The organism is Mycolicibacterium monacense (assembly GCF_010731575.1).
Taxonomy (GTDB): Bacteria; Actinomycetota; Actinomycetes; order Mycobacteriales; family Mycobacteriaceae; genus Mycobacterium; species Mycobacterium monacense.
In genome coordinates this window covers 3,088,744-3,146,414 of sequence record NZ_AP022617.1, presented here as the reverse complement: position 1 = coordinate 3,146,414, position 57,671 = coordinate 3,088,744, and the positions used below count along the sequence as shown (strand labels likewise).

The window sequence follows — 57,671 nt, the reverse complement described above, 5'->3', positions numbered from 1 at the left end:
GAAGGCGAGCTCACTGAAGGCGGCGAGCTGCTGCTGTACCACGGCACCACGGCGGGTGGGCTTTACGTGTCGGAAGACGAGGGCCACACCTGGAAGTGCCTGGCCGACGGCCTGGGCGCGATCACCCACATCGCGACGCCGAAGAAGGGAACAGCGCAGTGAAGCTTGGACCGACGATGGAGTTCGACCACATACAGCCGGCGATCCGGAAACGGTTCACCTCTGCAGCGGACATCCCCAAAGAGGTGTTCAGCGACCCCGACGTCTACCGGGAAGAGCTCACCCGCATCTTCTATGGCCCCTACTGGCATCCGATCGCGCACCGGGCCGAGCTGGCCGAGCGCAACGCCTTCCGGACGAGATGGCTGGCCGACGTGCCGCTGCTGATGGTGCGAGACGGCGATGACCGCATCCGCGTGTTCGTCAACTCCTGCGCCCATCGGGGAACGCTACTGGAACAGCGCCGGTGCGGGGTGGCGGAGCGATTCGAGTGTCCGTATCACCGGTGGATCTTCAACAATGACGGCCGTTTCGCCGGCGCGCCCCGCCGCATGCAGTTTCGCCCGGACTTTCGCGAGGAGGACTACGGCCTCCGGGAGCTGCACGTAGTCGAGGCGTGGGGTTTGATCTTCGTCAGCATGGCTGCGCAGCCGCCGCCGTTCGACGATTATCTCGGCGATAGCGCGGATCCGTTGCGCGACTGCATGGTCGATGACGGGAACTTGACGTTGCTGGGCTACCAGACGGTGGTGTTTCAGAGTAATTGGAAAACCTACATCGACAACGATCCCTATCACGCGCCGCTGCTGCACAGCGCATTCAAACTGCTCAACTGGCAGGGCGGCAGCGGAAACGTCTTGGTCAGCAAGCCCTATGGGCACATGTCGATTCTGTACGATGCGCAACCCTACGTGGACAACGGTTTCCTGGCTGACCCGAGTGTGGTCACGCGGATGGGGGATGACAGCCGAGCCCGCGTGATTGCGTTACGGCCGGTTACCGGGATCGTGCGTCACGTCGACACAATCAACATCCGGTACGCCCGCCCGCTGGGGGTTGATCGTACCGAGGTGCGATACACGTTCTTCGGCCATGCCAGTGACTCCGAGGACTTCGCACGCCACCGAGTCCGCCAGTCGTCAAATCTGCTGGGGCCGAGCGGCTTCATCAGTATCGAGGACGCCGCCGTCTACAACCGCGTGCAGGCGACCGCGCGTGACGGCGGCTATCAGCGCTTTGTCGCCGGCGTCGGCCGACCATTATCGGAGTCGTCGCAGAACGACGAGGTCGCCAATACCGGCTGGTGGGCGCACTACCAGGAGGTGATGGAGTTTTGCTGAAATCGAGCGTCGAAGATCGGCGGGCACGTGCCGCGTACCTGGTGGACGAACTGCTGGGAGCCTACGCCCGCGCAGTCGACGATCAAGACTTCACCGCGTGGCTTGCCCTGTTCGCGACGGAATGTGCCTACGAGGTGCGCGCGATGGAGAACGTCCGTGAGGGGCTGCCGCTGGCGTACATGATGGACGATTGCCGAGAACGGCTGGCCGACCGCGCGAAGATGATCCAGGAGGTCTGGGCGGGCACGGTCGAACCCTACGACACCCGCCACTTTCAGCAGCGTACGGCGATGCGTGAGCTCGGCGAAGACCGCTGGGAGGTACGGTCCAACGTCCTCGTCACCTACACCGGCGCCCCCGGCGAGCCGGGGATTCTGGTCAGCGGCTACAGCGAAGACGTCGTCGTCCTTGACGATGAAACCGCGCTGTTTCAGCAGAAATTCGTGGTGGTGGACAACACTCCGCCGCGCTATCTGGTGTACCCCGTTTGACTCGTCGACCGAAGGAGTGGATTAGATAATGACTGCCGTTGCGTTGATGTCGCCCGAGTGGGCACGCGCGTACCGCGACCTGTGGAACGACTCGGCCGAGATCCGGCAGGGTGCCAAAGAATTGAGCATGCTGATCGAATGGCGAGTACAGGACGCCAACGACCAGGTCTCACAGTTGGAGATCACCGATGGTGAGGCCGTCTACGGCGGGGTGCAGATCGAAGGGCGAAAGGCTGACTTCGTTCTGACTGCAACCGCGAGCGTCTGGCACCGGGTCGCGGACGGCGAGCTCGGCGTAGCGAACGCCATCGCGACGCGCAAGATCAAATTCGTGGGCCCGGTCAAGGTGGCGATGGCGAACATGGCGGTGCTCGGCGCCGGACTCCGCCTCCTAGGTCAGGTCGACGGACTCGTCTGGGGAGACTGAACATGGCAGCTTCTCCACGGTGGCAGTGCGACCGGGCGGCGGGCGCGTCCGGGGCCATTCAGTTTCACGGGGTGATTACGGATGAAGATGGTCGACCAGTTCCTAACGTCCTGATCGAGACCTGGCACGCCGCGGGGGACGACGACAACGCGGCGACGAAGATCGGACGGCCGCGGTGCGACGGCCGGAACTACACCCGCCCAAAGAGCGTCATCACCGACCAACAGGGTCGTTACAGCATGAGAATGGTGCCGCCTCGAGCACCCGAGCACGGGGCAGCGCCGTTCATTGCGGTGTCGGTGCATGCTCGAGGGCTTCTCGATCGGCTGATAACCCGCGCCTACCTTCCAGGGTGCCATCTCGCCAAGGACCCCCTGCTCCGCCGCCTGCCCGCCGAGCGGCGGCAAGCCCTGATTGCCACCCGCGACGACATCGGACTTCGTTTCGACATCACGCTGCGGCCAGCACACGGCGTGAGGGTTGAAACCTTTGTTGAGCCGCAACAGGAAGCTGCGACGTGACCGTGTTGCCGGCTTCAGGCGATCGGGGGCGGTCCGGCCTCACCATGCCTGCTGTCATCGACGCATTTCGGCCGTGCTGTTGGGGCAGGCCTAGCCGCGGTGAGGGAGATTCCGGTCCCAGACGCGCACCTCAGCAACCTTATGGGGGCTTCTGAGTGAAGGGCTTTTCGCTCCGTAAGAACCTCCCGACAGCGGCTGACGTCAAAGCTCTGAAACCACTCAGCATCATTGGCGGGCTCTACGCGATGACGCTGGACATGTTCGTCGCGATGTTCAAACCACCCTTCCAATGGCGCGAGTTCCTCCTCCAGACATGGTTCGTGGCGCGGGTTTCCATGGTCCCAGCGCTGACGTTGTCGATTCCCCTCGTTGTCCTCACGTCATTCACCTTCAACACGTTGCTCGGCGAATTCGGCGCCGCAGACTTCTCAGGAACCGGCGCAGCATTGGGCGCGGTCAACCAGATCGGCCCCTTCGTGACTGTCCTCGTCGTCGCAGGGGCCGGCGCTTCGGCGATGTGCGCCGATCTCGGGTCGCGCACGATCCGCGAGGAAGTCGATGCAATGCGGGTCCTCGGCCTTGACCCGATCCATTCCCTTGTCGTCCCTAGAGTGCTGGCCACGACGTTGGTCGCGGTGCTCCTGTCATCTGTCGTGACCGTTACTGGGCTCCTAGGCGCTTTCTTGTTTTCGGTGTACTTCCAGCATGTAACGCCCGGGTCATTCGTCGCCAGCATGACGCTGATCACCGGTCTCGGCGATGTCCTCGTGTCTCTCGTCAAAGCCACGCTGTTCGGTTTCGTGGCGGGTCTGATCGCCTGCTACCAAGGCTTGCGAGTGCAAAAAGGTGCGGCCGGAGTGGGTAACGCGGTCAGCGAAACCGTTGTCATTGCGTTCTTGTTGCTCTTCGTCGTCAATGCCATCGTCACTGCGGTCGGGTTCGAGGTCACGAAATGAGCGCCGGCGTTGTCTTCCGGCAGCGGTTTCCCGGGACCGCCCGCTCTTTGAGCCAGTGGAGGGCCAATTGGAGAGATCTCGGCGATCAGGCCCGCTTCTACGGTCAATCGATCAGCTCGACCGTGCAGGCGGCCACGACCTACCGTGCCGAGGTGCTACGCCAGATCGCCGCGATTGGTCTCGGCGCAGGATCCTTGGCGGTGGTGGGTGGCACAGTCGCTGTCGTCGCCTTCCTGAACTTGTCGACCAGCGCCGCTCTGGCGAGTCAGGCCTACAACCAGATGTCGCAAGTCGGCGTGGAAGCGCTGGCCGGCTTCACGTCGGCGTACGTCAACGTTCGGTTGGCCACCCCGGCCAGCTCCGCCTTCGCGTTCGCCGCCACGATCGGTGCTGGTACCACCGCGCAGCTCGGTGCGATGAAAATCAACGAGGAAATCGACGCGCTAGCGGTGATGGGCATCCGGCCGATCGCCTACCTAGCCTCAACTCGTCTGCTCGCGGGCGTGATCGTGGTCGTCCCGCTGTACTGCGTGGCCTTGTTGATGTCGTTCTTCTCGGTGCGGGTCATCACCACCGCGTTCTATGGGCAGGGGTCCGGAGTGTTCGACCATTACTTCGACACCTTTCTCAATCCGCAAGCCGTGTTCTTCTCCTTCGCCGTCACGGTCGCCGCAGCGCTGGTGATCATGCTGATCCACACGTACTACGGACTCAACGCCACTGGCGGTCCCGCCGGTGTGGGTGAGGCGGTCGGGCGCGCGACCCGGACGTCGCTGATCGCCTCGCAGATGGTGATTCTCTTGGTCACTCTGGCTCTCTACGGCCAGACCGGCACCTTCAACTACGCGGGGTGAGGCGCATGGCTGACGGTACGGGTGCTCGGCGGATCTCCCCCGGGTGGTGGGCGATGTTGCTGGTCACGGGCATCGTGGCGGCGGTGGTGCTGAGTCTGGCCATGTTCAACAGGACGTTCACCCCGACCGTGCCGGTGACCCTGACAGCGGACCGCTCGGGTCTGATGCTGGAGCCCAACTCGCGGGTCAAGATGCGCGGGGTGCAGATCGGCCGCGTCAGCGCGGTCACCGGCGGGGATGCCCCGCGCATCCAGCTGGCCATCGACCCCGACCAGATCCGACACATCCCGGCCAACGTCGAGGCACGCATCCAATCCATATCCTTGTTCGGGGCGAAGTACGTCGACCTTGTCTACCCACCCGACCCCAGCCCGCAGCGGCTGTCCGCGGGAGCAGTATTGACATCACAGAACACCGCCACCGAGGTCAACACCGTGTTCCAAAATGTGGTGCAGCTGATCAAGACGATCGACCCGCTCAAGCTCAACGCCGTACTTAGCGCGCTCGCCGAAGGGGTGCGAGGACAAGGCGACAGGATCGGTGAAGCGATCACCGCGAGCAATCAAGTTCTACTTGAGCTGAATCCACGCACCGACACTGTGCGCGAGGACTTCCGCGCGCTCAAAGGTGTCAGCGACACCTACAGTGCGGCAGCCAAGGACATCATCGACACCGTAGCCGCGGCGACCACCACCAGCGCGACGGTCACCACGCATGCACAGCAACTCGACACGCTGCTGCTCAACGTGGTGGGGCTATCCCGCAGCGGAATCGACCTGCTAGGCGCCAGCAAAGACAACCTGGTGAAAGCGGTCAACCTGCTGGAACCCACAACGAACTTGCTGATGAAGTACAACCCTATGCTCACCTGCTTGTTTGTTGGCGCCAAGACCACACTCGACACCGGCTATGCCGACATGCTCGGCGGAAACGGCAAGTCTCTCATCATGGACGCTTCGCTGCTGCTGGGAGACGATCCATACCGTTATCCGGACCATCGGCCCATCAACGCCGCCAAGGGCGGGGAAGGTGGTAAGCCCAGCTGCGGCTCGCTGCCCGACGTCGCCCAGAACTTCCCGGTGCGCCAGCTGATCGCCAATACCGGGTTCGGCACCGGACTAGATTGGCGACCCAATCCCGGCATCGGCTTCCCCGGGTACGCCAACTATTTCCCGGTGACTCGGGCGGTCCCCGAACCGCCGAGCATCCGTTACCCGGGCGGCCCAGCACCCGGACCGATGCCCTACCCCGGTGCACCGCCCTACGGCGCTCCCCAGTACGGCCCCGACGGAACGCCCCTCTATCCCGGTGTCCCGGTCCCGCCACCGCCCTCCGCAGGACCCACACCGTGACCGCCGGCCGCGCAGATCGTCGAAAAATACCTGTAAACGTCGGAGGGGAGCATCGCCGTGACCAATAAGATATCGGCCGTCTTGTGGCGCCTCGGAATCTTCGTGGTCGTGTGCGCTCTGGGTGCCTTCGCCCTCATCGCCGTCTTCGCGCAGCTGCGCTTCGAGCGCGAACAGCGCTACACCGCTGTGTTCGCGAATGTCAGCGGACTGACGAGCGGCGACTTTGTCCGCATCGCCGGTGTCGAGGTCGGCAAGGTCAGAACCCTCACTGTCCGGGATGATTCCACCGTGGCGGTCGAGTTCGGGGCCGACGACTCGGTGGTACTCACCGACGGCAGCCGCGCTGTCATCAAATACGACAACCTGATCGGCGACCGTTACCTGGCGATCGAGGAAGGCGCGGGCGGAACCACGAAACTGCGGCCCGGCGACGCAATCCCGTTGGACCGCACCGCGCCGGCACTGGATCTCGACGCCGTGATCGGGGGCTTCCGGCCTCTGCTGAACGCGCTAGACCCCACCCAAGTCAACACCCTCACCAGCCAGCTCATCGCAGCCTTTCAGGGGCAAGGCGCCACGATCGGTTCCATACTGGCTCAGACCGCAGCGCTAACGAACACCCTGGCCGACCGGGACGAGCTCATCGGGCAAACCATCGTCAACTTGAACGTGGTGTTGGGATCGCTGGCCGGGCACAGCGACCAGTTCGGCAAGGCCATCGACTCACTGTCGCAGCTCGTGCACGGACTTCAAGCCCGTAAACAGGACATTAGCAACGGAGTGGCCTACGCCAACGAGGCCGCCCGCTCGATCGCCGACCTTCTCGCCCAAGCACGACCACCGCTGCAGAAAGCGGTCCATGAAACCGATCGCACCGCGACCGCTGTGCTCGCCGATCGCGACTATTTCGACAACCTCCTGAACACCCTGCCCGACACATATCGGGTAATGCTCCGGCAAGGTCTCTACGGCAACTACTTCACCTTCTACCTGTGCGATCTGCTGCTGAAAGTCAATGGGAAGGGTGGGCAGCCGGTGTACATCAAACTGGTCGAACAATCCAGCGGTAGGTGCACGCCCCAATGAAGACCTTCAGCGAGCGCAACGTCATTGTCATCGGCGCCATCGGTGTCCTTCTCACCGCGGCTATCGTCGCTGGTGCGCTCAACTACAACAAGCTGCCGTTCGTTTCCTCCGGCAAGAGCTATTCGGCGTATTTCGACGAGGCCGGCGGACTGACCACCGGCGCCCCGGTGCGGGTGTCGGGGGCTCCCGCCGGCCAAGTGCAGAGCATCACCCTCGACGGGCAGTGGGTACTGGTCACGTTCACGGTAGCCGACGGCATCCGGCTGGGCGACCGTACCGAGGCGTCGATCAAGACGACCAGTGTGCTGGGCAATAAGGTCCTCGACCTCACGACCCGCGGCGCCGGGACGCTTGCGGGCACCATCCCCGTTGAGCGGACCACTTCGCCGTATCAGTTGCCGGACGCTATCGGAGACCTCACGACCACCATCAGCGGACTCGACACCGGCCAGCTGTCCGCCTCGCTGGCAGTGCTGTCCCAGACCCTCCAAGACACCCCCGACGATCTGCGGTTCGCCGTCGCCGGGATCGCCCGCTTCTCGGAAACCCTCAACCAGCGCGACGCCCAGCTGCGCGACTTACTGGCCCATGCCGCCAAGGCGACGACCGTCCTGGGCGAACGCAGCAACGACATCGTGCGGCTGATCTCCGACACCAACGCGGTGTTGGCGCAGCTGCGCACCCAAAGCGCAGCGCTCGACGAGATCTCGACCAGCATCTCCGCGGTAAGTCGCCAACTCGCGGGCTTCATCGCCGAGAACAAGACAACACTCAAACCCGCCCTCGAGAAACTAAACGGGGTTCTCGCGATCCTCGACAACCGGAAAGCTCAGATCCAAGAATCCATCAAGGGTCTGGCCGCCTACGCGATGCAGTTCGGCGAGACTATTGCAGCCGGCCCCTTCTTCAACGCCTACCTCGCCAACCTCGTGCCCGGACAGTTCATCCAACCGTTCGTCGATGCGGCGTTCTCCGATCTCGGTCTGGATCCCAACGTGCTCTTACCTTCTGAGCGCACCGACCCTCAGGTGGGCCAGCCCGGCACCCCGGCGCTGCCGATTCCGTATCCGAGGACCGGCCAAGGGGGCGACCCCAAACTGACTCTGCCCGACGCGATCACCGGAAACCCGGGTGATCCCCGCTACCCGTATCGCGAATCGGTACCGGCCCCTCCGCCAGGTGGTCCCCCACCAGGTCCGCCGGCACCGCCACCACCCGATCAGCAGGCCCCGCAGCCGCCGACCCCAAGCCCGGTCGTCGTGCCGGCGCCCGACGAAGTCGCGCCGGGACCAACAGATTCCTCGATCCCCCAAGGCAGACGATGACGAACTCTCGGACCAAACTCGGATTGGCAATCATTTTGGTCAGCCTCGTCGTGGGCGGCGCGATTGCGGTGACACGCGCGGCACACGAGCTCGATCGTGTTCACGTCGTCGCCTACTTCGACAACAGCAACGGTGTGTTCGTCGGCGACGACGTCCGCATCAAGGGCGTCCGCGTCGGCAGGATCGAGGCCATCGAACCGCAACCCACACAGGTCAGAATCACCTTCTGGTTCGACGCGAAATACCCGGTGCCCGCCGACGCCAAAGCCGTGATCTTATCCCCGACACTGGTCACGTCCCGCGCCATCCAATTAACCCCGGGCTACACTGGTGGCCCGACGCTGCAGAACAACGCGACCATCCCCCGGGCGCGCACCGCTGTTCCGGTGGAGTTCGACGAATTCCGCCAACAGCTCGAACGGCTGACCGCTTTGCTGCAGCCCACCGAGCCGGGCGAAGTGAGCACGCTGGGCTCCCTGGTGAACACCGCCGCCGACAACTTGCGCGGTCAGGGTCCGGCGATCCGCGACGCCATCATCAGGCTGTCCCAATCGGTGTCCGCGCTCGCCGATCACAGCCCGGACATCTTCACCAGCGTCAGAAACCTGTCGACACTGGTCTCGGCGCTGCAGGACAGCACCGTCCTGATACGTCAGCTGAATCAGAACCTTGCGTCGGTCACCGGGCTTTTGGCCAACGAGCCCACCGAAGTCGGGGACGCGGTGAAAAACCTCAATGACGTGGTGGGCGAGGTGACCGCGTTCGTCGCCGCAAACCGCGACACGATCGGCGCCACCTCGGACAAGTTGACGTCGGTTTCACAGGCGCTGACAGACAGCACCGACGACATCGAACAGCTGCTGCACATCGCGCCGACGACGCTGTCTAACGCCGCCAACCTCTACCAGTCCGCCCAGGGCACGCTCACCGGAGCTCTTAATGTCGCCAACTTCTCCGATCCGATCACCTTTTTGTGCGGCGCAGTGCAGGCCGCCTCGCGACTGAACAACGAGCAGTCGGCGAAATTATGTGTGCAGTACTTGGCGCCGATCATCAAGAACCGCCAATACAACTTCCCGCCGATCGGGGTCAACCCCTTCGTCGGTGCGACTGTTCGACCGAATGAAGTCACCTACAGCGAGGATTGGATGCGCCCGGACTACGTTCCGCCGCAGCCGACGCTGCCGGCCGCGACCGGCGCCGACCCGGACGCGCCGCCACCGCTTACCGGGCCGACGCTGCCCGCCGAAGCTCCGGTGCCGATGCCGGACCCGTCGAATCGGCAGACCGATCCGGCCGCCGGGTTGCCCGGCATGATGATTCCGCACGGGGGCGGTTCATGACGGGGAAGCGCTTCGCTCGCGCCGCCGCGGTGATCATGATCGCGCTGACCGTCGCCGGGCTGTCGGGATGCGGCTTTCGCGGGTTGAACTCCTTTCGGCTGCCCGGGACGCAAGGCCAGGGGCAGGGCTCCTACACGATTCAGGCCGAAATGCCCGATGTCGAAACCCTTCAGCCGAACTCACGTGTCCGCGTGGGCGACGTCAATGTGGGCACCGTCACGAAGATCGAGCGTCGAGGCTGGCATGCGCTGCTCACACTCGCACTCAACGGCGACGTCGACCTTCCCGCCAACTCGACCGTGTCGTTGGGTCAAACCAGCCTGCTGGGCTCACTGCACATCGAGTTGGCACCCCCCACCGATGTTCGTCCCGCGGGAAAACTCCGGGCCGGTTCACTGATCCCGTTGACCTCAGCTGGGGCTTACCCGTCTACCGAACAGACCCTGGCGTCGGTATCCCTCCTGCTCAACGGTGGCGGAGTGGGGCAAGTACAGGACATCACCACCGCCCTCACGTCTGCGCTGGGAGGCCGCGAAGCCGACTTCCGCAGCCTGCTTACACAATTGGACACCTTCACCGCGAACGTCAACGGTCAAATCGGCGACATCATCGCGGCCACAGACAGCCTCAACAATCTGGTCGCCCAGTTCGCGGCGCAAAAGCCGATCATCGACAAGGCCCTGGAAACAATCCCCGACGCGCTGGCGGTTATCAACGCCGAACGCGATCAGCTGGTGGAGGCGGTCGACCAGCTCGGCAAATTCAGCGCGCTGGCCGCCGACACGGTCAACCAGTCCCAAGAGTCGTTGATCCAGATCCTGAACGACATGGGACCGGTACTGGAATCACTGGCTAACGCCGGCCCGGCGCTGACCCGGTCCCTGAACCTGTTCACCACGATTCCGTTCGTGAAAGACAACCTGACCAAGTGGTGGCGCGGTGACTACGCCAACATCACCACGATCGTGGACCTGACTTTGAGTCGTATCGACGCGGGGCTGTTCACCGGTACCCGGTTCGAAGGGCACCTCACCGAACTGGAATTGCAGTGGGGCCGCACGATCGGGCAACTGCCCAGCCCCTACACCGCGCGAAACCCGTTGATCGTCCCCTACCGGCTGGATCAAGGACCGTAATGTACCTGAGCAAACGAGTCCGGCTGCAACTGGCCATCTTCGCCATGGTGACCGTGGTGGCCGGTGGAAGCATGGCCTTCGCCTATCTTCGGCTGCCAAGCCTGCTCTTCGGTGTCGGCCGCTACCAAGTCACCATGAAGCTTCAGGACGCAGCAAGCCTGTACCGCGACGCCAACGTCACCTACCGGGGCACAACGGTGGGCCGGGTCTCAGACGTCCGCCTCAGCGACGCCGGGGTCGACGCCATGCTGTCGCTGCAATCGGACACCAAGATCCCAGCAGACCTCGATGCCCACGTGGGCAGCCAGACCGCGGTCGGCGAGTTGTTCGTCGACCTCGTGCCGCGAAGCGGTGACGGTGCGCCGCTGAAGAACGGCGACGTCATCCCGGCCGACCGCACCTCGGTGCCCCCCGACATCAACGCCTTGCTACGCGCGGTCAACACCGGTGTTCAGGCGATCCCCCGCGACAACCTCACGACGGTCATCGACGAGTCCTACATCGCTTTCGGCGGCCTGGGTCCCGACCTGGCCCGGCTGACGCGGGGCGCCACCACGCTGGCCATCGACACGCGCAACAACCTACCCGCCCTGACCACCCTCATCGACGACGCCAAACCCATCCTCGACACCCAAACCGAAACCTCCGATTCCATCCAGACCTGGGCGAGCAACCTCGCTCAAGTCACCAATCAGCTGCAGCTGCAGGATGAATCGGTGCAGGGCTTACTGGTCAACGGACCCCCCGCCGCAGACCAGGTACGTCAGCTCTTCGAACGGGTACAGCCCACCCTGCCCATCCTGCTGGCCAATCTCGTCAGCCTCGGGCAGGTGGCGCTGACCTATCAACCCAACCTCGAGCAGATCCTCGCCCTGTATCCGATCGAGATCGCCGGCCTCCAGGGTGCCGCGCTGGCCAACCGGAACACCAAACAGGACTACAAAGGCCTGTTCCTGTCGTTCAACCTGAACCTCAATGTGCCGCCGCCGTGCAGAACGGGATACCTACCTGCCCAACAACAACGCGCACCGTCTGAAGTGGATTATCCACCGAAGCCGCCAGGTGACTTGTACTGTCGGATCCCGCAGGAGTCCGGCCTCACGAACGTCCGCGGGGCCCGCAACCTGCCGTGTGTGACTCGGCCGGGGAAGCGCGCGCCGACGGTGAAGATGTGCGAGAGCGACGAGAACTACGTACCGCTCAATGAGGGCACCAACTGGAAAGGTGATCCGAACGCGACGCTGTCCGGTCAGCCGGTTCCGCAGCCGCCGCCAGACCCGCCCCCCCCTGTGCCGGTGACCGCCCCGATTGCGGTCGCCGAGTACGACCCGAGCACCGGCAGCTACATCGGACCTGATGGCAAACAGTACAGGCAAGCGGATTTGGGCCAGAATGCTGCCGGGCAGCACACCTGGCAGGACATGCTGCTTCCGCCAAAGGACGGTGATCCGTGACCATCCACACCGCCGACGACCCCGCGGGCGACGATCCCACACCGTGCTCGCCTGCCCCTGATGACACCCTCGATGTCGGCACCGACAAGGGCGCTGGCGGTGCGGGCGCCGACAGCGAGGACACCGAAGTCGTCGACGGCAAACACCAGCGGGACACCTCTCGCGCCTGGCGCAACCGAATGCCGCCGCAGCGACTGGCGCTTGTGATGGGATCGGTAGCAGCCGTGACGATGGGAGCACTGACCAGTTGGCTTGGCTTCCAGACCCACCAAGCGCATCAGGCATCCGAACAACGTCAGCAATTCGTGCAGGTCGGACGGCAAGGCGCACTGAATCTAACCACGATCGACTGGCAGCACGCCGACGTCGATGTCAAGCGCATTCTCGACTCGGCTACCGGCACGTTCTACGACGAGTTCTCCCAGCGGTCACAGCCGTTCATCGACGTGGTCAACAAAGTAAAGTCGAAATCGGTGGGCACCATTACCGAGGCCGGCTTGGAATCGCATTCCCGTGACACGGCCCAGGTGCTGGTCGCAGTCAGCGTGAAGACCACGGTCGGCGATGGGCCCGAACAGGAACCCCGAGCATGGCGAATGCGCGTCACGGTGCAGAAAGTCGGCAACGATGCGAAGGTCGCCGACGTGGAGTTCGTGGTATGAGGAATTCACCAGCGAAAGTCGAGCCCGATGACGGCGACGCCGCCCACTCCGCCGGAGCCGACGCCCAACCACCATCACCCGAGAAAACATCGAAGAGCGCGTCGGGATGCGAGGCCGCCGTAGCGCCAGAATGCCTGGACCGCGACGATGTGGCCTCGATAGCCGACCGTCGCGGCACTTTCGTGCGGATGCTCGGATTCTGGCTCTTGCCCTCTATCGCGTTGTTGCTCGCGCTGGGCGCGGCCTACTTCAAGTATCAAGAAGGAACCGCCAGTGACGAGGATCGCGCCCGCGTTGAAACCGTTCAGGTCGCCACCGAAGCTACGGTCGCGATGCTGTCCTACACACCCGAAACGGCAGCCGAGAAATTGAAGGCTGCGCGGGATCGACTGACGGGACCATTTCGCGGTTCATACACATCGTTGACGGAGGATGTCGTCATTCCTGGGGCACAGCAGCAACGAATCTCAGCCACCGCCAGGGTGTCAGCCGCCGCCTCCGTCTCCGTAAGCAAGAACCGTGCCATCGTCATGGTGTTCGTCGACCAAACCACCACTGTGGGCAAAGACGCGCCGACAGAGACCGACTCCGTAGTCCAGGTCAGCCTCGACAAGGTCGGATCCCACTGGTTGATATCGGGTTTCGAGCCGAAATGAGCACCATCCAAACTTCAGGGTCGGCTGGTGGCCCCCGAGTCCGCCGATAACAACGTGTGAGGAGTGACCTTGAGTGCCGTGCGCGCAGTGAGACCATTTAGCATCCACGTCGCCGATGACGTTCTCGACGATCTACGAACGCGTCTTTCGCGGACCCGTTGGCCGGAAGCCGAATGTGTACCGGACTGGACCCAGGGCATCCCGCTCGGGTACACCCGCGAACTGGCCGCCTATTGGGCCGACGGATACGACTGGCGGTCCCGTGAAGCCGCCCTCAACCGATTCGATCAGTTCGTCGTCGAAATCCACGGCGTGGACATCCATTTCATCCACCAGCGATCTCCGCACCAAGAGGCTTTTCCGCTGGTGATCACCCACGGCTGGCCCGGCTCGATCGTGGAGTTTCACAACGTGATCGAGCCGCTGACCAACCCGACTGCCCACGGGGGACGGGCCGAGGACGCCTTCCACGTGGTGTGCCCGGCGCTTCCGGGCTACGGTTTCTCCGGCAAGCCCACCAACGCCGGCTGGGGTGTCGGGAAGATCGCGCAGGCCTGGGAGACGCTCATGCTGCGCCTTGGCTACCAGCGCTACGGCGCCCAGGGCGGCGACTGGGGCGCAGCGATCACCACACAAATGGGCCGCAACCGCGGCCACTGCGCCGCCATCCATCTGAATATGCCGATCGCTTACCCTCCAGCGGGCGGCATCACCGATCCGACCGAGGAAGAACAGCTGGCCCTGGCCGCCCTAACGACTTATCAGCGTTGGGAGACAGGCTATTCCGAGCAGCAGTCCACCCGGCCTCAGACCGTCGGCTACGGACTGGCCGATTCGCCGGTCGGCCAGATGGCCTGGATCGTCGAGAAATTCGCAGCGTGGATGGACTGCGACGGCCATCCCGAGAACGTGCTCAGCCGCGATGAGCTCCTCGACAACGTCATGATGTACTGGGCTACCAATAGTGGCTCCTCCTCGGCCCGGTTGTACTGGGAGAGCTTCAAGACCCTGGACGCGACAACTCGTGTGGAATTGCCCACTGGTATTGCTGCCTTCCCCAAGGAGGTCCTGCGCGCACCGCGAAGTTGGTACGAACCGATCTACAACATCACCCATTGGACGACCATGCCGCGCGGCGGGCACTTCGCCGCTCTGGAACAACCGAGGCTCTTCGTCGACGACATCCGCGCATTCTTCGAATCCGTGCGGTGATGCGGCCAGCCGGCAGGCAACGAAGCTTTGGGAGCACGCGTTCGATGAGCTAAACTTTCTGTATTGCGGAGATATTATCTGCTAGCAAGAGGATGCCCGCTGACAAGCACGTGTCAACTATCAAGGAGGCGATGAGTGGTAGACGACCCACGGAGTGCAGTCATGAGAACGTGGACGCTCCCGCTAGGTGACGCAACTTTGCAGGGCCAAAGCGTCTACGACGTGGAGGATCCGTGTACCGGCGACGTGCTGACCCAGGTGCCCGACTGCAGCAGTGAGGATGTCGACAGGGTGGTGGCGACTGCACATGCCGCTCAACGCGATTGGGCGCTGCGGACGCCTCGCCAGCGCGGCACCGCGCTGCGGGCTTTGGCGACACTCATGCGCGATCACTCTGAAGAGCTCGCGCTGCTCGACGCAATTGACGGCGGCTTTCCACTGCCTGCGATGCGCGACGACGTCACGTGGGCGGCCGACGTGCTCGAGCTGATGGCAGACGACGCGCTCGACCTCGGCGGACGGACTATCCCGCTCTCGGCGAACCTGCACTACACGCTGCAGCAGCCCTACGGCGTAGTCGCTCGAATCGTCCCCTTCAATCATCCCGTCCTATTTGCAGGATCCAAGATCGCCGCTCCGCTGATGGCGGGGAACGCCGTGGTGCTCAAAGCTCCCGATCAAACACCGTTGTCGGCCATCCGGCTCGCCGAGCTCGCCAGGGAGGTCCTGCCCGAAGGCCTATTCGGGGTGGTAACCGGGCACGGGGCAACTGCCGGCGCCGCGTTGGTTGCCCATCCACTAGTCCGGCGAATCGGCTTCATCGGCTCCCCGGGCACGGGCCGACATATCCAGCGCTTGGCGGCCGAGCACGGCGTCAAATACGTCACGCTGGAACTCGGCGGCAAGAACCCGATGATCGTCATGCCCGACGCCGACCTCGAGGCGGCTGCCAAAAGCGCCGTGGTAGGGATGAACTTCACCACCACCGCGGGCCAATCATGCGGATCAACAAGCAGACTGCTGCTGCACGAAGCGATCGCTGACGAGGTGATTGATCTGGTCGTCGATCAGGTCGCTGCCATCAAGGTAGGCGACCCGCTCGTTGACGGCACGGACATGGGACCCGTCATCGACCAAGCGCAATACTCAAAGTCGTTGCGGGCCATCGAGTCAGGACGGGCGGGCGGCGCCAGCGTACTTACCGGTGGAGGACGCGCGCAGGGTGTTGGTAGCAAAGGCTGGTATGTCGCCCCGACCGTATTGGCTGGAGTGGCACCACAAGCCGATGTCGCCCGCGACGAGATCTTCGGGCCCGTTCTTTCGGTGCTGACCGTCCGTGACGAAGCCGAGGCTGTCGAAGTTGCCAACAGCGTCGAGTTCGGGTTGACCGCCGCGGTGTGGACCAACGACGTAAGCCAAGCCCACCGCATGGCTGCGGGACTTGATGCCGGCTACGTCTGGATAAACGGCAGTGCACGCCATTACTGGGGGTTGCCCTTCGGCGGTTGGAAATCGTCAGGTGTTGGATCCGAAGAGTCCACGGAGGAACTGTTGTCCTACACCCAAGTCAAGGCAGTAACCGTCACCTTGGACTGAACTGCGTCGATGCGCTGGAGGGCGTCGACAGCGGACGGTGACCTTTCTCGCAGTCGAAATCCTGTGGGAGAACTGCTATTTGACGTAGGGCGTCAGTCGGCCGTGCATCGGCGCCCCAGACGATAAGCGACCGATTAGAAAATCGACTCGGGACACGGCATCGCTCCGTTGCGGGTATGTGACACGCGGCTGTTTCCCCCGGAACCCCTCCGATGCCCGCGGCGGCGGCTATGTCCGGCGTCGGGTCGGGCAGCACGCAATCGACTGGTACCCGCCGACTTGCGCTAGCATCAGTTGTAGTTTCAAAATAGTTGTGTGAATGAAACTGTTGTCGAACGACTGAGCCGCCGGCACAAGGCCTTCGTCCTGGCGTCCTGCTGCCTGAGCGTGCTCATTGTGTCGATCGACGTGACCATCGCCAACGTTGCAATCCCGAGCATCCGCGCCGACCTTTCGGCGTCGCCTTCGCAAATGCAGTGGGTCATTGACATCTACACCTTGATGGTGGCCTCGCTATTGCTGCTCTCAGGTGCCATGGCCGACCGATTCGGTCGGCGGCGTACGTTGCAGATCGGGTTGACAATCTTTGCGTCGGCCTCCCTACTGTGCAGCGTGGCTCCCAACGTCGAAACGCTGATCGGCGCCCGCTTCCTGCAGGCGATCGGCGGTTCGATGCTCACTCCTGCTGGGTTGTCGATCGTCACGCAGGTGTTCACCGGCAGGGTGGAGCGCGCGCGCGTCATCGGCATATGGGGGGGCGTCGTAGGCATCTCGATGGCCTTGGGTCCGATCATGGGCGGAATACTTCTCGAGTATGTTGACTGGCGAGCAGTGTTCTGGATCAACGTGCCGATCTGCGCGCTTGCGGTGCTGTTGACCGCGATCTTCGTTCCCGAATCCAAGTCGGTCACCATGCGCCACGTCGACCTGATCGGCTTGGTCCTGGGCATGGCCTTCCTGTTCGGACTGGTGTTCGTACTCATCGAAGGGCCAGGGATGGGCTGGACCGACACCCGCGTCGTCGTTAGCTGTTGCCTCGCAGCGCTGGCCTTCGCGACATTCCTGCGCTACGAGTCACGCCGCGTCGACCCGTTCGTCGAGCTCCGATTCTTCCGCAGCATCCCGTTTGCTTCGGCGACGGCCATCGCGGTGTGCGCATTCGCTGCATGGGGCGCGTTCCTGTTCATGATGTCAATCTATTTGCAAGGGGAGCGCGGGCTTTCAGCGGTGAACACCGGGCTGATGTTTCTGCCCGTGGCCGTCGGCGCATTCATCTTCTCGCCCTTGTCTGGCCGGCTGGTGGGGCGATTTGGTGCCAGACCGTCGCTGATGATCGCCGGCGCATTGATCGTCGCCGCGACTCTCATGTTCGCGCAGATGAGCGACGCTACCCCGCAATGGCAAATGCTGGTCGCCTTTGCGGTTTTCGGCGTCGGTACTTCGATGGTGAACGCACCGGTCACAACCGCGGCCGTCAGCGGTATGCCGACCGACCGCGCCGGTGCGGCGGCGGCTATCACATCCACGAGCCGACAGGTGGGCGTCGCCATCGGTGTGGCCATATGCGGCCCGGTCGCTGGTGCGGCATTGGGCGACACCAACGTCGATTTCGCGGTCTCCGCCCAGCCCCTATGGCTAGTGTTCGCTGGAGTTGGTGTGCTGATCTTCACGCTCGGTGTCTACTCGACGTCGAAGCGCGCGCTGCGCTCAGCAGAGCATCTGGCGCCGCTGATCGCAGGAACCGATCCGCGACGGGAGGCTGCCGATGTCGCGTAATCCGGAAGCGGACGAGGTCTGGCGCGCGATGACCGCACTGGTCACCGACAACCGCGACAGTTGGAGGCGAGCGACCGTCGACCAGACGGGCCTACCTTTCAGTCGCATCCGGATACTGCTCCGGCTATCCCGCGGGTCGATGACCGTCAAAGAGGTCGCGCACGCCGTGACAATCGATCCCCCGGCGGCCACGGTGGCCGTCAACGATCTGGAGGACCGCGGCCTAGTCATGCGTCAGACTATTCCCACCAACCGGCGGTACAAAGTGGTATCACTGACCGACGCCGGCTGGTCGATGGTGGCCACCATCAATGCGGTCGACGACCCGGCTCCCGAAGCGCTTGCGGCACTTGAGGGTAATGAACTGAGGGCGCTGCGCGATGCGATAGCAAGAGTCAGCGCCGCCCGCCAAACACTGAATGAAAGCCGCGGCCGGATCGCTCAACGAACGACTCTCAGTCCGGCCTAGCGAACCTGCAACATGCCAGGGTCGCTGTGGGGTCTGCAGAAGTCGGGTCAGATGGCGGGATTGGTGGACCAAGGGCCGCGACTGTCGAGAAGAACTCTGTTCGGTTGGAGTCCTGGGTGGCAGACGTCGGTCTGCGAGGGGATGCCGGCTGATACCGCCGTTACCGCGGTGGCCTAAATAATAGCTTGCAAACAGTTGTCACCCTATGTAAGCTTCCGCGTGATGTAGCCCACATGAGTGCTCACGTTCTAGGGGCACAAATCGATAGGAAGGTGCGCCCGGTGGATTCGATGGCGCCTGATGCGACGACAATGCGAACCTTAGAGAATGCGCGCGGCTCCATCCTAAAGGGTCGCCTCCCTGCGTCTCTCATCGCTAATGCAGCGCTTTACGAGCTTGAATTGAAGCGAGTATTTGGTAGGACCTGGCAGTTTCTCTGCCACGAAGACGAGATCCCCAATGCGGGTGACTATGTAGTGCGCTACATCGCTGATAACTCAATTATTGTCGCGCGGCAGCAGGATATGACGATTCGGGCGATGTCGAACTCGTGTCGGCACCGCGGCACGCTGCTTTGCCGAACCGAGTCTGGGAATGAGTCGGCGTTCCAGTGTCCGTACCACGGTTGGACCTATCGAAACAACGGTGATCTCATCGCGATACCTGCGCAGCAGGCAGTGTACGGTGCTGCGTTCGACAAGAGTCGGCTAGGGTTGCGCGCTCTGCCGATGCTGGACTCGTACGCGGGCCTTGTCTTCGGGTGTGTGTCGGATGAGGCGCCGGGACTGGATGAGTACCTCGGGGACATGCGCTGGTATCTCGACTTGATGATGAAGAAGAGCCCGACCGGCCTTGAGGCGTGGGGTGCCCCGCAGCGTTGGGTGATTGACGCGAACTGGAAGACCGGCGCCGATAACTTTGTTGGGGACGGCTATCACACGGTCATGACGCACCGTTCGATGTGTGAGCTGGGGTTGTTACCGCCCGATAATGTGGCCGTTTCGCCGGCCCACGTCAGCCTATCGGGCGGGCACGGGGCGGGCGTTCTAGGCGCACCACCCGGCATACCCGCACCGCCGTACATGGGCTATCCGGAGGAAGTCGTCTCCGGTCTCAGCGAGGGTTACGGCGATGACGTCCATGGCGAGTTGCTGAAACGGACGATGTTCATTCATGGCAATGTGTTCCCGAACTTGTCCTTCTTGAACGCCTTCATCGCCAAGGACGGGGAGTCTATGCCGGTGCCCATTCTGACCTTGCGGCAATGGCGTCCCTTGGACGCAGCGCGTATGGAGGTGTGGTCGTGGTTCTTCGTGGAGCGCAACGCGCCCGAAGAGTTCAAGCAGCAGTCGTTTGAGACTTATGTTCGGACGTTCGGGGTCGGGGGTGTCTTCGAGCAGGATGACGCCGAGATATTCCAGGCTATTACCAAGGGAACACGCGGCGAGTTGGCTGGTGGTGTGGAGCTGAACCTGGAGATGGGACTGGACAATCTGGCTCCTGATCCAACGTGGCTGGGCCCGGGACGACCGTTGGCCAGTGGCTACGCCGAACAGAATCAGCGCGAGTACTGGAAGCAGTACTTCGACTATCTGGCCACACCGAGAAGGGATGAGAACGTATGACGACAACGGTGCCGCAGGATCCACCTCAGGCTGCGAGGGTTTCGCGCGACGTGCGCGAGGAAATCGAAGACTTCCTTTTCGACGAGGCCGATCTGTTGGATCGCGATGAGTTCGAAGAGTGGCTGGAATTGCTGGCACCGAATGTGCACTATTTCGCGCGCGTCCGTCAGACGCTTCGCAGAGCAGGTGGCCCGGGGTTCTCTGAGCGCTCTATGCACCTGAGTGATAACTACACGAGTCTGAAGATGCGTATTCAGCGGCACCGAACGTCGTCGGATTGGGCTGAGGATCCTCCGTCGCGGATCCGGCACTACATCACCAATGTCAGGGTCAGGTCTGGTGAGGACGGCGATGAGTACCGTGTGACGTCGAATGCGTTGCTGGTGCGCACACGCGGGGACGAAGCCAAGGCGGAGACAGTTTCTGCCGAGCGCCGAGACATTATTCGTCGCGACGAGACGGGTTTGAAACTGGTCCAGCGCGAGATCCTGCTGGATCACACCACGTTGCCCACGCACAACCTGTCATTCTGGATCTAAGGTGCCGGTGAGCTTGACATCATTACGGCGGCGCCTCCGCCGAAACTCCGGCCCACGAACGTTGTGGCCGAGCGAATTTGGGTCTGTCCTTAAGGTAGGCCGGTAGGTGCGCGCAGCTATTTATCACGGTCGCGAAGACGTGCGGATTGAAGAGCTTCCCGACCCGAGTCCACGTGCGGGCGAAGTGGTCATCGAGGTGGCCCGAGCGGGGATCTGCGGCACAGACCTGCATGAGTACATCGCCGGTCCGATGCATGCTGCGCCAGGGGTCGTCATTGGACACGAATATTCCGGGACGGTGGTCGGCGTCGGGTCCGGCGTGCGCGAGTTCACCGAAGGTGACCGAGTCTGCGGCGTCGGCGTTTTCGGCTGCGGTGAATGCGGCTTCTGCAAACAGGGCGCTGAAGCACTCTGCGGAGCAGTCGGTTTCATCGGCTTCGCTGTCAACGGAGCGCTTGCCCGCTACGCGTCGTTGCCGACGAAGGCGTTGTTTCGCATCCCGGATGAGATCAGTCTCGCCGAGGCTGCCGTCGTTGAACCGATCGCGTCGGCGTACCACGCTGTCCGCCGTAGCGGGTTGGCAGCGGGTGGGACCGTCTTCATCGCCGGCGCTGGCCCGATCGGCCTCGCCCTGGTGCAGTTCTCACTTGCCCAAGGTGCGACTCAGGTCATCGTCAGTGAGGTTTCGGCGACGCGCCGCGTTGCCGCTCACCGGGTCGGGGCTACGCGCGTAATCGATCCTCTGGCGGAGGATGCAGTTGAGGTGGTTCGGACGTTGACGAACGGAAACGGCGTCGACATCTCCTTCGACGCTGCGGGCGTACAACCCGCGCTTGATGCGGCGTTGGGCGTTCTGCGCCCCCGCGGTCGATTGATGGTCGTGGCGATTTGGGAGGCCCCGGCCGGTATCGACATCAATCGAAGCGTCATGCGCGAAGCCAATATCGGCTTTTCATTTTGTTACGAAGCGCAAAGGCAGGTCCCGGCGATTCTTGACTTACTAGCTACGGGGGCGATCAACCTCGGTGAACTGATCACCGACGAGATCCCGTTGGATGCCGTGGTCAGTCAGGGTCTCGAGGAACTGCGCGTCAACCGCGATGCACACGTAAAAATTCTGATCGACCCATCGGCATAGCACGACCGGTATCGCGCCGTCGATTGTCACGCCGCCCCACCAAAGGAGTTAAGTGTCCGCGAATATGGAGAGTCTGTTCGACGGTCTGACGATCCTCGAGCTGGGGCACGTGATCGCGGCGCCTTTCGCTGCCTCGCTGATCGGCGACTTCGGAGCACAGGTCATCAAGATCGAAGACCCCGGCTCGGGGGACATGTTGCGTAGGTCCGGTCCTCGTAAAGACGGAGTGCCCCTCTGGTGGAAGTCCGCGGCCCGGAACAAGTCAAGCGTCGCTGTCGATCTGCGGCTCGCCGAAGGGCAAGCGCTGGTGCGCAAAATGGTCGAACGCGCCGACGTGGTGATCGAAAACTTCCGCCCGGGAACGCTTGAGCGCTGGGGACTGGGATGGGAGGAGCTGCACGCAGCGAACCCGCGGCTGATCATGTTGCGGATTTCCGGGTACGGCCAGATCGGCCCGGAGAGCGCAAAGCCGGGATATGGACGCGTCGGCGAGGCCATGAGCGGAGCGGTACACATCACCGGGCATCCTGACCGGCCACCGACGCATTTCGGTTTCTCCCTCGGCGATGTCACGACAGGAATCATGGGTGCATTCGCTGTTGCCGGAGCACTGTTCAAACGCGAAGCGATCGGGGATCGCTTCGATGGGGAATGTATCGACCTGGCTCTCTACGAATCACTGTTCCGTGGTATCGACTGGCAGGTCATCCTTTATGACCAGTTGAACTTTGTTGCCGAGCGTCAGGGCAATCAGTTCCAGGTCAGCCCGTCACCGGTGTCAGACACGTATCTCAGTGGCGATGGGGTGTGGTACACCGTGGCGACCGGCACCGTTCGGTCAGTGCAGAGCCTGCTCGAACTGCTGGGCGGCACGACTCTGCGTAACGATCCGAAGTACGCGACACAGGAACTGCAGATGTTGCACCGCGAGGAGCTCGGCGAGATGGTTCGCCAGTGGTTCGCCGAAAACAACTCCGATATCGTCGAAAAGGCCTGCGCGAGCTCCGGTGTCGTGGCTGCGCGGATCTTCACGCCGGCAGAGATGTTCTCCAGTCCCACGTTCGCGGCTCGCCAGAGCCTGGTCGAGGTCGCCGACCAGGAATTGGGTCCGGTCCGTGTCACCGGGGTGGTACCAAGGCTGACGAACTTTCCCGGATCCGTGCGCAGCACTGGGCCCGGTCTCGGGATCCACGGCCAAGAGGTGCTGACCGAGTGGCTCGGCATGGCCGACTCGGAGTACGAGGCGCTGGTATCGAGTGGCGTCGTCGGGGCGGTCGACGTTGACGGAGAGGTTCCCGGGCATTGAGTTCGCTGCGCGACAAGGCTTGCATCGTCGGCGTTGGTCATACGGTCTACCGTCGTGATGCCACTGAGTCGGCAACGGACCTTGGCCTGCAGCTTGAAGCGGCCCATGCCGCGATCGTGGATGCCGGGCTGTCGGCTGGCGAGATCGATGGGCTCATCTGCCCGATCAACGGTGGCACGGCCGAAGATTTCATCGCGAATCTTGGCCTGACGAATGTTCGTTACGCGGTGACTTCCCATACCGGAGGCGCGGCAAGTGTGGCGGGTCTGGCAACTGCGGCGATGGCGGTGTGGTCGGGCGTCGCGCGGCATGTCCTCATTCCCGCGGGCTGGTGTGGGTACTCAGGTCCGCGTGCCCGCGGGATGGCATCGAGCGCGGACATGGCGATAGGCAAGGTTGTCCGGGATTATTACGCGCCACAGGGCGCGGTGTCGGCGGTGCACCAGTATGCGCTCGTGGCCGACCGCTACGTCCGCAAGTATGACGTGCCGCCTGAAGCGATGGGGGCGGTGGCAGTTGCGTTTCGTGCTAACGCGCAGCTCAACTCGAATGCGGTGATGTGCGGCCGTGAGTTGACGATGCAGGACTACCTCGACGCTCCACCGATCAGTACGCCGTTTCGTTTGTTCGATTGCAGTTTGGAGACCGACGGCGCAGCGGCGGTGGTGGTATCAGCGGCCGATCGTGCGGCTGACAGCCCGCACCGGCCGGTGTTTGTGATGAGTGTGGCCGAAGGTCGCCCATTTCCCGTCGATGAGTTCGCCAACAGGGCCGATCCATTGGAGATTGGGCTTGCCGAGGCGGCGCCGCGCGCGTTTGCCGACGCCGGTGTCGCCCCGTCTGATATCGATCTGCTCGAGGTTTACGACAGTTTCACTGTCAACGTGTTGCGGCAGATCGAAGCGGCCGGATTCTGCAAGCCGGGCGAAGCAGCGGATTTTGTACTCGACGGGTGTATCGCCGCGGACGGCCTGTTGCCGACGAATCTCAACGGCGGTTTGCTCTCCGAAGCGCACGTGCAAGGGATGAACAATCTGGTCGAGGCGGTGCGGCAACTGCGCGGGGGCTTAGCGGAGCGCCAGGTCCACAATGCGGAGTTGGCGGTAGTGACCGGTATGGGCGGCGGATGGGGTTCAGGTGCTCTCGCGATATTGCGTCGGTGACAGCGTTGTGACTGGCCGGTTCACAAGGGGACCGATGTGAGGCGAACGGGACCGGATGTCGCAGCACCGCCGTTGCCATCCCTGGAAGGTCTCACGGCCCAGTTCTATGAGCATTGCCGACGTGAAGAGCTGTCGTTTCAGCGGTGTTCAAGGTGCGATCGCTGGCGTCACGTTCCTCGCCTGACGTGTGCTGGCTGCGGCAGTAACTCCTGGTCTTGGCAGAGGTCGTCGGGCAGGGGAGTGGTATTCAGCCACACGGTTATTCACCGCGCGCTGCATCCCGGGTTCGACGAGGCCGTCCCGTTCGTGTGCGCCGTTGTCGAAATGGATGAGGGTGTGCGGATGGTGGCACGGATAGTGGACCTAGTTGCCGACGGGACGGCGATGCTGGTTGATGCGGCCGTCGAGGTTGTCTATGTGCACGCCGCCGATGATGTTGTGCTGCCGGCATTTCGGCTGCCCGCTGCGGAAGTGCGGGGCAATGGCCGCCGCTGACGAGTTGCGCGATCGTGTCGGTGAGAAGATCCACTTTCGAGGAGCCGACTCGGTGACGCAGAACGACATCCGCCGCAAACTGGAGGTTTTCACCTTTTCCTGTCCGCTGCATGACGACGAGGCGGCAGCGAAGGCGCACGGCTACCTCGGCGTTGTGGCCCCGGTGACGATGACCCCGCTGTGGGGGCTGCCGCCGTATTGGGCACCCGGACAGCCCAGTCCCTATCTGGTCGACGGGCAGGAGATGACGGGCAACATCACCGACACGCTGGCTCTGCCGTTCAGCCGATCGGTCAACGTCAGCAGCGAGTGGCAATACCACACACCGCTATACCTCGGGGACAGGTTGCAGGGGACTACGACGATCATCTCGGTAGAGCAGAAGCGCACCCGGGTGGGTACCGGAGTCTTCCTGCAATACGAGTCGGAGTACGTGAAGGTTTCGGGAGAACTGGTGGCGCTCAACCGAAATACCGTCTTCAACTACGACCCAGACGACGCCTCCAGGCCTGAGCCCGGCACTTCGGCCCGCGCCCAGCAGGGCGACCGAGGTCCCCGCACGCGCTCAGTGGACGATGCCGATACCAGTGTCGACTGGAACACGCCACTTCAGTTCGACGACGTTACGGTCGGTGCGCAAGTGCGCGGACCGGCTCTGGCCCTGACTTACCAGCGCATGGTGATGAACATTGCCGCGGATCGCATGTTTTCCGGGATACACCACAGCGCCGCGGCCGCTCATGCCGCGGGGCTTGCCGACATCATCTTCAATACTCGTGGCCTGGAAACTCTTTTCGAGACCGGGCTTCGTCGATGGATGGGCCTTCGCGGCAGGTTGGTGCAGCTGGGTCCGTTTAAGATGAGTGCCTCAGTTCACCCGGGCGACGTGGTGCAGGCGCGATGGACGGTGACCGGCAAGCATGCGCAGGCAGGCGCAGACGTCGTAGATCTCGATTTCGGTGTCTTCGCCGGGGATCGGCAAGCGGCGCAAGGGGTTGCCGCCATTCATCTCAACGGCAAAAAGCAATGCTGATCAGAGTTCTGTAGGAGAAGGAGGGTTCCGATGAGTGTTATCAAGGCGGACGTGGAGGTCTGCCAGGGCTACGCGAACTGTGTCGTTGCAGCGGCCGACGTCTTCGACATCGGTGATGCGGGAACTGTTGTCATTCTTGATGACACGGTAGCCGAGAGCGATGAGGCGCGGATTGTCACTGCGATTCGCAGTTGTCCCGTCTCGGCTCTACGTCTCGCAACGGTGTGAGTGAGACGGCCGTGAACGGCGCAAGTATCAGGGGGTCGGATGCATGGTGGAGACGAGTCGGATCGTCGAATGTCCTTGAGTCTCAACCGACATGAGTTCTCGTGTATTGCATCCTCAATCAGGATCTGGCTCCACTTCCACTTCGACGCGTGAGATCGGTGCCCGGCAGACGCGGTGACGGTTTGTGGTGATTTGAGTTACGGCTGTCTCGGGGTGATTCGGGCATTACAGCAAGGGAAAGGTACCGATGACGTTAAAAATGAGTACTTCAGGCGGTTCGGACACGACCGCTCGTAGTCTCGTCGATGTCGATCGCGGGGAGATCAGTCGCGAAATCTTCACCGATGCTTCGATTTTCAACCGTGAGTTGGAGTATTTGTTTCCGCGGAGCTGGTTGTTTGTGGGTCATGCCTCGCAGGTCTCTGCGCCGGGTCAGTTCTTCTCGTCGAGGATGGGCTCGGATCCGGTGTTGTTGACCCGTGACGCTCAGGGTGGTGTGAATGTCTTGCTCAATTCGTGCCGACATCGGGGTATGGCGGTGTGTCGCTACGACGAGGGTCGCGCGCTCCAGTTCACCTGTCCCTATCATGGCTGGTCGTACTCGATGGACGGTTCGCTGGTGTCCACCCCGGGGGATTTGCACGGTGTGCCGCAGCAGGGCATGGCCTACGGCAACGGCCTTGACAAAGCGGCCTGGGGACTTGTCAGGGCTGCCAAGGTGCACAATTACAAGGGCCTGGTATTCGCGTGCTGGGATCCATCAGCCCCGGAGTTCGATGAATACGTTGGGGACTTTCATCATTGGCTGGATAACCTGTCTGATGCTTTTGATGGTACGGAAGGTGGTACCGAGGTGTTCCGTGGGGTGCAGAAGTGGCGCATCAAATCAAATTGGAAATTCGTCTCAGAGAATTTCTTGGGCGATACCTATCACGGGGCGACGACCCATGCCTCGGTTGAACAGGTGGGCATCGGGCCGGGTGGCAGAAATTCACGACGTCACGGTGAACGACAGGATCAGGGTGGTTTTTCGAAGGGCCGTGTGAAGACGTCGTTTCGGATGGGCCATGGCGCGTCGGACAATCTGGCGTATGAGATTCCCTATCCTGAGTTCGCCGAAGAACCGGCCTTGAGTGAGTACTTCTCCCAGGCGTGGGCGGTCCGCAAGGAGCGACTGCAGGCGCAGGGCAGACAGCTCGGTGGTCGTGGCCCAGCGACGATGTTCCCCAATATGTCGTTCTCCGCCGGTTTTCCGCGGACGATCCTGGTGTCACACCCGATCAGCCCCACCGAAACCGAAGTGTGGCGGTGGTACCTCATCGACAAGAACGCACCCGATGATGTACGTGACTGGCTGCGCCGCTATTACATGCGCTACTCGGGTCCTGGAGGGATGACGGAGCAAGACGATATGGAGAACTGGAATTACGCGACGCAGGCCAGCCAGGGCGTGATAGCCCGGCGCTATCCCTACAACTATCAGCAGGGTCTCGATATGGAAACTCCCAGTGCGCTCGACCAGGCTGTGCATTCTCACCACCCCATCGCAGGCGAGGTGAATGCACGCGCCTTTTACCGGCGATGGGCCGAGTTCACCGACAACCTCTCGTGGCCTCAACTCATCGAACTTGCCAAATCCGACGAGAGAGCCGCACGGTCGTGAGTGCAACGGGCGGTGAAATTTCCACGAGGCAGGATGCGGTAGAGAAGTTGCTGCTTCAGGCCGAAATCGCCGATTTCCTCTATCGGGAAGCCGACCTGCTCGACGAACGACGTTACTCCGAATGGCTCGGTCTGCTCACCGACGACTACGAGTACTCCGTTCCACTGCGGGCGAACGTCGCCTACGACGACCTCGCGCAGCTGGAGCAGACTCAGGAAGGTCACGACATCTGCTGGTTCGACGAGAAAAAGGAGACCGTCGCTTTGCGGGTGGAGCAGCTGATGACTGGCCTGCACTGGGCCGAAGAACCCGTCTCGCGAGTGTCACACCTGGTTACCAACGTGCGTATTGAAGGAGTAGACGGCGCGGAAGTCGATGTGAGTTGCCGGTTCCTGGTGTATCGAAACCGGGTCGCCGATGAGACTGATTTGCTGGTCGGCCGGCGCAAGGACCGGTTGCGCCGCGTCGCCGGTGACTGGCAACTGTGCCGTCGCCGGCTACTCCTCGACCAAACGGTCTTACTCGCTAAGAACCTGTCGATCATTCTATGAAGCCGGACCATGTCCTTGAACCCTTGACCTTCAGCACGGCAAAATATATTCTTCTCTAAACCCATTTGATGGGCCGCGACCGATGAGGGGGCAGCTGGATTGTCTACTTCGCTCCAACCGAAGCGGCGTGCCGATGACGTGACCGCCCTGCGTGTGATGACAGAGGAAATGCGCCCGCTTCTCGTCGGCGACGGGTACCAGATGTTCGATGTGCGCGCTCCGCAATCATCGGGCCCACCGCCGCACCAGCATCCCTGGGATGAAAGCTATGTCGTGCTGGAGGGCGAACTGTGGGTAAGCCGCGGCGGCGAAGAAGCGACCCTGCAGGTGGGTGAGGCGATTCGAGTGCCGGCTGGCGTCGTGCACGCCTATCGCGTTCTCTCTGACGGCGCCCGGTGGATCACGACTTCGTCTTGCCCGGGCGGCGCGCTGGATTTCTTTTCAGACGTGGACGAAACGTCGAACGGTCCGGGTGACGTGAAGGCCCTCATTGAGGCGGCCAAGCGAAACAGTGTCCGATTCGCCGATCCGGCGCTGGGATAGCCGTCTGTTGAGCCACCATGCCGCAGATGCCGGCATTCGCCGACTGTGTCGGTAGTCGGTTTACGGCCTGACATTCGGTGGTCGGTGTCATGAGGCGGGTCGGCGTGATCGGCTTGGGCGGCATGGGTTCCGCGCTGGCGGCGTCACTTCTTGCGACGGACCATTACGTAGTCTGTTTCGACATTCGGCCCGACGTATTACGCCCAATTGTCGAGCTAGGCGCCGAGGCTGCTGCGGACGCGCGTGAGTTGGCCGGCGCATGTGATGTCGTTTTGACGTTCCTCCCGGGGCCGAGTCAGGTGCTGGAGGTGGCGCTCGGGTCGGAGCGAGGTGTCCTGGCCGGCCTTGCCGACGGGGCCGCCCTGCTGGATATGTCGACCTGTAATCCCGAGGTCGCAGCAATCATCGGTCAGGCCTACGACGCGGCTGGGAGGCGTTTTGTCGATTGCCCCGTCAGCCGAAAGGCGCCGAACATGACCGTTCTGGTCGGAGGCCCAAGCGGGGTGCTCGGCCCTGATGCCGATGTCCTCGCCGCCGTCTCGCGCACCTTGGTGTACTGCGGCCATCGAGGTGCGGGATATGCCACCAAGCTTCTCAACCAGCACATCAAGTACAGCTGGTACCTCGCTTCGGCGGAAGCCCTCTTAATCGCTGAGGCGATGGGATTGAATGCCGGCGAGGTAGCCGACGCGATCGCGGAGTGCAGCGGGGGGGACTCGGGTCTCACCACGGCGGCGGCGTACTTCCGCCACGACACCGAGTCAGTTAGGAACCGCGCCCCCGCTAGCACCATTACGAAAGACTCCGCGCTCGCGGAACGAATGGCGACGAACGCCGGTATCCGCAGCAGGACGCTTGAGCCCGTCGTGGACTTCTTCCAAAGCGTTGCGGCCTCGGAGTTTCGCGACCGTGCCTACCCCGAAAGCACAGAACTTCTTCAACGAATCCGGTCGATGCCTCCGAAGTGAACCCCTACGTCTTGAGTGCGACCCCCGTCACGCTGTATAGCTAACTGAATTGTAAACGGGCCGAATATCGGTGAGCGGAAAGAAAGACCACCGACCATTTGCCGGTATGATCACCACCCGGTGGAGATGTCTGCCGAACCGCTGATCAACGTTGCAAGGGACTTCATGAGTACCGAGAAGTTGACGATGGCCCAACAGGTCGCGGCCAAGACCCGCGAAGCCGGACCCGATCACGACCCCTCTTCGTTGGCGCTCCCGCTTGCGCTCTACCGTGCTGTGACCGCCTTCGGTCGGGTCGCCGTCGATGAGTTGACGCCGGTAGACCTCTCGATGAGCCAGTTCAACGTTCTGACCGTCCTGAAGCGCGCCGACGGGCCGATGACGATGGGCGCACTGGCCGATTCTATTTCCGTACGCCAAGCCAGCCTGACGAGCGTGGTGGACACGCTGACCAAGGCAGGTTTTGTCACACGCAAGGTGAATCCCCGCGATCGGCGCTCGGTTGTGGTCGCGATATCGAAGAAGGGCGATCAGTTCATGACCGAGTTTCTGCCCGGTCATTACGACTTTCTGCAGAGACTCTTTGCCGGTATCAACCCGCGACACAGGCAGCAGCTGCTTGCACGACTGAACGAACTAATAGATTGCTTGGAGAACTACCCGAGCGGCCAGCGCACCTCCTGATCGGTCCCCGGGTATAGGACGGTCGACGCCGCTACGGTGCTGACGTCCACTCACCGGTCCTCGCTTGGCATCCACGGCTCCAACTGAGGGGTCTATCGGGTGCACTCAGGTAGTGAGTACTCCCGAGAAGAACGTTCGCTCGTCGGCTAGGTTGCGTCCGACCTTGGTGAAACGTGGCAGTCCGCGTGGCGCTCAGGGTTTGTCGCGAGGTGCGAATGACATTGCGGCACAGAAGAATTATTGATACGACGCTGCACGACCGCAATGAAGAACTGTGTCGATGTGATGGTCGACAGTTTGCGTCGGCAGCCGCACCGCTGCGCCCGCGTGACGTGGGCATCGTCTCCCCTTCGAGAGTCCCATTTACACAGAAGCCTAAATTTCTACCTTGCAGATATTCGGGAAGTATGATAAAAATTGGGTACTGTACTGGCTGAGAGGACGTCGAAGGTTGCTCAAAGACGCTTCAATTTGTGTGAGCTTGCTTGGAGCGGAAACACGCTTCGTAGATGTCGACGGCGTCCGAACCAGGACAATTCAGGCAGGGGAAGGTCCGGACCTCATTCTCATGCACGGGGGAGGCGGTCACGCCGAAGCCTTCGCCCGCAACGTGACGGCGCTGTCGCGTCATTTCCGAGTGCATGCGCTGGACCTGTTGGGTCACGGTCTCACCAGTGGTTGTGAGGTCGCCCCGAAGCGTAAGGACTATGTCAGTCACCTACTCGGATACATGGACCAGGAAGGCATCGACCGAGCCCACCTGGTGGGCGAGTCGTTAGGAGGTTGGATCGCGGCGTGGACTGCGTTGGAACATCCCGACCGTGTCGACCGATTGATCTACGTGTGCGGCGCGCGGTTGACGCTAGAGGTCGGCGCCGATGCCGAGGCTCGCACCGCTGCCGGGCGCGCAGAGCTTGCCCGGGTCACCCGGCAATTCCTGGCTGACCCGAGTCCGGCGAATGTGCGGGAGAGGATGGCCTGGCTTTTCCACCACCCTGACCGCGACCTGACCGATGAACTGGTGGCGCTGCGGTGGGCACTTTACCAGAGCGAAGAATCGCGGTCGGCACTGACGAACGCGACGGCGCCGCCCTCAGCGGCGACTGCTGAGGACAATCTCACGGCTGAGCGATTGACCAGCTTGACCAGGCCCACGCTCGTGCTGTGGACGAGTCACAATCCCTCGGCGACGGTGGAATTCGGACGGCGGGCAGCCGAGCTAATTCCCGGCGCTGAATTCGCATTGATGGAGGATTGTGGCCATTGGCCGCAGTGGGAACGGCCGGAAGAGTTCAACCAAATCCTCACCAATTATCTTCAAGGTGATCGCGAGTCTCGAGGGCAACGTTGATGGAGACAATCGGTTCCAAAACCGGCTCGGCGCTGCCGATAGACTCCTCGGCCTTCTACGACGAGGCGGTGTACCAGCGGGAACTCGACTCCATCTTCAAGCGGTCGTGGCTCTTCGTCGGCCACGAGTCCATGATCCCCAAGCCCGGTGACTTCCGCACAACCTATATGGCCGACGATGCGGTGATCGTGTGCCGGGACAAGGAATCTCGTGTTCGTGTGCTGCTGAACAAATGTCGGCACCGGGGCAATAAAGTCTGTCAGTTCGACAAGGGCAACGCGAACATCTTTCACTGCAGCTATCACGGCTGGAGTTACGACACTGCCGGACGGCTGCGCAGTGTTCCGCTAGCCGAGAGCGCCTACGGGCCGCAGTTCGATAAGGCCAGCATGGGCCTCGTCTCCCCCCGGGTAGCTACCTACAAAGGACTTATCTTCGCGTGCTGGGATCAGTCGGCGCCGCCGCTGGAAGAATATCTGGGGGAGGGCCTGCTGTGGTACCTCGACAACTTTCTACTCGACTGTGACCCCAACGGCCTGCAGGTCGTTCCCGGCCTGCACCGCTACCTCATGCCCGTCAACTGGAAGTTGTTGGCCGAGAACTTCGGCGGCGACCAGTATCACTTCGCTGCCACTCACGGATCGGTTTCCGCACTGTCGAAAGCTGGGCAGACTGCCCGCATCAACTTTTCGATAGACGAGGGGCAGCACTACAGCGTGGTTCTCGACGGCTGCGCGCCCCATGGGTTGCTGCAACTGGCAGTCGGTAAGAATTTTTATCAGGACGATCTCGCCCAAGCCGAAACGCTGGGTACCGAAGCAGTCGACTGGCTAACCGAGCGGCAGCGCCTGCAAGACGAGCGGTTGGCGACATCCCCCGTGCAGCCCTACAGCTTTCACGTAGCCAATATCTTCCCAAACTTCAGCATGATTGGCATGGGCACGGCTTTTTACGGTCGGGGATTCATCATGTGGCAGCCTCGGGGACCGCGGTTGACCGAGGTTTGGGAGTGGTGTTTGGTGGAAAGCTCCGCGCCCCGTGCTGTCAAGGAACGCATGGTCTTCGTCTTGAGTCAGCGGCAATCGGCGGCCGGTCTCGTGACGCCCGATGATCACGAAAACTTCGAACGATTGTCTGACGCCCTTGACACCGGAGTCGCCCGGGATGTGCCGTTCAACTACTCACTCGGCGAGGACGTCGAACCAATGGAGTCGCTGGTTGCGGAGTTACCCGGCAATGTCAGGCCGCAGATCAGCGAAGCCTACCAGCGCGAGTTCTATCGGCACTGGCACCGAACTATGACGGAGCCGGCCTAGCCATGGAGACCAGCCAGTTGGACGTGGAACTGCGGCTGCGAATAAACGAATTCTATGCGCGGGAGACCATGCTTCTCGATGATGGGCGGCTGGACGAGTGGCTGGGCTTATTGGCGCCGGATGTCAGATACACGATGCCATTCCCAGAGTCCAGCACGCATCCGGTCGACGATGATGACGGCCTACCGCCGTTTCTGTTGTTCAACGACGACTACGAATCGCTGAAGCTGAGAATTGCCCGGCTGGCTACTGGGCTCGCCCCCGGGGAAACTCCACGCACGATCACTCAGCGCTTAGTCAGCGACATCCTGGTCACCGATGTATCCGATCAAGAGCTGAGCGTCCGATCCAGCGTCATGGTGTTTCTCGTACGCCACGAACGCCACGAGAGCTTCTTCATCGGCAAACGACAAGACGTTCTACGCCGAGACGAAGACTCGGGCCTGCTGCTGGCCGCCCGGGACATCACCCTGGCTCATAGCGTTCTTCCACGAGCGATTTCGATCTTCTTCTAATGCCCAGTCGTTCACTAGCTCTCAGATAGGTCGCACATGACAGATGTCGCGTCACGCGAGCTCGGCCTAGGATTTCTCGGAATCGGTCAGGCTGTCGCCCGAATCTTCCAGCAGTACCCAGACATGTCGACGCTGCCGTATCGGGTTGTGGCGGCAGCCGATACCCGATCACACTCGCTCGCCCGCTTCGCCACCGAGTTCTCGGGCCAGACCTACACGAACGCAGAGCAACTGTGTGCCGATCCAAGCGTGGACGTCGTCTACATCGCCACCCCTCCCGAGCTGCATCGGGAGCATGCGCTAATGGCCGCACGTCACGGAAAACACATGGTCGTCGAAAAGCCGTTGGCCATGTCGGTCGACGATTGCACTGCAATGGTTGAGGCGGCCCAGGCGGCGGGCGTGCAGCTGATGGCCGGCCACACACACAGCTTTGATGCGCCGGTGCGAGCGATGGCCGAACTTGTAGCCAGTGGCGAACTCGGCGAGTTGCTCATGGTCAACACCTGGAATTTCAACGACTTCAACCGGCGACCGTGGCCGACTTCGGAATTGCGCTCGACCAGCGGGCCAGTTCTCAACCAGGGGCCCCACCAGGTCGATATCGTGCGGCAAATAGTCGGCGGTGTGGCCAGAACAGTGCGTGCGTCGACAATATGGGACGACGTCCGGGAATGCGTCGGGGGATACACCTGTCATCTCGGATTCGAATCAGGAGCTTCCGCCACGCTCGTCTATGACGCGCGAGCGTTCTTCGATGTCGCGGAGTTGCACTCGTGGGTGGCAGAAGACGGCGGCCGCCGCAGCCCCCAAGCCAACCAGCGAGTAGCCAATAACTTCGCTGCGCTCAGTCAGAACCCTGACCAACTTGAAGTCGCACTGGAAGCTCAGAAGGAACAGGGCCGCTACGGTGCTGCGACGACGACCGAAGAGTCACAGGAGCTGTGGGGTTACTCCGCCCCCGGAGAGATCATCCACCACCCCTACTTCGGCCTGACCGTGGTGTCCTGCGAACGCGGCGCGATCAGGCAGTCGCCCGACGGGCTGGTGGTGTACGGGCAAAACGGATTGCAGGAAATACCGGTCGCGCGCACCATGCGGGGCAGGGCCGCAGAGTTGGCTGAACTACACCGGGCGATCACTGAGGACCGCCCTGTTCAGCACGACGGCCGCTGGGGGCGCGCGACGCTAGAAGTATGTTTCGCCATCCTGCAGTCGGCCTACGAAGATCGCGAAGTCGTTCTCTCCCACCAGGTATCGCTGTGACTCCAGAGGAGGAGAAATCGTGGGTGAGATTGTAGCGGGTTACGCGTCGTCCCATGCCTTCACTTTCATCCCGCCTCCCAGGTGGGAAGGCTTCCGCACAAAGAACAGGCAGAACTACACAGTGCGACGCGGTAAGACCCCACCTCGCCTGAGGAAAGACGAAGAACCATTCGACGACGCTGCGGCGCGTTACGCGCACATCGAGAACGGGCTTCAAAGGCTGCGTGACAGCATCAGACAAGACCGACTGGATTGCCTGATCATCATCGGCGATGACCAAAACGAAAACTTCGACGGTTCGGCACTGCCCCAGATAGCCATCCACACAGGAGATGGGTTCACAGTGTCTGACCGCTTCTTGCCAGAGGCGCGGTTTTGGAAAAGTTCGCCCGAGCTCAGTAAGGACTTGAGTGAGCACACCGTCGAGGCGGGGTTCGACGTCGCCACCGTCGTCGATTTCCGTGAGACCACCTTGCACTCACACGCCCATGGCGAGATTGTGGCCAATATCCTTGGAGACCACCAAATCCCAGTGGTGTTGGTATTCCTCAATGCCGTTCACGTGCCGTCGTTGTCGCCTAAACGGTGCTTCGCGCTCGGCCGCGCGATTGCCGACGCCGTGCGGTCACGCCGCCCTGCAGACGAGAGGATAGGTGTCTACGCGTCCGGTGGACTTTCACACTTCACTGCCGGCTATCCGTGGGCTGCCTACGATGGGCCGCGCGTTCACGGCTCAATCGACGACGAATTCGATCGCCGCACCCTGAAGTGCCTCGCTACCGGAAACGGCTACGAGCTGAGCAAACTGACCAGCGAAGACCTGCTCAACTCTGGCAACATCGAGCTGAGATCGTGGATATGTGCTGTCGGCGCAGTCGGCGGCAACACGCCATGGGCCAGCGTCTATGAGCCCATTCCCCGCGCCCTGATGGGAATGGCCGTCGCCTGGACGAACTGCGAAGTCACTGTTTAGCGCGTCGAAGGTGAGGCACGCGAAATTTGATTCGGCGGGTGTGGGTTATCCGCAGATCTACTCGACGTTTGCACTGAGAACCCCCACGGTCGAAGGAAGATGTCGTCGGCCGTGACCCTGGGACGAGGGCATGTCTGCCCACCCTCTGGCCCAGTCAACCGGCAGAACCGTGGGCCGCCGAGACGCCGCTCGCGAAAGGGTATGTGTCCCAATGTCGTTGTTGCGCCGCCTGCGCGGACTGTCGGCGACAATAGGCCCACACCGAAACCAGAGTCTCTGTTTTACAGAGTAGATCTCTGTTATACAGTAAGGCTATTGGGTGTAGCGCCTAACTGCGTGGAAGTGATGGCTCGTGGTTAACGATGCCTTCTGCTTCGGGGCCTCAACAGCCCAAGCCCTATAGGAACGGTTAAGGAGGCGAACCGGATGGCCATCTGCGCTGCCAGCACCACCCATCGCAGTTTGGGTAAGGCATCCGCGGACTTCGCTGTCGTCGTCAAGGACGGCGTCGACACCGAAACCCCGAGTTGGCGATGAGCTCCACCCCTTCGGGTGCAGGGCTAGACACTGAACGACACGCCATCGCGCTGGCCTGTCGCGTCCTGGCGGCGCGCGACTTGGCGCCAGGCATCCTCGGCCACATCAGCCTGCGCGTCGACCGAGATCGACTGCTGATCCGATGTCGTGGTCCGCGCGAGCGAGGGCTCGCGTTCACCAGCGCAGAGGACATCCGGATGGTCACGTTGGACGGTACAGCGGGCGGCAAAGGAGAACTCGACGATGGTTACCAGCCGCCGAACGAGTTGCCACTGCACACCGAAGTGCTCCGCACCCGCCGCGATGTCAATGCTGTGGTTCATGCGCACCCCGAGGCGGTAGTCGCCGCCGATCTCGCCGGTCTGGCTGTCCGACCGATCGTCGGAGCGTTTGACATACCCGGTTTTCGGCTCGCCGCGGCTGGCGTGCCGGTCTATCGGCGAGGCGTATTGGTGCGCAATCGGCAACTAGCCCAGGAAATGGTTGCTGCTATGGCAGACCGGCCGGTGGTCGTTCTCCGTGCCCACGGCCTCACCAGTGCTGCGGACACCGTCGAGCGGGCCGTACTACAGGCCATCAGCGTCGACACGATCTCGCGTTTGTCGCTCCAGATCGCTTCTGCGGGTGGCACTCTGGCTGATTTGCCCGACGCTGATGCAGCAGAGCTGCCTGATCTCGGTAACGCTTTCAACGAGACCATCGCGTGGCGTCACGAGTTGGCGCGCCTCGAAACCCATGGTTTGTCGTGTCACCCATCGGAGAAAAGGTCCTCATAGGCACATCCGGGCACGCGCTCATGTCCGTTGCCGCGGGTGGTCTGGGACGCGGCTTCCGATCCCATCGGACCATTGGCGTAGACATCCCCCGCACTCTCCTCGCCCGAGCATCGAGACCCGCGTGAATCGGAGCTTCGACAGCGCTGCGCGGATAGACCCCCCATTCAGCGGCGAGGACACTGGTGGGCAGATGCAGAGCAACAAGAGCATTGCGCATCACCGGAGGGACGATAGTTTTGAGTTGGTTGACCGGGCAAGTCGCCCTGGTGACCGGCGGGGCAGCCGGAATCGGTTTGGCCGTGGTCGAGCGTTTCTTGGCCGAGGGCGCATGCGTGGGCGTCCTGGATCGCTCGGAAGGCGACCTGGCTACCATCGGCAACGCCGACGGCAGGCTCATCGCGGTAACAGGTGACGTGACGTCGTATGCAGACAACGTCATGGCGGTGCGCGAAACGGTCGATGCGTTCGGAAAGCTCGACGTCTTCGTCGGCAACGCTGGGATCTTCGATTACTTTGCCCCTTTGGTGGGTTTCGACGGAGCCGACCTCAGCAGCGCCTTCGATGAGATCTTCGCGGTCAATGTAAAGGGCTACCTCCTTGGTGCCAGGGCCGCCGTTCCTGAACTCCTCAAAAGCGATGGCCCGAGCATGATCTTCACCGTCTCCAACTCTGGCTTCTATGCCGCCGGTGGCGGCCCGCTGTACACCGCTTCCAAGCACGCGGTCGTTGGCGTAGTGCGTGAACTGGCCTACGAGTTGGCGCCGAAGATCAGGGTGAATGGCGTCGCTCCAGGCGGCACGGTAACGGGCCTGCGTGGAATCGAGGACCTCGGCCAGGGTCAGGACGTGTTGTCATCGGTGCCCGGCATCGCCGACATTATGAGTACTACAAACCCATTGCAGTACGCGCAGCAGCCCGCCGATCACGCCGGCCTGTATCTGCTACTCGCGTCGGCAGACAACTCGCGAGCGGTGACCGGCGTCGTCATCAACAGCGACGGCGGCTTGGGCGTGCGGGGCCTCAACCAGCCGTCCGGAGGGACGGAACTTGCCACCGGCGCGATGCGCATCGACGTCGGGTCAACATAGGAGGTTTTACACATGTTGGTGAAAGCGTTGGGTTATGTGGGTGTGGAGTCTCCGGATGCGAAGGAGTGGTTGGCGTTCGGTCCGGAGGTTTTGGGGATGGAGGCGGTTGAGGCGTCCAGTGGATCGGTCCTGTTGCGGATCGACGACGCCGATCATCGTTTGGCTGTGCATCACGGAGAGCGCAACCGGATGCTGTATGCGGGCTGGGATGTGGGCAGCGAGGAGGCGCTTGAGGCTGCCGGGGAGTCGTTGCATCGGCAGGGTATTGGGTTTGAGGTGGGAACCGAGGAGGACTGCGCAGCCCGCGGGGTGTTGGGCTTTGTGACGCTTTCGGATCCTTCGGGGTTGCGTCATGAGTTGTTTTACGGTCAGAAGGTGGTGCCGGGTTCCTTCCGGCCCGGTCGTGCGATATCGGGGTTCGTCACCGGTGCGCAGGGGTTGGGTCATGTGGTGCTGGCGACGCCGGACCTTGCGCAGGCCGACCGGTTTTTGCGGGGGGTGTTGGGGTTTAAGAAGAGCGATGAGATTTACACCTTCATGGATCTGTGGTTCTACCACTGCAACCCGCGCCATCACAGCATCGCGTTGACTCGGATGCCGGGTGTGCGGGGACTGCACCACGTGATGGTCGAGGTGCAAAGTTTTGATGACGTGGGGATGGCTTATGACCTGTGCATGTCGCGCAACATTCCGCTGAGCATGACGTTGGGGCGCCATGTCAACGATCGGATGGTGTCGTTTTACGTGCGCACACCGAGCGGGTTTGACATCGAGTACGGCTGGGATGCGGTGACCGTCGACGAGGAAACCTGGACAGTCGCTCAGTACGACCGACCCAGTGTGTGGGGCCACCAGATGGTCGCCCAAACACCACCAGGCGCACTCGAAGCCGCAACAACATGAACGCCGCAATCACGAAAACATCTGTCCAAGAGAACATTACGCAGCCCAATCCAAGAAACGTCGGAGAAGTACATGTCTACTGTCGGTAAGAACGACATTCAGCAACTGGTAGCGGCCGGCCGAGAAGGCCTTGCTAAGGGCCGTCTGCCCGCCGGGCTGGTCGCCAACGCAGAACTCCACAAGCTCGAAGCTCAGCGAGTCTTCGGCCGGTGCTGGCAATTCCTGGCCCACGAGACGGAGATCCCCCAGGCAGGGGACTACGTGGTCCGATATCTGGGTGGCGGTTCGATCATCGTTGTCCGCGGCGAAGACGGCGAAGTGCGCGCCATGGCGAACTCGTGTCGGCACCGCGGAACAATGCTGTGCCGCACGGAGATGGGCAACACTTCGCACTTCCGCTGCCCCTATCACGGCTGGACCTACCGCAATACCGGAACTCTGGCGGGTGTACCCGCACAAAAAGAGGTCTATGGGGTCGAGATGGACAAGAACGAGTGGAGTCTTACCCAGGTTCCGCGCCTCGAGAACTACGGCGGAATGATATTCGGTTGCCTGGACGAGAAGGCAGAACCTCTCGTTGATTATTTGGGCGATATGGCGTGGTATCTGGACCTGATCACCCAGAAGTCCAAGGGTGGACTGGAGGTGCGGGGTGAGCCCCAGCGTTGGATCATCGACTCCAACTGGAAGCTCGGCGCGGACAACTTTGTCGGGGACGCCTACCACACGTTGATGACGCACCGATCGGCGGTCGAGCTCGGTCTGGCTCCGCCCGATCCGAAATTCGCATCGGAGCCGGCGCATATCAGTCTCTCCAACGGTCACGGCCTCGGCGTCCTCGGGGTAACGCCCGGGCAACCGATGCCGCCCTTTATGAACTATCCACCCGAGATCGTCGATGGACTCGCAGCGGCTTACGGCGATCAGGACCGCGCAGACATGCTTCAGCGTTCGGCCTTCATTCACGGCACGGTCTTTCCCAACCTGTCGTTCCTCAACGTCCTCATCGGTAGGGACAAGAAGTCAATGCCAGTGCCGATGTTGACATTTCGGCTGTGGCGTCCGCTGTCACACGACACGATGGAAGTCTGGTCGTGGTTTCTCGTCGAGAAGGATGCCGACGAAGAGTTCAAACAGCAGTCGTATGAGACCTACGTACGAACGTTCGGCATCTCCGGTGTGTTCGAACAGGACGACGCCGAGACTTGGCGCTCCATCACTGCGGGAACGCAAGGCATTCTCGCAGGCAGCCAGACACTCAACTTCGAGATGGGCATGGGTGTGCTGACCAGCGACGACACGTGGAAGGGGCCCGGTCGTCCCCTGTCCAGCGGGTACGCGGAGCGTAACCAACGCGAATTCTGGGGTCGCCTGTTGGAGTTACTCACCGACTCAGGCGATGACGCCAGCGAAACCGAGCCCAAACCCCAACTACTCGCGCAATCTCGGACCAATGCAGACGAGGTCGCCTGATGAGGCATCAGGCACCTGCTTGTCTCACAACCACAATCAACCAAGTCATAAAGGATGGTGTGCCATGGTAGCGACGGTCGAGCAACAGCTTCTGCTCCGCTGCGAGATGGAGAACTTTCTGTTCGAAGAGGCGGAGCTGCTGAACGACGGCCGGTTTCACGACTGGCTAGAACTGTGCGCCGAAGATATCCACTACGTCATCCCGGTGCGCGTGAGCAGAGAACGCGCCAACGGCGACGGAAATTCGACGACCATGACCCACTGGGATGACGACTACGCAGGCTTGGAGCTGCGGGTGCTACGTCTGGACACCGAATACGCATGGGCAGAAGATCCGCCCTCACGGATCCGACACCACGTGTCGAATGTGCGGGTACGCCCCGGCGCAGGGACGGACGAATACGATGTCCGCTCCAACCTTCTCGTGTTCCGCAACAGGGGGGACAGCCCGCAGCACGACCTCATCTCTGCGGAGCGCCACGATGTCATCCGCCGCAGTGAGATGGGCCTGCGGTTAGCGAGCCGACGGGTAGTGCTTGACCATGCCGTTGTCGGCACCCACAATCTGGCTAACTTCTTCTAACGGGGCGACGTTGAGCTTGCATTACTTAAAACCTAGAAAGGTACAGTCGTGACCGGCGACCACGGTGCGGCGACGACCATCGCGAACGAGTTCGCCGTCGTCACCGTCGACAAAATCTTTACCCGCAATGGAGAGCGGTTGGAGATTGCCAGCCCCCGCCTCGGCTTCCGAATTCAGCTCGACCCGTTGGAACTTGAGAGTTTGTCATGGCAGACCAAGGAAAGCCTTTCGCGGTTTCTCGAGGACCCGTACGGTCCTGGCCATTGACCTCGCGCACGTCAGTGAGCAGGGGATCGTTTCCTACTTGACGCCCTTTCCCCAATCGTGAAAGGACTCTCAATGAAGAAGTCAAGCCGCGGCGGTGATCGGGGGTGAATCAGGTTGCCAGGTCCGGTTGTCGCGGATGAGGGCGTAGAGAACGTTGGTGCGCCGTCGCGCCAGGCAGATGGTGGCGGGGATCGGCCGCTTTCCTTCGTCTCGTTTGCGCTGGTAATAGGCCTTGGAATCTGGGTCGCAGCGGATCGCGGTCAACGCCGACATGTACATGACTCGGCGCAGTCGGCGACTGTAACGCTTGGGGGTTTGGCAGTCGTCCGGTGCGCTTTCCGGAGTCTCGAGACACTGGCGCCAGGCCGGCCCAGGCCGCGAGTTGGTCAGCCGATCCGATCAGCGCGGGATCACCAACGGCGGCGAGGAATTCGGCGCCCAGCCGAAATCCTATGCCGGGCATGCTGGTGATCACCTCGGCGAGTGGATGGCGGCGAAATCGGCCCTCGATGTCGGCGTCGGTGGTCTTGATGCGGTCATCGAGGGCGATCACCTCCCGCGCCAGATCAGCGATCAACCCGGCGGCCACCTCTTCGCCGGGCAGGCGCATCGTCTGGGTTTTCACTGCAGCCACCGCAGCCGCCGCGATCGAGGCGGCGTTGCGCACACCGGCATCGGTCAAGACTTTGGTCAGCCGCGAAACACCGCTTTGTCGAATCGCTTTGGGACGCTGGTAGCGCGCCAGCAGTATCACCCAGCCACGGTCTTGGCTCGGTTGGGCGGCTCGTTCCAGGGCCGGGCAGACCGCGACGAGTTGCTGGCGCAGCCGGTTGATCGTGCGGGTGCGGTCGGCCACCAGGTCGGCGCGATGGCCGGTGAGCATCCGCAACTCGCTGATCAAGTCATCATCGGGATGCAGAACGGGCAAGTCTGGCCGCGCATGCGCGCCTGGTCGGCGATCACCCGAGCGTCTTTGGCATCGGTTTTGGCCTCCCCACCGCGGTAGGTCGCCGAGGCCTGCCACACCGCCCGGCCGGCCAGATACCGGACCGTTTTGCCGGCGTCGGCCAGCACCGTCAACACCAGTGCGGCATACACCGTGGTCAGGTCCACCGTCCACGACACTCGCTCGGCCAGCTCGTCGATTTCAGCGACGAGCTCCCGGATCGGTTGCTCGTCGTTGACCAGCCGGCGCGACAACACCACCTTCCCGCTGTCGTCGACCGCACAAACCCAGTGATGCTCTTTACCAACATCCACTCCAGCCCACACCTGGCCCGTCGTCATCACCCCTCTTTTCGCCTGTCTACCAACATGATCCCCATGGACAACCCCGCCAGCATTTCCTTAAACAAGCGATCACATCGCAGATCTCAATCAGCGGCCAGAGGAGTCCAGGCAGGCCGGGCGGCCAGTCCTTTTGAGGTGAGCCCTTCGGAGTGGTCCAGTTGTTATGCGACTCTGTCGCCCGGCTTGCGGGCAAGGAAGAATCGACAACGACATGGCAACGAACAAGCGCCGGCGGCACACCCCGGACCAGATCATCCGCAAGCTCGCCGAGGGCAACAAGCTCCTCGGTGCCGGCCAGGAACTGGCTGAGGTGTGCCGGCATCTGGAGATCACCGAGTCGACGTGGCACCGCTGGATTGCCCAGTACGGCGGCATGAAAGCCAACGAGGCCAAACGGCTCAAGGAACTCGAAGCCGAGAACGCCCGGCTCAAGAAGCTGGTCGCCAACCAGGCCCTCGACATCGACATGCTCAAGGAGATTTCGGCGGAAATAACCCCGAACCGCAAGCGCAGCGCGGTCATAGCGCTGCGTGAGCGGTTCGGGGTCTCTGAGCGCCGGGCCTGCACCGTCGTCGGTCTGCACCGTTCCACGATGCGGCTGACACCGGCACCGGTCACCACCGAGGAGGCCGAGCTTCGTGCCTGGCTGCGCCGGTTTTCCACCGACCGCCCGCGGTGGGGGTGGCGCCGGGCCGCCAAGATGGCGCGCCGTGCCGGCTGGAAGGCCAACAACAAGCGCATCCGCCGACTGTGGCGCGAGGAGGGCCTGCGGGTGCCTCAGCGGCGCCGCAAGAAGCGGCTGACCGGCATCGGTGTCGCCGTGGGTGCGATGTCCCCGATCCGCCCGAACGTGATCTGGGCGATGGACTTCCAGTTCGACACCACCGCCGATGGCCGCACGCTGAAGATGCTCAACGTCATCGACGAGTTCACTCGCGAAGCACTCGCGATCGAGGTCGACCGCGCCATCAACGCCGACGGCGTCGTCGACGTGCTGGATCGCCTGGCCCTCACCTACGGGGCGCCACACTATGTGCGCTTCGACAACGGTCCCGAGTTCGTCGCGAACGCCGTGGCCGATTGGTGCCGATTCAACAGTGCCGGTTCACTTTTCATAGATCCGGGCTCGCCATGGCAAAACGCCTGGATCGAATCATTCAACGGCAGGCTCCGTGATGAACTGCTCAACCTGTGGCGCTTCGACTCCCTGCTGGAGGCCCGCGTGATCATCGAGGACTGGCGCCGCGACTACAACGCCAACCGACCCCACTCCGCCCACGGCGAACTCACCCCAGCCGAGTTCGCTCTACAGTGGACCACGACCCATCAACCCCAAGTCGCATAACGACTGGACCACCAAACGGGTCCCCCTCACTTTCAAGCCGCACCACCAGGGCCGGCTACGACCATGCAGCCTCACCCGACCCACCCGGGTCACAGCCCAACGTAACAACACGAAGTAACTGCAACTACGAACTTAAGGACGACTTGCGTCTACAAGAATCACTCTCTGCTGAACAGAGTTTTCATCCACTAGAATGTTTCGAGAGCATGCGGTCGGGTGACGCAGGACCCTGAGTCGGAGGCCAGACCTTCCGCGTTGGTGTTCGACGGAGCGACAGATTCTGTCGGCGAACTGCGGTTACCGCAGCGAGAAAGTGAGTTGTTACCAATGGCGAATGGACCGAAGATGGCAGGATCGTACTTCAGCCGACGCGAGACCGTATGCACCGAACAGTTGAGCGCGGCCGAGCACCTCGCTTCGGAAATTTTCACACCGCACCGTCTCCGCTACTCCCGTCGCGGCCAGCGTTTGAATGCGCGGCTCAGCGCCGCACGAATCGGTGCTGTGACCGTTGGCTATCTTCGGTACGGTGCAGATGTCGAGCTCGTCAATTCGACTGCGCTCGATGATTACCACATCAACGTTCCCCTCACCAGCCACGCCGATTCGTGGTGCGGCCCAGCCACGGCCCAAGCGACGCCCACGCAGGCGGCGGTTTTCCTCCCAGGCCGTCCTGCCGGCATCAAGTGGGCCGCCGATTGTGGTCAGCTGTGCGTGAAGTTCAGCCGCACGGATCTGGAATACGAACTCGAGGGCTTGCTTGGACGACCTGCGGTTAGGCCGCTGAATATCGCGCATAGCATGGACCTGACGGCGGACAGCAGTCGTGCGTGGCGTGCGCTGCTATCGGTCTTATATCGGGAGGTCTCTCGCCCTGAGAGCATCGTGCAACATCCGATGACCGGGCGACATTTCGAACAGTTGCTCATACATGGGTTTCTACTCGCCCAACCTCACTATCAGGCCATGGCGCTCGCCGCCGACCAACACGCAGCGCCGCCGCCCAAAGTACTCAGGACAGCTCTCGACCTAATCGAGGAGCATCCCGAACGGAGTTGGACGACAACCGATCTTGCTCGCGAGGTTGGTATCAGTGTCCGCGCTCTTCAAGAGAGCTTCAAGCGGCACGTCGGGCTTCCTCCGCTCACGTATCTGCGCGAAGTCCGGCTGATCCGTGCGCATGCAGAACTGGCGGCGTCGTCTGAGAGTGCCGTGACTGTTGCCCGCGTAGCGATGAAGTGGGGCTTTGGTCATCTGGGCCGCTTCAGCGCGGAGTATCGGCGCAAGTTCGGCGTCACTCCCCAACACACCTTGCGCGCTACCTGAACATCGCCTTCGAACCGCGTCATTGCTAGGCCAGGAATCGGTCGACGGTCTTGATGATCTGGTAGGCGACCCGCAGCGTCGGTACATCCATGCCCAGTTCTTGAGCGGCGGCGAGATAAGGCGCCAGCATGAAGTCGACCTCGGTCTTACGTCGTCGCAGAACATCCTCGTACATCGAGGGGTGTCCCAGGTTTCCCTTCTCGCGCATTACTCTGCCTTGCCCGATGACAAACTCGATCGCGTCGGCCGTCGGAAGGGCATCGAGTTCCTTCAGGCGGGAGAGAGGCGCAAAGAAGTTCATCGGCTCGTAGCCCTTCGCCCGGTAGACCCCAAGAAGGTCCTTTGCCAGCGCGACGAAGTACATCGCTCCCTCGCGCACCTCCATGCCCTCGAAGACCGAGGCGTCAGGGATTGCGCCCAGCGCCGTGACCGACCACGCGGCCGCCAACGCGATCTGGGCGAGCTTTTCCCACTCGACCTGCTCGATGTTGCCTACCGCCTTTGCAGGAAGGCCGGCGTTGGTGAAGGCAGCCGTCAAGTCGTCGACGCGCGCACTAGATGTCCCGTCAAGTTCGCCGAAGTAAGCGGTCACCTCAGCTGTAAGGTGATTTCTGACGAGCCCCGGTTCGAGCAAGGTGCCGCCCTCGATGGTGGAGGCTCCGATCACCCTGTCGGGCCCAAGCCACCCGGCGAGCGTCGCATCCTTCTCGACGGTGTTCTGCACCGACAACGCGCTGCTCACGCAATCACGCAACCCGTCGGCCTCCGCCAGGGCCTGCGCGGTATCTTTGCCCTTCACCGCCAACACCAGGTAATCGAAATGCCCCGTGGCTTTGGCTGTCTGGTCGACCGCCGTCAAGTTATCAGTAATCACCAGGTCGCCCCGACGGCCCGTGATTCGGAGACCGTAGCGCGTGATGGCCTCGGCGTGCGCCGGCCTGCCGACCAGGGTGACATCGACGCCAATGTTCGCCAAATATCCGCCCAAGACAGATCCGAGCCCACCAGCGCCCAGGATCAGGACGCGCATCAAATGGCCTCGGCGGCCGTCAGTTTCTCCTGCAGGACTTCCCGCTCCGGAGCAGACAGCCGGGCCTTGACGGGCGGTCGCACCGGGCCGGCACGCAGCCCCAACAGTTCGAACCACGCCTTCAGATAGGGCATGGCCGCGACGTAGGAACCCGTTGCCGCGATGCGGCCGATGAGCACCTCTTCGTACACCTGGCGAATTGCGTCCACCTTCGCCGACACAGGTAGCGCCCCCGCGAGTTCACCAGCAAACGCAAGGTCGGTGTATTGGTGCAGTTCCTGCCGCCGTTTCCCGTAGAGGATCAGGGAGAGCTCCCCGTAAAGCACCCGACCCCCGAAGAGCGCAGCATCATGAGCCCAATAGCGCTCATTCGGCTCGCTGATCACAAGATGGTCCCCGAAGCGGTGGCGTAAGGCGATGCTGTCGGTCCAACTCAAAGTGCCATTCTTGATCCCAACGACGTTGGCGTGCTCGGCGATCCGAGCGACGGCGTCGTGGCTATACACGAAACCGGATACCGGCGTCCGGTAGAGCACAAGCGCCAGCCCGGTGGCGGGCGCCACGAAGTCGAAGTAGTCGACCACGTCGTCGTCGGTCTTGAGCTGCACCGATGGGTTCATGATCTCGGCGCCGGTGAAGCCCAGGGACTCCACGAACCGCATTTTTTCGATCGCCTGGTACGCCGAATGGTCCAGAATGATCGTGAACAAGGGCAGGCGGCCGGCGGTGGCACCGGCGACTACCTCGTGGTAACGCTGCCATTCGGCCAGCGTCATGTTCCATCCCTCGGCGAAAAACCCGCCGACAACGAGGCCGGTGCACCCCATCTCCACAAACGCGTCGATATTCTGCCGCAGACCCTCTTCGTCCAGCTCGAACTCGTCGGTAAGGGGCGTGACAGGACACATATAGAAGCCTCGAAGGTTCTCGGCGGCCCACGCCCTGGCGTCGGATCCCAGCGGTGTCGTGGTGGTCATGTTCTTTGCAATTCCTTCAGCGATAGTTTGGCTGTTGAGGGTTTGAGGTTGGGCGGAACCGCCTCCCTCGCTGAATATCCGAAGCTGCGGAGTGCGCCAGCTTCCTGCAAATCATTGGCGGGGAGACTCGTTGGCGTCTATCCAGTAAGCGCTGCGCGGACTCCGGTTCGCGCCTAACGTGTGGCACTTCGACCTAGGTTGCGGCCGCCGCCAAAGCTTGCCCGTTCGAGAGATTCTGTCCCACAGAGCGACGGCTACGACGGCGCCTGACGGGTCATAGCAGTCGCCCAATGCCGCGCGCGGCGACCTGCAGGGCGCCGAGAAGCCGCTGACGATCGCGCTTCAGCGTCGGTACCACCACGGCGATCGCGGCGACTACGGCGTCGTCGGTCTGGCGGATGACCGGCACCGCCAGCGAACATGCACCCAGCGACATCTCCTCGCTCGTGGTGGCCACTCCTTCACGATGGATGCGCTGCATCTGCGAAGACAGCACGGTCGGCGACACGATGGTGTACGGCGTGATGCGAGTCAAGGTGGCGAACACTCGGTCTTTAACGTCCTCCGGCGCGTGGGCCAGCAGCACCTTGCCAACGCCGGTGCAGTGCATCGGCAGCCTGCTGCCGACGGCGCTGACAATCGGGACAGATGTCCGGCCCATCATCCGTTCCAGGTACAGCACCTCGTCGCCATCGCGCACGGCCAGGTGCACGGTGGCAAGGGTCGCCGCGTATACGTCATACAAGAACGGTTCAGCCACCTGGCGCAATTGGCCTTCCACCGGCGCCAGCAATCCCGCGTTCCAGACCAGCCTGCCCACCACGTACTGACCGTCGGCGCGGCGCTGCAATGCCGAGCCGGCGACCAACTCGGCCGCAAGGCGGTGTGTGGTGGCAATCGGCAGTCCGGCCCGGCGGGCCAACTCGGACAGCGTCAGGCTGTTATGCCGCTCGTCGAAGGCGCCGAGAATGTTCAGCAAACGCGAGGTGACAGTGGTTCCCGGCGTCGAAGTGTTCCCTGCCAATTATGGATGGCCTTTCCGCTCAGTGGAATTCTACCGTTCGCCAATCTCAACGTCGTCGGTACCGTAGGCGCCGTGACAACGTCGATCGACAGCAATCCCGACGGCGCCGTAGCGAGCCAGTCGGAGATCAGCGCGGAGATCGGTGCGATCGAGTCCGCCTACCAGCGTGCAGGGGTCGAGGAGACGCAGCCGCGCCTGAGTTATCCGCCTTACCGGAGCAGCCTGCTACGGCATCCGACAAAGGACCTTCACCACGCCGACCCGGAAGGGGTCGAGCTATGGACGCCGTGCTTCTCCGAACGCGACGTTCACCCGCTGGAGGCCGACCTCACCGTCCAGCACTCGGGTGAACCCATCGGTGAACGACTGGTGGTGACCGGCAGGGTCGTCGACGGCGCAGGGCGGCCGGTGCGGCGCCAGCTCGTCGAGATTTGGCAGGCCAACGCCGGCGGACGTTACATCCACAAGGGGGATCAGCACCCGTCCCCAATCGACCCCAACTTCACCGGCGCCGGCCGCTGTTTGACCGACGAGGACGGCATCTACCGGTTCACCACGATCAAGCCGGGGCCGTATCCGTGGAAGAACCACCGCAACGCGTGGCGGCCCGCACACATCCACTTCTCGCTCTTCGGCACGGAATTCACGCAGCGAATGGTCACCCAGATGTACTTCCCGGGTGACCCGCTCCTCTGCCTTGATCCGATCTTCCAGGCGATCCCGGATCAGAAGGCGCGCAGCCGGCTGGTGGCCAGCTACGATCACGAACTCAGCACCCACGAATGGGCTACCGGCTACCGATGGGACGTCGTCCTGACCGGGTCGGCGCGCACCCCAATCGAGAACCTCGGCCGCGGAGCCCACCGCTGATGTCCACGCTGCTGCCGGCCACCCCTGGCCAAACCGTCGGACCGTTCTTCGGCTATGCACTGCCCTTCGACAGGTGTAACGAGTTGGTGCCGCCCGGTTCGCCGAACGCTGTTCAGTTGCACGGCGTCGTCGCAGACGCCGACGGCCGAGGGTTACCCGACGCGCTGCTGGAGATCTGGCAGGCCGACGCCGACGGCAGCATCCCGAACGCCAGCGGCTCCCTGCACCGAGACGGCTGGACCTTCACCGGGTGGGGTCGTGCCACTACCGATGAAGCGGGGCGGTACACCTTTACCACCGTCATCCCCGGCGTCAGCGAACCCGTTGCCGCGCCGTTCATCTCGATCACCGTGTTCGCCAGGGGACTGCTGAACCGGTTGTTCACCCGCGCCTACATTCCCGGCAAGCAATTGGAGAACGATTCGCTGCTGAACACGCTTACGCCCGAGCGTCGTGACACGCTCATCGCCACCCGCGACCGAACCGGTCTACGCTTCGACATCCAACTGCAGGGCACCCCGGACAAGCCCGAGACGGTCTTTCTGCGTTACCCGGGCCACCAACGATGATCGATCTGTTCTGGCCGGGCGACGATCTCGCGGGCGACCTGATGAGCGACGGCGCATTCCTGTCCGCGATGGTCGCGGTGGAACAAGCCTGGCTGGATGGACTCGTCGACGCGGGCATCGCGCCCCGGCAGGCGCGCGCGGACCTGACCATCCTGCTCGCCGACGGTGACGCCGCGACGATCGCCCGGCGTGCTGGCGCGGACGGCAATCCCGTCTCCGCCCTGGTGCTGATGTTGCGGGAACGCTCGGCGGAACCAACGGCCCGCTGGCTGCACCGCGGGCTGACCAGTCAGGACGTCGTCGACACCGCACTGATGCTCTGCACGCGTGACGTCTTGATCCGCATCGGCGACGAGTTCGCCATCCAGGTACGGGCGCTGACCGAACTGGCCGAAACTCACCGTGACACTTCGGCACTCGCCCGCACGCTGACCCAGGCCGCACTGCCGAGCACCCTCGGCGCCAAGTTCGCCCGCTGGCTGACCGGTGTACTCGACGCCGCCGAGCCCATAGCGGGGCTGATGGCGTCGTTGCCGGCGCAGGTCGGTGGCGCGGTGGGATCGCTCGCAGCCGCAACCGAATTGGCCGGATCCGTCGAGGGGGCCATCGCTCTCAGTGACGGCTTGGCCGCCACGCTGCGGTTGGCGCCCACCCCGCCCTGGCATACCACCCGGTGGCAGGTCACCCGGATCGGCGACGCGCTGGTGAGCTGCTGCGACGCCTGGGGCCACATCGCCACCGACGTCACGACGGGCTGTAGGCCCGAGATCGGCGAGCTGGCTGAGGGGCATGGTGGCGGCTCGTCGACGCTGCCGCACAAGAACAACCCGGTCCGCTCGGTGCTGATCCGCCGCGCCGCGCTCACCGCCGGACCCCTTGGCAGCATCCTGCACACCGCCGCAGGCGCGACCGTCGACGAACGCTCCGACGGCGCCTGGCACACAGAATGGGCAACCCTGCGGACGCTGGCCCGCCACACCGTCGTCGCCGCCGCGCACACATCCGACCTCCTGTCCGGCCTCCGTGTCGACCCGCCGCGCGCCGCGGCCAATCTGGCCGCCGCCGAAAGCCTGCTTTCCGAACAGCGCTCGATGACCGAGCTGACAGGTCGTGCAGCGCTACCCGGCTACACCGGCGCCGCGGATCGGCTGATCGACTCGACACTCGGCCGGGCTTGCCGCTTCGTCAAGGACGCGCCATGAGCAATCCGCCTCTCACCGCCATCCACCTCGGCGGACCCGACGACGGGCCGCTGCTTTTGCTGGGCCCCTCGCTGGGGACAACGACGGCCACCCTGTGGACAGGCGTGGCGCAACGACTGGTCGATCATGTGCGCGTAGTCGGATGGGACCTTCCCGGTCACGGCCGCGGCCGTCGGGCCCACCCGTTCACCATCGCCGACCTCGCGGCAGCGGTGCTGGTGATCGCGGACGACCTTAACGTGGAGACATTCCACTACGCCGGTGATTCGGTGGGTGGTTGCGTCGGTCTGCAGCTGCTGCTCGATGCTCCGCAACGGGTCAGCTCGGCGACCCTGCTGTGCACCGGCGCCGCCATCGGCACCCCGGACGGCTGGCTCGCACGTGCCGCTACCGTCCGCGCCGGCGGTGTCGACACGATGCTGACCGGCGCAGCCGAGCGCTGGTTCGCGCCGGGCTTTGTCGACCGCGAGCCGGGGACCGCCTCGGCGCTGCTGGATGCCCTGAGTCACACCGATGCGGAGTCCTATGCGCAGGTATGCGAAGCGTTAGCAGTGTTTGATGTAACCGATAGGTTGTCCGAGATCGTCACTCCGGTCCTGGCCGTTGCGGGTAGCGCTGACAGCCCCACGCCGCCGGAATCGTTGCGGCGCATCGCCTCCGACGTAAAGGACGGGGACCTGGTGGTGCTCGAAGGCGTCGGACACCTGGCCCCCGCCGAAGCGCCGGAGCGCGTGGCCGGCCTCATCGCAGAGATCGTCGGTGTTCCGCAGCCCCCGAGCAAGTCCCTCGAAGACGTGCACCGTGCAGGAATGGCGGTACGGCGGGAGGTGCTGGGCCATGCGCACGTCGACCGGGCAGTGGCCGGTACCACCGACCTGACCGCCGACTTCCAGCACATGATTACGCAGTATGCCTGGGGCAGCATCTGGACCCGCCCGGGTCTCGACTTCCGCAGCCGCTCGATGATCACGCTGACGGCGCTGGTCGCGCGCGGTCACCACGAGGAACTGGCGATGCACCTGCGGGCGGCCCGCCGGAACGGTCTGAGCAACGACGAGATCAAAGAGCTGCTCTTGCAGACCGCGATCTACTGCGGAGTTCCCGACGCCAACTCCGCCTTCCGCATCGCCGCCGAGGTCTTGCCGGAGTTTGACGAGCACCCAGGTGCGCCGTCATGAGTCGCACCGTTGTCTGCGACCGTGCCGAGGATGCCGTCGCTGGAATCGACCACGGTGCAACGGTTCTCGTCGGGGGGTTCGGCATGGCGGGCATGCCCACCACGCTCATCGATGCGCTGATTCGACAGGGTGCCGCCGACCTCACCATCGTCAGCAACAACGCAGGCAACGGCGACACCGGCCTGGCCGCGCTGCTGGCGGCGGGCCGGGTCACCAAGGTCATCTGCTCCTTCCCCCGACAGGCCGATTCGTACGTGTTCGACGCGCTCTACCGGGCGGGCAAGGTCGACCTCGAGGTGGTCCCTCAGGGCAACCTGGCCGAACGGATCAGGGCGGCGGGGGCCGGCATCGGCGCATTCTTCTGCCCGACGGGGGTTGGCACGCCACTGGTCGAGGGCAAGGAGATCCGCACCATCGACGGCCGCGACTACGTGCTGGAGTACCCGATCTTCGGAGATGTGGCGCTCATCGGGGCGCACGTAGCGGACCAGGTCGGAAACCTGTTGTACCGCAAGACCGCGCGAAACTTCGGCCCGGTGATGGCGACCGCGGCATTGCTTACTGTCGTCGAGGTCTCCCGCGTCGTCGACACCGGGCAGATCGACCCCGAGACGGTCGTCACGCCCGGCATCTACGTCGACCGCGTCCTCGACCTGTCCGCAATTCCCGAGACGTCCACGGAGGCAGCCTCGTGACGAGAACAGTCGACGCATCGACCCGCGCCTGTGTCGAGCACCTCGACCGGGGCCCGCTCGACCGTCGGGAGATCGCCGCGATGATCGCCCGCGACATCCCCGCGGGTTCGTACGTCAACCTCGGCATCGGGCAGCCCACCATGGTCGCTGACTTCCTGGACCCCGCCGCGGGGGTCGTGTTGCACACCGAGAACGGGATGCTCGGGATGGGTGGGGAGGCGATCGGCGACGCAATCGATCCGGATCTGACGAACGCCGGCAAGATCCCGGTTACCGAAACCCCTGGGGCATCCTACTTCCACCACGCCGACTCCTTCGCCATGATGCGCGGCGGTCATCTCGATGTCTGTGTCCTCGGCGCGTTTCAGGTCAGCGAGCGCGGGGATCTCGCCAACTGGCACACCGGGGCGCCTGACGCCATACCCGCCGTCGGCGGCGCGATGGATCTTGCTATCGGCGCGAAGAGCGTATTGGTCATGATGACCCTGTTCGCAAAGGACGGAACCGCCAAACTGGTTCCTTCGTGCAGCTATCCACTGACCGGACTTCGATGCGTCAATCGGGTGTACACCGACTATGCCGTGTTTGACATCGACCACACCGGTGGCGGCCAGCTGCGGGTCTTGCACACGTTCGGGCTCAGCATTGCCGCGCTCGAGGAGCGGATGCGCATGGCACTCTCGTGTGATGGACGCGTCGCTGATCTTCGTCAATGCTGACCTTGGCGGCGCTATCGGCAGCGCAGGCGGCCTCGGTGATCACCGACGGGCAGATCTTTAGAGCATGCAGCGAATCCTCCTGCACGTCTACAAGTTTCATGATGCAACGGCAAGCTCTAGGACCAAGGTCAGCATGATCGTCGTCGCAAATCCCCGCAAAATCGGTGCCCAGGCCGGACCGCTGGTTTCCCACGCTCAGCCTGAAAGAGTGTGCCGGAACATCGCCAGCACCGAGGGAACGAAATTCAGCGGAGGGGAACCGAGTCAACCCGATGAATTACCCGGCTACTTCGCCGCTTCGACGATTGTTGCCACCCTCGAACGGGCATCCGCCGTTGTTCAGGACATGCAGGACGACATCGTCGGTTCGGTGCTCACGTTGAAGGAATTTGACGATGAGGTTCAGGCGATCAGCCTGGCTAATGCAACTCCGTATGGTCTTGCAGTCGCGGTGTGGACCCGTCTCAACGACGCCGCGATTGGCTTGAGCCGTGAGGCTACAGCCGGCTTTACATGGTTCAACGGCTCCCGCAAAAACAGTCCCGAGATGTCCTGTAGCGGCGTCGATAATCCGGGCTGCACCATAGCCGGGGCAGCGAAGGAGACGAGGATTTTTGGTTCCTATGACCCTTATCCCGCACGGCAATCATGGCGCATTCATCGAAGTGCCGCGGTGAGCTCAATTCTCGCTGGGCCGCCGGCCGCCGCTGATTGGATCCCGTCCATTTTCGATCAGTGTGACGAGGCTGCAGGCGGCATCTTGGCAGACTACGGCATAGGGGATGTTTCTTGTGTGTAACTCGACCCACGAAAAGCGGCCCCGCGGTGATCAACTCTACGCCCGGCGACCGAACCCGGGCGCAATGAAGATGGTCAGAGAGCCATCAGGCGGCCGCCGCCTCCGACACCCTTTGACGCTCACGGTAGGTATCGTTGCGGTGCTTGGCGTGCAAGCACTACTGATAACGCCCGCCGCACATGGCGATAACAAGCGCCTCAATGACGGCGTAGTAGCGAACGTATACACCATTCAACGCCAAGCGGGCTGCGTGAGCGACATCAAGATTAGTCCGAGTCTCCAGCTCGCTGCGCAGTGGCACGCACGCGATGCGTTGACCAACCGCAACGTCAACGGCGATGTCGGATCGGATGTTTCTACGCTACAGCAGCGGGCGGAGGCCGCGGGATTTAGCGGCGCGGTGTCAGAGACCGTGGCCATCAATCCCGCGCTCGCGTTCAGCGGTATCGAGTTGATTAACCAGTGGTATCACGATCCGGTCGATCTCGCAGTCATGTCCGACTGCTCGAACACCCGGATTGGGGTCTGGTCAGAGAATTCCGTCGACCGCACCGTTGTCGTGGCGGTGTACGGCAAGCCCCAATGAGTCAAAGCGGAGGAATGGTGACGGGTGCGTTCCCTGCATTGACCCCTACACGCCTCTGTGGTCATCGCAACGAATCTATCGGCCCGGCGAGATAATCAATGATGGCCAAACTCAGAGTCCCGTTGGACCCTTGTCCACCAAGGGTCACCTTTCATGGCAGGCCGAGAACTCTGCTGACTGAGCGAACGAATACCCGAAGGAGGCCGTTGAATGACTCTATCCCGTGACGAGTTAGACGAATTCGCCAAGAGTATGGCGCGAGCAGGAGGTCGCGACAGCCAGCACGTGGGGGAGAAGCACCTCGTCGTTAGCTCCGCCGAGGCGCACTGGATCCAGACTGCAAGCCCATCGCAAATTGGGTTGCTCCTGCGAATACCCGCCAGCTCTATTGAAATTTTTCTGCAGAGGATTCCCGCGGGGGAGGCTAGCGACCTTCATCGACACGTACATGAGTCGATTCACTTCGTGCAACATGGCTCGGGCTGGTCGGAAATTGGCGATCAACGCGTGCGGTGGAGCGCGGGCAACTTCGTGTATACGCCGCCGTGGATCTGGCATCGCCACTATGCCGACGACGGACTCGACGTGGCGATGATCGTCATCGAAAACTCTCGCCTCCTAGCGGCGGTGGACGCCAGCCAGAGGGAGAGCATGGGCAACACCAGCTTCGCCGACGCTTTCGGCGCGAACACGGAATAGGTTTTCGCTCATGAAGCGCGTGATCGTTGCACTTGCAACGGCTGCCGCCGCCCTGGTGGCCGTCGCCCCGCCGGCCGGCGCCGACACCGTGGCCTATCTGGTCAACGTTCATGTCCGGCCCGGCTACAACTTCCCCAACGCCGAGGCCGCGATCGGCTACGGCAGGACGATCTGTGACCGGGTCGCCGCGGAGATGAACTATGCGCAACTCGTCGACCAGGTGAAGGCCGACTTCCGGACCGCGGACTACTACCAGGGCGCCTACCTCATCAACCAAGCGGTCAACGAGCTGTGCCCGGCGCAGATCTGGCAGCTGCGGCAGTCGGCCGCCGGATACCCCTACTCAGCCAGCAGCACTGGGTAGGGTTCTAATTCCTCTGCCACATCGCTGCGCCGCAGATGGGCCCTGATTGTTCTTCGCGCGATCGGCGAGCATCGTCCGCCGTAACCGACACTGCTTGTCGGAACAAGGACCGAGAGACGCGGACTGTAAGTCTGTTCGCGGACGAAGGTTCGCTGGCCGGCGATGGCTGTTGATGCCATCAACACGCTTGGCTAAATACGCACGGCACGCCGCGTCGTTTCGCGTTGTCTCAAGTCGTCGCAGCCATTGTTTTCGCTGGTCAGCCTTGGTTGCACACCGGTTTCGATTCCCGGCAGCTCCACCAATGGCAATGGGCCAGGACGGAAGTCCTGGCCCATTGCCGTTTCGGCCAACCTCACATGTGGGCGCCCGGCTTTCGCTGCCTGACGCGCTGTCACGGTAGCCATTTCACCAGGAAACGCACCTGCCTGGACTTATGCTGTCCGCGACCCGCTCAACCCGCGAGGTCGAGTAACCATCTATCGCGTTGGAAAGCTCGGCGCACAAGGGGGTGGGCTTTGTCGACCGAGACGACGAGCAATGCCGTGACCCGGGAACATGGGCGCCTCCACGGCAAGTCCGCGGTGATCACCGGGGCGGCGTTCGGCATCGGCCGGGCCACCGCCGTGCTCTTCGCACGAGAGGGCGCGCGGCTGGTCGTGACCGATATTCAGAGCGAGCCGCTGCTGGCGCTTGCCGATGAACTGCGGCACGCCGGAGCGGACGTCGAGCCCGTCGTCGGCGACGTCTCGGTGGAGTATGACGCGGGGCGGATGATCGGGGCGGCGGTCGACCGCTTCGGACGGCTCGATGTGCTGGTCGCCAACGCAGGCATCATCCCGCTCGGCGACGCGCTGGAAATGACCGCCGCCGGCTGGGACGAAGTGATGGCCATCGACGGGCGCGGCATGTTCCTGTGCTGCAAATTCGCGATCGAGGCGATGTTGCCGACCGGGGGTGGCGCCATCGTCTGCCTCTCCTCGATCTCCGGACTGGCGGGGCAGAAGCGGCAGGCGGCCTACGGTCCCGCCAAGTTCATCGCCACCGGCTTGACCAAGCACCTGGCAGTCGAGTGGGCCGACCGGGGTATCAGAGTCAACGCCGTCGCCCCCGGGACGATTCGAACCGAGCGGGTCAAGCGGTTCCCGGAGGAGCCGGGTGGCTCGGAGTACCTGGCGGCGGTCGAGCGTATGCACCCGATGGGCCGCATCGGCGAACCAGCCGAAGTCGCCAGCGCCATCGTCTTTCTCGCCTCCGACGACGCCTCCTTCATCACCGGCGCCGTGCTGCCGGTCGACGGGGGATATCTAGCGCAGTAGCGGCCCACACCGCGGCGACGGCAGTGAGCACATGCCAGG

The 57,671-nt window shown here is 62.8% G+C and carries 60 protein-coding genes and 1 pseudogene (2 of these 61 only partly in view); 56 read left to right on the top strand and 5 right to left on the bottom strand.

What is annotated here, in order from left to right; all coding sequences use genetic code 11:
• The 43 genes from G6N49_RS15125 to G6N49_RS14915 form a co-directional block, all read left to right on the top strand.
• On the top strand, positions 1–162 hold the 3' end of the coding sequence (locus G6N49_RS15125; protein ID WP_011855460.1) for a beta propeller repeat protein. The gene continues 924 nt to the left of window position 1, outside the view; 162 of the gene's 1,086 nt are visible here — the last part of the coding sequence; its start codon lies beyond the left edge, outside the window; it ends in the stop codon at positions 160–162.
• Between the two features lie 14 nt (positions 163–176).
• On the top strand, positions 177–1,340 hold the full coding sequence (locus G6N49_RS15120) for an aromatic ring-hydroxylating oxygenase subunit alpha (RefSeq protein ID WP_235679523.1): 1,164 nt from the start codon (positions 177–179) through the stop codon (positions 1,338–1,340).
• The gene (locus G6N49_RS15115) at positions 1,334–1,831 is read left to right on the top strand and encodes an aromatic-ring-hydroxylating dioxygenase subunit beta (protein WP_083045484.1); all 498 of its coding nucleotides are present in this window, start codon (positions 1,334–1,336) and stop codon (positions 1,829–1,831) included. The genes G6N49_RS15120 and G6N49_RS15115 overlap by 7 nt, the downstream gene beginning before the upstream one ends.
• Before the next feature lie 28 nt (positions 1,832–1,859).
• Positions 1,860–2,258 carry an SCP2 sterol-binding domain-containing protein gene (locus G6N49_RS15110; protein ID WP_011559054.1) on the top strand — a complete coding sequence of 133 codons (399 nt, stop codon included), beginning with the start codon at positions 1,860–1,862 and terminating at the stop codon, positions 2,256–2,258.
• A 2-nt stretch (positions 2,259–2,260) separates the two neighbouring features.
• Positions 2,261–2,779 carry a dioxygenase family protein gene (locus G6N49_RS15105; RefSeq protein WP_011559055.1) on the top strand — a complete coding sequence of 173 codons (519 nt, stop codon included), beginning with the start codon at positions 2,261–2,263 and terminating at the stop codon, positions 2,777–2,779.
• 155 nt (positions 2,780–2,934) lie between these two features.
• A complete protein-coding gene (locus G6N49_RS15100; RefSeq protein ID WP_011559056.1) occupies positions 2,935–3,735 on the top strand; it encodes an MlaE family ABC transporter permease in 801 nt (266 codons plus the stop codon).
• Positions 3,732–4,589, top strand: a complete 858-nt coding sequence (locus tag G6N49_RS15095; RefSeq protein ID WP_011768154.1) for an ABC transporter permease — start codon at positions 3,732–3,734, stop codon at positions 4,587–4,589. The genes G6N49_RS15100 and G6N49_RS15095 overlap by 4 nt, the downstream gene beginning before the upstream one ends.
• A gap of 5 nt (positions 4,590–4,594) precedes the next feature.
• The gene (locus G6N49_RS15090) at positions 4,595–5,941 is read left to right on the top strand and encodes an MCE family protein (protein ID WP_011559060.1); all 1,347 of its coding nucleotides are present in this window, start codon (positions 4,595–4,597) and stop codon (positions 5,939–5,941) included.
• A gap of 57 nt (positions 5,942–5,998) precedes the next feature.
• The gene (locus G6N49_RS15085) at positions 5,999–7,027 is read left to right on the top strand and encodes an MCE family protein (RefSeq protein WP_011559061.1); all 1,029 of its coding nucleotides are present in this window, start codon (positions 5,999–6,001) and stop codon (positions 7,025–7,027) included.
• Positions 7,024–8,352, top strand: a complete 1,329-nt coding sequence (locus G6N49_RS15080; protein ID WP_011559062.1) for an MCE family protein — start codon at positions 7,024–7,026, stop codon at positions 8,350–8,352. Before G6N49_RS15085 ends, G6N49_RS15080 begins: the two co-directional genes overlap by 4 nt.
• On the top strand, positions 8,349–9,695 hold the full coding sequence (locus G6N49_RS15075; protein WP_011559063.1) for an MCE family protein: 1,347 nt from the start codon (positions 8,349–8,351) through the stop codon (positions 9,693–9,695). Before G6N49_RS15080 ends, G6N49_RS15075 begins: the two co-directional genes overlap by 4 nt.
• The gene (locus G6N49_RS15070) at positions 9,692–10,831 is read left to right on the top strand and encodes an MCE family protein (protein WP_011559064.1); all 1,140 of its coding nucleotides are present in this window, start codon (positions 9,692–9,694) and stop codon (positions 10,829–10,831) included. Before G6N49_RS15075 ends, G6N49_RS15070 begins: the two co-directional genes overlap by 4 nt.
• A complete protein-coding gene (locus G6N49_RS15065; RefSeq protein ID WP_011559065.1) occupies positions 10,831–12,285 on the top strand; it encodes an MCE family protein in 1,455 nt (484 codons plus the stop codon). Before G6N49_RS15070 ends, G6N49_RS15065 begins: the two co-directional genes overlap by 1 nt.
• Positions 12,282–12,947 carry an Rv1363c family protein gene (locus G6N49_RS15060; protein WP_011559066.1) on the top strand — a complete coding sequence of 222 codons (666 nt, stop codon included), beginning with the start codon at positions 12,282–12,284 and terminating at the stop codon, positions 12,945–12,947. Before G6N49_RS15065 ends, G6N49_RS15060 begins: the two co-directional genes overlap by 4 nt.
• Positions 12,944–13,603: a hypothetical protein gene (locus G6N49_RS15055; protein ID WP_011559067.1), complete on the top strand. Its 660-nt coding sequence runs from the start codon at positions 12,944–12,946 to the stop codon at positions 13,601–13,603. Before G6N49_RS15060 ends, G6N49_RS15055 begins: the two co-directional genes overlap by 4 nt.
• Before the next feature lie 87 nt (positions 13,604–13,690).
• The gene (locus G6N49_RS15050) at positions 13,691–14,815 is read left to right on the top strand and encodes an epoxide hydrolase family protein (RefSeq protein WP_179967844.1); all 1,125 of its coding nucleotides are present in this window, start codon (positions 13,691–13,693) and stop codon (positions 14,813–14,815) included.
• Between the two features lie 222 nt (positions 14,816–15,037).
• Positions 15,038–16,411 carry an aldehyde dehydrogenase family protein gene (locus G6N49_RS15045; RefSeq protein WP_235679521.1) on the top strand — a complete coding sequence of 458 codons (1,374 nt, stop codon included), beginning with the start codon at positions 15,038–15,040 and terminating at the stop codon, positions 16,409–16,411.
• Positions 16,412–16,726: 315 nt separating this feature from the next.
• Complete coding sequence (locus G6N49_RS15040; RefSeq protein ID WP_011559070.1) at positions 16,727–18,187, top strand: MFS transporter; 1,461 nt, start codon at positions 16,727–16,729, stop codon at positions 18,185–18,187.
• Complete coding sequence (locus G6N49_RS15035; RefSeq protein ID WP_011559071.1) at positions 18,177–18,656, top strand: MarR family winged helix-turn-helix transcriptional regulator; 480 nt, start codon at positions 18,177–18,179, stop codon at positions 18,654–18,656. The genes G6N49_RS15040 and G6N49_RS15035 overlap by 11 nt, the downstream gene beginning before the upstream one ends.
• Before the next feature lie 233 nt (positions 18,657–18,889).
• Positions 18,890–20,281: a Rieske 2Fe-2S domain-containing protein gene (locus G6N49_RS15030; protein ID WP_011559072.1), complete on the top strand. Its 1,392-nt coding sequence runs from the start codon at positions 18,890–18,892 to the stop codon at positions 20,279–20,281.
• Positions 20,278–20,820, top strand: a complete 543-nt coding sequence (locus tag G6N49_RS15025; protein ID WP_011559073.1) for an aromatic-ring-hydroxylating dioxygenase subunit beta — start codon at positions 20,278–20,280, stop codon at positions 20,818–20,820. The genes G6N49_RS15030 and G6N49_RS15025 overlap by 4 nt, the downstream gene beginning before the upstream one ends.
• A 106-nt stretch (positions 20,821–20,926) precedes the next feature.
• On the top strand, positions 20,927–21,958 hold the full coding sequence (locus G6N49_RS15020; RefSeq protein WP_011559074.1) for a 2,3-butanediol dehydrogenase: 1,032 nt from the start codon (positions 20,927–20,929) through the stop codon (positions 21,956–21,958).
• Between the two features lie 52 nt (positions 21,959–22,010).
• Positions 22,011–23,264 (top strand): CaiB/BaiF CoA transferase family protein, encoded by a 1,254-nt coding sequence (locus G6N49_RS15015; protein WP_011559075.1) that lies wholly within the window; start codon positions 22,011–22,013, stop codon positions 23,262–23,264.
• A complete protein-coding gene (locus G6N49_RS15010; RefSeq protein ID WP_011559076.1) occupies positions 23,261–24,427 on the top strand; it encodes a thiolase C-terminal domain-containing protein in 1,167 nt (388 codons plus the stop codon). Before G6N49_RS15015 ends, G6N49_RS15010 begins: the two co-directional genes overlap by 4 nt.
• Before the next feature lie 36 nt (positions 24,428–24,463).
• Positions 24,464–24,922: a Zn-ribbon domain-containing OB-fold protein gene (locus G6N49_RS29715; protein WP_011559077.1), complete on the top strand. Its 459-nt coding sequence runs from the start codon at positions 24,464–24,466 to the stop codon at positions 24,920–24,922.
• Positions 24,909–25,955, top strand: coding sequence for an FAS1-like dehydratase domain-containing protein (locus G6N49_RS15000; protein WP_011559078.1), 1,047 nt, complete (start codon positions 24,909–24,911; stop codon positions 25,953–25,955). Before G6N49_RS29715 ends, G6N49_RS15000 begins: the two co-directional genes overlap by 14 nt.
• 30 nt (positions 25,956–25,985) lie before the next feature.
• Positions 25,986–26,183 (top strand): ferredoxin, encoded by a 198-nt coding sequence (locus tag G6N49_RS14995; protein ID WP_011562965.1) that lies wholly within the window; start codon positions 25,986–25,988, stop codon positions 26,181–26,183.
• Positions 26,184–26,430: 247 nt separating this feature from the next.
• Positions 26,431–27,846, top strand: a complete 1,416-nt coding sequence (locus G6N49_RS14990; protein WP_011559079.1) for an aromatic ring-hydroxylating oxygenase subunit alpha — start codon at positions 26,431–26,433, stop codon at positions 27,844–27,846.
• The gene (locus G6N49_RS14985) at positions 27,843–28,397 is read left to right on the top strand and encodes a 3-phenylpropionate/cinnamic acid dioxygenase subunit beta (protein ID WP_011559080.1); all 555 of its coding nucleotides are present in this window, start codon (positions 27,843–27,845) and stop codon (positions 28,395–28,397) included. The genes G6N49_RS14990 and G6N49_RS14985 overlap by 4 nt, the downstream gene beginning before the upstream one ends.
• Positions 28,398–28,496: 99 nt before the next feature.
• Positions 28,497–28,940 carry a cupin domain-containing protein gene (locus G6N49_RS14980; RefSeq protein ID WP_011559081.1) on the top strand — a complete coding sequence of 148 codons (444 nt, stop codon included), beginning with the start codon at positions 28,497–28,499 and terminating at the stop codon, positions 28,938–28,940.
• 89 nt (positions 28,941–29,029) lie between these two features.
• Positions 29,030–29,908: an NAD(P)-dependent oxidoreductase gene (locus tag G6N49_RS14975; protein WP_011559082.1), complete on the top strand. Its 879-nt coding sequence runs from the start codon at positions 29,030–29,032 to the stop codon at positions 29,906–29,908.
• A 165-nt stretch (positions 29,909–30,073) separates the two neighbouring features.
• A complete protein-coding gene (locus tag G6N49_RS14970; RefSeq protein WP_011559083.1) occupies positions 30,074–30,592 on the top strand; it encodes a MarR family winged helix-turn-helix transcriptional regulator in 519 nt (172 codons plus the stop codon).
• A gap of 451 nt (positions 30,593–31,043) precedes the next feature.
• Positions 31,044–31,943 (top strand): alpha/beta fold hydrolase, encoded by a 900-nt coding sequence (locus G6N49_RS14965; RefSeq protein ID WP_011559084.1) that lies wholly within the window; start codon positions 31,044–31,046, stop codon positions 31,941–31,943.
• Positions 31,943–33,259 carry an aromatic ring-hydroxylating oxygenase subunit alpha gene (locus G6N49_RS14960; RefSeq protein WP_011559085.1) on the top strand — a complete coding sequence of 439 codons (1,317 nt, stop codon included), beginning with the start codon at positions 31,943–31,945 and terminating at the stop codon, positions 33,257–33,259. The genes G6N49_RS14965 and G6N49_RS14960 overlap by 1 nt, the downstream gene beginning before the upstream one ends.
• Positions 33,260–33,261: 2 nt before the next feature.
• Positions 33,262–33,774, top strand: a complete 513-nt coding sequence (locus G6N49_RS14955) for an aromatic-ring-hydroxylating dioxygenase subunit beta (protein ID WP_011559086.1) — start codon at positions 33,262–33,264, stop codon at positions 33,772–33,774.
• Positions 33,775–33,810: 36 nt separating this feature from the next.
• Positions 33,811–35,040: a Gfo/Idh/MocA family protein gene (locus G6N49_RS14950; protein WP_011559087.1), complete on the top strand. Its 1,230-nt coding sequence runs from the start codon at positions 33,811–33,813 to the stop codon at positions 35,038–35,040.
• Between the two features lie 19 nt (positions 35,041–35,059).
• On the top strand, positions 35,060–36,013 hold the full coding sequence (locus G6N49_RS14945; RefSeq protein ID WP_011855198.1) for a DODA-type extradiol aromatic ring-opening family dioxygenase: 954 nt from the start codon (positions 35,060–35,062) through the stop codon (positions 36,011–36,013).
• A gap of 533 nt (positions 36,014–36,546) precedes the next feature.
• On the top strand, positions 36,547–37,326 hold the full coding sequence (locus G6N49_RS14940) for a 3,4-dihydroxyphthalate decarboxylase (protein ID WP_011559089.1): 780 nt from the start codon (positions 36,547–36,549) through the stop codon (positions 37,324–37,326).
• A 236-nt stretch (positions 37,327–37,562) separates the two neighbouring features.
• Positions 37,563–38,414 carry a 3-(cis-5,6-dihydroxycyclohexa-1,3-dien-1-yl)propanoate dehydrogenase gene (hcaB, locus tag G6N49_RS14935; protein ID WP_013470377.1) on the top strand — a complete coding sequence of 284 codons (852 nt, stop codon included), beginning with the start codon at positions 37,563–37,565 and terminating at the stop codon, positions 38,412–38,414.
• A gap of 12 nt (positions 38,415–38,426) precedes the next feature.
• Positions 38,427–39,317, top strand: coding sequence for a VOC family protein (locus G6N49_RS14930; protein WP_011768161.1), 891 nt, complete (start codon positions 38,427–38,429; stop codon positions 39,315–39,317).
• Positions 39,318–39,389: 72 nt separating this feature from the next.
• Positions 39,390–40,790 carry a Rieske 2Fe-2S domain-containing protein gene (locus tag G6N49_RS14925; RefSeq protein WP_011559093.1) on the top strand — a complete coding sequence of 467 codons (1,401 nt, stop codon included), beginning with the start codon at positions 39,390–39,392 and terminating at the stop codon, positions 40,788–40,790.
• A gap of 64 nt (positions 40,791–40,854) precedes the next feature.
• Positions 40,855–41,373 carry an aromatic-ring-hydroxylating dioxygenase subunit beta gene (locus G6N49_RS14920; protein WP_011559094.1) on the top strand — a complete coding sequence of 173 codons (519 nt, stop codon included), beginning with the start codon at positions 40,855–40,857 and terminating at the stop codon, positions 41,371–41,373.
• Positions 41,374–41,421: 48 nt separating this feature from the next.
• Positions 41,422–41,640 (top strand): hypothetical protein, encoded by a 219-nt coding sequence (locus tag G6N49_RS14915; protein ID WP_011559095.1) that lies wholly within the window; start codon positions 41,422–41,424, stop codon positions 41,638–41,640.
• A gap of 81 nt (positions 41,641–41,721) precedes the next feature.
• Here the strand turns inward: G6N49_RS14915 and G6N49_RS14910 are convergent.
• Positions 41,722–42,927, bottom strand: a pseudogene (locus G6N49_RS14910) (IS110 family RNA-guided transposase).
• A 214-nt stretch (positions 42,928–43,141) separates the two neighbouring features.
• Between G6N49_RS14910 and G6N49_RS14905 the strand changes: the two are divergent.
• On the top strand, positions 43,142–44,275 hold the full coding sequence (locus G6N49_RS14905; protein WP_163647416.1) for an IS3 family transposase: 1,134 nt from the start codon (positions 43,142–43,144) through the stop codon (positions 44,273–44,275).
• Between the two features lie 216 nt (positions 44,276–44,491).
• Complete coding sequence (locus G6N49_RS14900; RefSeq protein ID WP_011559096.1) at positions 44,492–45,601, top strand: AraC family transcriptional regulator; 1,110 nt, start codon at positions 44,492–44,494, stop codon at positions 45,599–45,601.
• Between the two features lie 25 nt (positions 45,602–45,626).
• On the opposite strand, the gene G6N49_RS14895 is transcribed toward G6N49_RS14900, so the two are convergent.
• From G6N49_RS14895 to G6N49_RS14885, 3 genes are all read right to left on the bottom strand, one after another.
• Positions 45,627–46,631 carry a ketopantoate reductase family protein gene (locus G6N49_RS14895; RefSeq protein WP_011559097.1) on the bottom strand — a complete coding sequence of 335 codons (1,005 nt, stop codon included), beginning with the start codon at positions 46,629–46,631 and terminating at the stop codon, positions 45,627–45,629.
• Positions 46,631–47,608 (bottom strand): dihydrodipicolinate synthase family protein, encoded by a 978-nt coding sequence (locus G6N49_RS14890; RefSeq protein WP_011559098.1) that lies wholly within the window; start codon positions 47,606–47,608, stop codon positions 46,631–46,633. The genes G6N49_RS14895 and G6N49_RS14890 overlap by 1 nt, the downstream gene beginning before the upstream one ends.
• A 274-nt stretch (positions 47,609–47,882) precedes the next feature.
• Complete coding sequence (locus tag G6N49_RS14885; protein WP_041309542.1) at positions 47,883–48,632, bottom strand: IclR family transcriptional regulator; 750 nt, start codon at positions 48,630–48,632, stop codon at positions 47,883–47,885.
• 72 nt (positions 48,633–48,704) lie between these two features.
• Here G6N49_RS14885 and pcaH point away from each other — a divergent pair, with 72 nt between their 5' ends.
• The 11 genes from pcaH (at position 48,705) to G6N49_RS14830 (ending at position 57,632) form a co-directional block, all read left to right on the top strand.
• On the top strand, positions 48,705–49,502 hold the full coding sequence (pcaH, locus tag G6N49_RS14880; protein ID WP_011855201.1) for a protocatechuate 3,4-dioxygenase subunit beta: 798 nt from the start codon (positions 48,705–48,707) through the stop codon (positions 49,500–49,502).
• Complete coding sequence (pcaG, locus tag G6N49_RS14875) at positions 49,502–50,071, top strand: protocatechuate 3,4-dioxygenase subunit alpha (protein WP_011559101.1); 570 nt, start codon at positions 49,502–49,504, stop codon at positions 50,069–50,071. Before pcaH ends, pcaG begins: the two co-directional genes overlap by 1 nt.
• Complete coding sequence (locus tag G6N49_RS14870; protein WP_011559102.1) at positions 50,068–51,273, top strand: lyase family protein; 1,206 nt, start codon at positions 50,068–50,070, stop codon at positions 51,271–51,273. Before pcaG ends, G6N49_RS14870 begins: the two co-directional genes overlap by 4 nt.
• The gene (gene pcaDC, locus G6N49_RS14865) at positions 51,270–52,451 is read left to right on the top strand and encodes a bifunctional 3-oxoadipate enol-lactonase/4-carboxymuconolactone decarboxylase PcaDC (RefSeq protein ID WP_011559103.1); all 1,182 of its coding nucleotides are present in this window, start codon (positions 51,270–51,272) and stop codon (positions 52,449–52,451) included. Before G6N49_RS14870 ends, pcaDC begins: the two co-directional genes overlap by 4 nt.
• Entirely contained in the window at positions 52,448–53,146 is a 699-nt protein-coding gene (locus G6N49_RS14860; protein ID WP_011559104.1) for a 3-oxoacid CoA-transferase subunit A, read from the top strand. The genes pcaDC and G6N49_RS14860 overlap by 4 nt, the downstream gene beginning before the upstream one ends.
• A complete protein-coding gene (locus tag G6N49_RS14855) occupies positions 53,143–53,865 on the top strand; it encodes a 3-oxoacid CoA-transferase subunit B (protein WP_011559105.1) in 723 nt (240 codons plus the stop codon). The genes G6N49_RS14860 and G6N49_RS14855 overlap by 4 nt, the downstream gene beginning before the upstream one ends.
• A gap of 64 nt (positions 53,866–53,929) precedes the next feature.
• Positions 53,930–54,664, top strand: coding sequence for an aldehyde dehydrogenase family protein (locus G6N49_RS14850; protein ID WP_011559106.1), 735 nt, complete (start codon positions 53,930–53,932; stop codon positions 54,662–54,664).
• Entirely contained in the window at positions 54,657–55,250 is a 594-nt protein-coding gene (locus G6N49_RS14845; RefSeq protein ID WP_011559107.1) for a CAP domain-containing protein, read from the top strand. The genes G6N49_RS14850 and G6N49_RS14845 overlap by 8 nt, the downstream gene beginning before the upstream one ends.
• 210 nt (positions 55,251–55,460) lie before the next feature.
• Positions 55,461–55,949, top strand: a complete 489-nt coding sequence (locus G6N49_RS14840) for a cupin domain-containing protein (RefSeq protein WP_011768164.1) — start codon at positions 55,461–55,463, stop codon at positions 55,947–55,949.
• Between the two features lie 10 nt (positions 55,950–55,959).
• Positions 55,960–56,313, top strand: a complete 354-nt coding sequence (locus tag G6N49_RS14835) for a DUF732 domain-containing protein (protein WP_011559109.1) — start codon at positions 55,960–55,962, stop codon at positions 56,311–56,313.
• A 545-nt stretch (positions 56,314–56,858) separates the two neighbouring features.
• A complete protein-coding gene (locus G6N49_RS14830) occupies positions 56,859–57,632 on the top strand; it encodes an SDR family NAD(P)-dependent oxidoreductase (protein ID WP_011768165.1) in 774 nt (257 codons plus the stop codon).
• Here the strand turns inward: G6N49_RS14830 and G6N49_RS14825 are convergent.
• Positions 57,586–57,671, bottom strand: the end of a protein-coding gene (locus tag G6N49_RS14825) for a hypothetical protein (protein WP_011559111.1). It continues 433 nt past the right edge of the window; the window shows 86 of its 519 coding nt (coding positions 434–519); its start codon lies off the right edge, out of view; the stop codon is at positions 57,586–57,588. The two genes, G6N49_RS14830 and G6N49_RS14825, sit on opposite strands and share 47 nt — an antisense overlap.

Bases quoted from the DNA above. Each gene is read 5' to 3' on its own strand.
- G6N49_RS15120 (WP_235679523.1), top strand. From the start codon at position 177: ATGGAGTTCGACCACATACAGCCGGCGATCCGGAAACGGTTCACCTCT.
- G6N49_RS15110 (WP_011559054.1), top strand. From the start codon at position 1,860: ATGACTGCCGTTGCGTTGATGTCGCCCGAGTGGGCACGCGCGTACCGC.
- G6N49_RS15105 (WP_011559055.1), top strand. From the start codon at position 2,261: ATGGCAGCTTCTCCACGGTGGCAGTGCGACCGGGCGGCGGGCGCGTCC.
- G6N49_RS15095 (WP_011768154.1), top strand. From the start codon at position 3,732: ATGAGCGCCGGCGTTGTCTTCCGGCAGCGGTTTCCCGGGACCGCCCGC.
- G6N49_RS15090 (WP_011559060.1), top strand. From the start codon at position 4,595: ATGGCTGACGGTACGGGTGCTCGGCGGATCTCCCCCGGGTGGTGGGCG.
- G6N49_RS15080 (WP_011559062.1), top strand. From the start codon at position 7,024: ATGAAGACCTTCAGCGAGCGCAACGTCATTGTCATCGGCGCCATCGGT.
- G6N49_RS15075 (WP_011559063.1), top strand. From the start codon at position 8,349: ATGACGAACTCTCGGACCAAACTCGGATTGGCAATCATTTTGGTCAGC.
- G6N49_RS15070 (WP_011559064.1), top strand. From the start codon at position 9,692: ATGACGGGGAAGCGCTTCGCTCGCGCCGCCGCGGTGATCATGATCGCG.
- G6N49_RS15065 (WP_011559065.1), top strand. From the start codon at position 10,831: ATGTACCTGAGCAAACGAGTCCGGCTGCAACTGGCCATCTTCGCCATG.
- G6N49_RS15055 (WP_011559067.1), top strand. From the start codon at position 12,944: ATGAGGAATTCACCAGCGAAAGTCGAGCCCGATGACGGCGACGCCGCC.
- G6N49_RS15035 (WP_011559071.1), top strand. From the start codon at position 18,177: ATGTCGCGTAATCCGGAAGCGGACGAGGTCTGGCGCGCGATGACCGCA.
- G6N49_RS15030 (WP_011559072.1), top strand. From the start codon at position 18,890: ATGAGTGCTCACGTTCTAGGGGCACAAATCGATAGGAAGGTGCGCCCG.
- G6N49_RS15025 (WP_011559073.1), top strand. From the start codon at position 20,278: ATGACGACAACGGTGCCGCAGGATCCACCTCAGGCTGCGAGGGTTTCG.
- G6N49_RS15000 (WP_011559078.1), top strand. From the start codon at position 24,909: ATGGCCGCCGCTGACGAGTTGCGCGATCGTGTCGGTGAGAAGATCCAC.
- G6N49_RS14995 (WP_011562965.1), top strand. From the start codon at position 25,986: ATGAGTGTTATCAAGGCGGACGTGGAGGTCTGCCAGGGCTACGCGAAC.
- G6N49_RS14990 (WP_011559079.1), top strand. From the start codon at position 26,431: ATGACGTTAAAAATGAGTACTTCAGGCGGTTCGGACACGACCGCTCGT.
- G6N49_RS14975 (WP_011559082.1), top strand. From the start codon at position 29,030: ATGAGGCGGGTCGGCGTGATCGGCTTGGGCGGCATGGGTTCCGCGCTG.
- G6N49_RS14970 (WP_011559083.1), top strand. From the start codon at position 30,074: ATGAGTACCGAGAAGTTGACGATGGCCCAACAGGTCGCGGCCAAGACC.
- G6N49_RS14960 (WP_011559085.1), top strand. From the start codon at position 31,943: ATGGAGACAATCGGTTCCAAAACCGGCTCGGCGCTGCCGATAGACTCC.
- G6N49_RS14955 (WP_011559086.1), top strand. From the start codon at position 33,262: ATGGAGACCAGCCAGTTGGACGTGGAACTGCGGCTGCGAATAAACGAA.
- G6N49_RS14950 (WP_011559087.1), top strand. From the start codon at position 33,811: ATGACAGATGTCGCGTCACGCGAGCTCGGCCTAGGATTTCTCGGAATC.
- G6N49_RS14940 (WP_011559089.1), top strand. From the start codon at position 36,547: ATGAGCTCCACCCCTTCGGGTGCAGGGCTAGACACTGAACGACACGCC.
- G6N49_RS14930 (WP_011768161.1), top strand. From the start codon at position 38,427: ATGTTGGTGAAAGCGTTGGGTTATGTGGGTGTGGAGTCTCCGGATGCG.
- G6N49_RS14925 (WP_011559093.1), top strand. From the start codon at position 39,390: ATGTCTACTGTCGGTAAGAACGACATTCAGCAACTGGTAGCGGCCGGC.
- G6N49_RS14920 (WP_011559094.1), top strand. From the start codon at position 40,855: ATGGTAGCGACGGTCGAGCAACAGCTTCTGCTCCGCTGCGAGATGGAG.
- G6N49_RS14905 (WP_163647416.1), top strand. From the start codon at position 43,142: ATGGCAACGAACAAGCGCCGGCGGCACACCCCGGACCAGATCATCCGC.
- G6N49_RS14895 (WP_011559097.1), bottom strand. From the start codon at position 46,631: ATGCGCGTCCTGATCCTGGGCGCTGGTGGGCTCGGATCTGTCTTGGGC.
- G6N49_RS14890 (WP_011559098.1), bottom strand. From the start codon at position 47,608: ATGACCACCACGACACCGCTGGGATCCGACGCCAGGGCGTGGGCCGCC.
- pcaG (WP_011559101.1), top strand. From the start codon at position 49,502: ATGTCCACGCTGCTGCCGGCCACCCCTGGCCAAACCGTCGGACCGTTC.
- G6N49_RS14870 (WP_011559102.1), top strand. From the start codon at position 50,068: ATGATCGATCTGTTCTGGCCGGGCGACGATCTCGCGGGCGACCTGATG.
- pcaDC (WP_011559103.1), top strand. From the start codon at position 51,270: ATGAGCAATCCGCCTCTCACCGCCATCCACCTCGGCGGACCCGACGAC.
- G6N49_RS14860 (WP_011559104.1), top strand. From the start codon at position 52,448: ATGAGTCGCACCGTTGTCTGCGACCGTGCCGAGGATGCCGTCGCTGGA.
- G6N49_RS14850 (WP_011559106.1), top strand. From the start codon at position 53,930: ATGCAGCGAATCCTCCTGCACGTCTACAAGTTTCATGATGCAACGGCA.
- G6N49_RS14840 (WP_011768164.1), top strand. From the start codon at position 55,461: ATGACTCTATCCCGTGACGAGTTAGACGAATTCGCCAAGAGTATGGCG.
- G6N49_RS14835 (WP_011559109.1), top strand. From the start codon at position 55,960: ATGAAGCGCGTGATCGTTGCACTTGCAACGGCTGCCGCCGCCCTGGTG.